This window comes from Steroidobacter gossypii (genome assembly GCF_016801985.1).
Classification (GTDB): domain Bacteria; phylum Pseudomonadota; class Gammaproteobacteria; order Steroidobacterales; family Steroidobacteraceae; genus Steroidobacter; species Steroidobacter gossypii.
In genome coordinates, this window is record NZ_JAEVLS010000003.1 from 634,388 (window position 1) to 692,058 (window position 57,671).

At 64.4% G+C, this 57,671-nt stretch carries 32 protein-coding genes, 1 tRNA gene, 1 other RNA gene and 1 pseudogene (2 of these 35 running past the window's edge); 32 read left to right on the forward strand and 3 right to left on the reverse strand.

The window, feature by feature from the left end; translation table 11 throughout:
• From JM946_RS16555 to JM946_RS16615, 14 genes are all read left to right on the forward strand, one after another.
• On the forward strand, nucleotides 1–1,492 hold the 3' end of the coding sequence (locus JM946_RS16555) for an autotransporter domain-containing protein (protein ID WP_203168450.1). It extends 3,401 nt beyond the left edge of the window; 1,492 of the gene's 4,893 nt are visible here — the last part of the coding sequence; the start codon falls outside the window, past its left edge; its stop codon occupies nucleotides 1,490–1,492.
• A gap of 846 nt (nucleotides 1,493–2,338) precedes the next feature.
• Nucleotides 2,339–2,965, forward strand: a complete 627-nt coding sequence (locus tag JM946_RS16560; protein ID WP_203168451.1) for an STN domain-containing protein — start codon at nucleotides 2,339–2,341, stop codon at nucleotides 2,963–2,965.
• Nucleotides 2,962–3,537, forward strand: a complete 576-nt coding sequence (locus JM946_RS16565) for an RNA polymerase sigma factor (RefSeq protein WP_203168452.1) — start codon at nucleotides 2,962–2,964, stop codon at nucleotides 3,535–3,537. The genes JM946_RS16560 and JM946_RS16565 overlap by 4 nt, the downstream gene beginning before the upstream one ends.
• Nucleotides 3,515–4,516, forward strand: a complete 1,002-nt coding sequence (locus JM946_RS16570) for a FecR family protein (RefSeq protein WP_203168453.1) — start codon at nucleotides 3,515–3,517, stop codon at nucleotides 4,514–4,516. The genes JM946_RS16565 and JM946_RS16570 overlap by 23 nt, the downstream gene beginning before the upstream one ends.
• 175 nt (nucleotides 4,517–4,691) lie before the next feature.
• On the forward strand, nucleotides 4,692–18,311 hold the full coding sequence (locus JM946_RS16575; protein ID WP_203168454.1) for a filamentous haemagglutinin family protein: 13,620 nt from the start codon (nucleotides 4,692–4,694) through the stop codon (nucleotides 18,309–18,311).
• A gap of 96 nt (nucleotides 18,312–18,407) precedes the next feature.
• A complete protein-coding gene (locus tag JM946_RS16580) occupies nucleotides 18,408–18,989 on the forward strand; it encodes an RNA polymerase sigma factor (protein ID WP_203168455.1) in 582 nt (193 codons plus the stop codon).
• A 33-nt stretch (nucleotides 18,990–19,022) separates the two neighbouring features.
• Nucleotides 19,023–19,172, forward strand: a complete 150-nt coding sequence (locus JM946_RS30025) for a hypothetical protein (RefSeq protein ID WP_218042902.1) — start codon at nucleotides 19,023–19,025, stop codon at nucleotides 19,170–19,172.
• Nucleotides 19,173–19,176: 4 nt separating this feature from the next.
• The gene (locus JM946_RS16585) at nucleotides 19,177–19,926 is read left to right on the forward strand and encodes a S1 family peptidase (protein WP_203168456.1); all 750 of its coding nucleotides are present in this window, start codon (nucleotides 19,177–19,179) and stop codon (nucleotides 19,924–19,926) included.
• 26 nt (nucleotides 19,927–19,952) lie between these two features.
• Nucleotides 19,953–20,459 (forward strand): hypothetical protein, encoded by a 507-nt coding sequence (locus JM946_RS16590; protein ID WP_203168457.1) that lies wholly within the window; start codon nucleotides 19,953–19,955, stop codon nucleotides 20,457–20,459.
• A gap of 16 nt (nucleotides 20,460–20,475) precedes the next feature.
• Complete coding sequence (locus JM946_RS16595) at nucleotides 20,476–21,255, forward strand: winged helix-turn-helix domain-containing protein (protein WP_203168458.1); 780 nt, start codon at nucleotides 20,476–20,478, stop codon at nucleotides 21,253–21,255.
• 418 nt (nucleotides 21,256–21,673) lie between these two features.
• A complete protein-coding gene (locus JM946_RS16600) occupies nucleotides 21,674–22,306 on the forward strand; it encodes a TonB C-terminal domain-containing protein (RefSeq protein ID WP_218042904.1) in 633 nt (210 codons plus the stop codon).
• Complete coding sequence (locus JM946_RS16605) at nucleotides 22,299–22,832, forward strand: RNA polymerase sigma factor (RefSeq protein WP_203168460.1); 534 nt, start codon at nucleotides 22,299–22,301, stop codon at nucleotides 22,830–22,832. Before JM946_RS16600 ends, JM946_RS16605 begins: the two co-directional genes overlap by 8 nt.
• Nucleotides 22,833–22,901: 69 nt before the next feature.
• Nucleotides 22,902–23,861 carry a FecR family protein gene (locus tag JM946_RS16610; protein WP_203168461.1) on the forward strand — a complete coding sequence of 320 codons (960 nt, stop codon included), beginning with the start codon at nucleotides 22,902–22,904 and terminating at the stop codon, nucleotides 23,859–23,861.
• Nucleotides 23,862–24,001: 140 nt separating this feature from the next.
• Nucleotides 24,002–37,822, forward strand: coding sequence for a filamentous haemagglutinin family protein (locus JM946_RS16615; protein ID WP_203168462.1), 13,821 nt, complete (start codon nucleotides 24,002–24,004; stop codon nucleotides 37,820–37,822).
• A 131-nt stretch (nucleotides 37,823–37,953) separates the two neighbouring features.
• Here the strand turns inward: JM946_RS16615 and JM946_RS16620 are convergent, their stop codons facing one another.
• Complete coding sequence (locus JM946_RS16620; protein WP_203168463.1) at nucleotides 37,954–38,310, reverse strand: hypothetical protein; 357 nt, start codon at nucleotides 38,308–38,310, stop codon at nucleotides 37,954–37,956.
• Between the two features lie 236 nt (nucleotides 38,311–38,546).
• On the opposite strand from JM946_RS16620, the gene JM946_RS16625 reads away from it, so the two are divergent.
• From JM946_RS16625 to JM946_RS16690, 12 genes and pseudogenes are all read left to right on the forward strand, one after another.
• Entirely contained in the window at nucleotides 38,547–40,163 is a 1,617-nt protein-coding gene (locus JM946_RS16625) for a ShlB/FhaC/HecB family hemolysin secretion/activation protein (protein ID WP_203168464.1), read from the forward strand.
• Nucleotides 40,164–40,221: 58 nt separating this feature from the next.
• A complete protein-coding gene (locus tag JM946_RS16630) occupies nucleotides 40,222–42,009 on the forward strand; it encodes a DUF2341 domain-containing protein (protein WP_203168465.1) in 1,788 nt (595 codons plus the stop codon).
• A 13-nt stretch (nucleotides 42,010–42,022) separates the two neighbouring features.
• Nucleotides 42,023–42,433, forward strand: a complete 411-nt coding sequence (locus tag JM946_RS16635; RefSeq protein WP_203168466.1) for an ExbD/TolR family protein — start codon at nucleotides 42,023–42,025, stop codon at nucleotides 42,431–42,433.
• Between the two features lie 11 nt (nucleotides 42,434–42,444).
• Entirely contained in the window at nucleotides 42,445–43,137 is a 693-nt protein-coding gene (locus JM946_RS31305; RefSeq protein WP_203168467.1) for an energy transducer TonB family protein, read from the forward strand.
• 51 nt (nucleotides 43,138–43,188) lie between these two features.
• Nucleotides 43,189–45,045 (forward strand): putative porin, encoded by a 1,857-nt coding sequence (locus tag JM946_RS16645; protein WP_203168468.1) that lies wholly within the window; start codon nucleotides 43,189–43,191, stop codon nucleotides 45,043–45,045.
• Between the two features lie 10 nt (nucleotides 45,046–45,055).
• Nucleotides 45,056–45,808 (forward strand): hypothetical protein, encoded by a 753-nt coding sequence (locus JM946_RS16650; RefSeq protein WP_203168469.1) that lies wholly within the window; start codon nucleotides 45,056–45,058, stop codon nucleotides 45,806–45,808.
• A gap of 45 nt (nucleotides 45,809–45,853) precedes the next feature.
• On the forward strand, nucleotides 45,854–46,666 hold the full coding sequence (locus JM946_RS16655; protein WP_203168470.1) for a SapC family protein: 813 nt from the start codon (nucleotides 45,854–45,856) through the stop codon (nucleotides 46,664–46,666).
• Between the two features lie 26 nt (nucleotides 46,667–46,692).
• Entirely contained in the window at nucleotides 46,693–47,337 is a 645-nt protein-coding gene (locus JM946_RS16660) for an OmpH family outer membrane protein (RefSeq protein ID WP_203168471.1), read from the forward strand.
• A 56-nt stretch (nucleotides 47,338–47,393) separates the two neighbouring features.
• Nucleotides 47,394–47,786 (forward strand): annotated as a pseudogene (locus JM946_RS31695) (amidohydrolase family protein); the annotation flags it as partial.
• Nucleotides 47,787–48,830: 1,044 nt separating this feature from the next.
• Entirely contained in the window at nucleotides 48,831–49,595 is a 765-nt protein-coding gene (locus JM946_RS16675) for a glycosyltransferase family 9 protein (RefSeq protein WP_203168474.1), read from the forward strand.
• 672 nt (nucleotides 49,596–50,267) lie between these two features.
• Nucleotides 50,268–50,756 (forward strand): ester cyclase, encoded by a 489-nt coding sequence (locus JM946_RS16685; RefSeq protein ID WP_203168476.1) that lies wholly within the window; start codon nucleotides 50,268–50,270, stop codon nucleotides 50,754–50,756.
• A 106-nt stretch (nucleotides 50,757–50,862) separates the two neighbouring features.
• A complete protein-coding gene (locus tag JM946_RS16690) occupies nucleotides 50,863–51,786 on the forward strand; it encodes an alpha/beta hydrolase (RefSeq protein WP_203168477.1) in 924 nt (307 codons plus the stop codon).
• A gap of 89 nt (nucleotides 51,787–51,875) precedes the next feature.
• Here JM946_RS16690 and JM946_RS16695 read toward each other — a convergent pair.
• Together JM946_RS16695 and dapA are read right to left on the reverse strand one after the other, a co-directional pair.
• Nucleotides 51,876–51,967: transfer RNA gene (locus JM946_RS16695), tRNA-Ser, on the reverse strand.
• A gap of 66 nt (nucleotides 51,968–52,033) precedes the next feature.
• Nucleotides 52,034–52,912, reverse strand: coding sequence for a 4-hydroxy-tetrahydrodipicolinate synthase (gene dapA / locus JM946_RS16700; RefSeq protein WP_203168478.1), 879 nt, complete (start codon nucleotides 52,910–52,912; stop codon nucleotides 52,034–52,036).
• 162 nt (nucleotides 52,913–53,074) lie between these two features.
• Here dapA and JM946_RS16705 point away from each other — a divergent pair, with 162 nt between their 5' ends.
• The 6 genes from JM946_RS16705 to dnaX all read left to right on the forward strand — a co-directional run.
• Nucleotides 53,075–53,602, forward strand: coding sequence for a glycine cleavage system protein R (locus tag JM946_RS16705; RefSeq protein ID WP_203168479.1), 528 nt, complete (start codon nucleotides 53,075–53,077; stop codon nucleotides 53,600–53,602).
• 132 nt (nucleotides 53,603–53,734) lie between these two features.
• Nucleotides 53,735–54,217: a peroxiredoxin gene (locus tag JM946_RS16710; RefSeq protein ID WP_322110944.1), complete on the forward strand. Its 483-nt coding sequence runs from the start codon at nucleotides 53,735–53,737 to the stop codon at nucleotides 54,215–54,217.
• A gap of 61 nt (nucleotides 54,218–54,278) precedes the next feature.
• A complete protein-coding gene (locus tag JM946_RS16715; protein WP_203168481.1) occupies nucleotides 54,279–55,739 on the forward strand; it encodes a PhoH family protein in 1,461 nt (486 codons plus the stop codon).
• 173 nt (nucleotides 55,740–55,912) lie between these two features.
• Nucleotides 55,913–56,365, forward strand: a complete 453-nt coding sequence (gene queF, locus JM946_RS16720) for a preQ(1) synthase (protein ID WP_407700568.1) — start codon at nucleotides 55,913–55,915, stop codon at nucleotides 56,363–56,365.
• An 80-nt stretch (nucleotides 56,366–56,445) separates the two neighbouring features.
• Nucleotides 56,446–56,542: signal recognition particle sRNA small type (ffs, locus tag JM946_RS16725), an RNA gene on the forward strand.
• Between the two features lie 98 nt (nucleotides 56,543–56,640).
• Nucleotides 56,641–57,671, forward strand: the 5' portion of a protein-coding gene (gene dnaX, locus JM946_RS16730; RefSeq protein WP_203168483.1) for a DNA polymerase III subunit gamma/tau. 625 nt of this gene lie beyond the right edge of the window; the window shows 1,031 of its 1,656 coding nt (coding positions 1–1,031); the start codon lies at nucleotides 56,641–56,643; its stop codon lies off the right edge, out of view.

Consider the following 57,671-nt stretch of genomic DNA (forward strand, 5'->3'; position numbering starts at 1 on the left):
GGGCGTGACCCTTGGCGGCACGGGCTCGCTCAGCGGCAACCTCGTCAACGCAGGAATGCTTTCTCCGGGTCACAGTCCGGGCACCATCCACGTCGGCGGCAACTATACGCAATCTGCCAGCGGCACTCTGATTTCAGAAATCAGCCGTGCTGGAACAGATCTACTCGACGTGGACGGCAGCGCGAGCCTGGCCGGAACGCATCGAGTCAATGTGGAGTACGGCATGTATCTCGACGCCGCCACACATACGCTGATTCAGGCTGATGGCGGCATCAGCGGTGAGTTCAGCTCGATCGAGATGAACCCCAGCGCATTGATGACGGCACAGCGAGAGTTGAGCGCGAATGCGTTGACGGTCAGCTTTGCACGCGCGCCGATGACGAGCGTCGTTGACCCGCAATCCGGTCGAGGACGTTTCGCGGCCTGGCTGGAAGAGCAAATCACTGCAGGCAGCCTGACGCCGAGCATGACCGACTACATCGATTCGTTGCTGCAGCAGCCGACGGCCGAAGGCGTACAAGCGCTGCTCAGCGAGCGTGGCGAGCCGGTGGCGAGCGTGAGTCAGAACAGCGTATCGATCCTCGGCGCAGGCTTTGCTCGCAGTGTGTTCGAACGTTTCACGCTGAGCGAAACGGCGCAGTGTGCTCCGACGGAGCAAGGCTCGAATGACACGCTCAATTGCTTCTGGGGACAGGGGCTGCGGCGGTGGGGGCAGGCCGGTGGCGACTCGCGCTACGATTGGACCAACGATGGACTACAGATTGGCGCGGATCGACAGCTGTCCTCCGGCTGGTCGCTCGGCGGCACGTTCGGATATGCCGATAGCGCGGTGCGTGATCTCAGCGCAGCTCGCAACGAAGTGCGTTCCAAGCTCGGCGGCCTCTACGCCAACTACAATCCCGGGCGGCTGAGCCTGGGCGCGATGGCGTTCTACAGCGCCAATGACAACGAGACTCGTCGCAGTGTTCTGGTCGGGAGCACCCGCCAGGAAGCGCGGGCCGACTTCGATAGCGACAGCTACGGCGCGGCCATTCGCCTCGGCTATCGCATGACCAGCGAAGCGGGGCCGCTCGTGCGGCCATTCATCGAAGCGTTCTACGATCACACGGAGGACGCTCGATTCAGCGAGCGCAATGCCGGCGAAGGCAACATGAGCGCACATATCCATGACCGCGACGGTTTGCGCGGCACATTGGGGCTGCAACTCGCCGACAGCTACGAAGGCTACGGGCAGGTGTTCCGGCCGGCGCTCGAGATCGGCGTCGCCCATCAGTTCGAAGATGCGCGCTCGACGCTCGATCTGCAGCCGTTCAGCGGCATGCCCTCGTTCCGCACTCACGGACCGGCGCTGGATCGCACGGCCTACATCGCCCGCGCTTCGCTCAATGTATCGCTCAGCGCAAATGCTTCGCTTGCGCTCGGCTATGGCGGCGAGTTCGCGGACGACTATTCGCAGAACGAGGGCAATTTGAGCATCCGCGTGGCTTGGTAACGTAAGTTCCGAACAGCTCGTGTGCTGCGTCTGCCGAGCGCGCCGAAGCGGCCGCGACCTCAATCGAAGGTCGATGTATGGGGGAACGCAGATCGCATGGATCATGCAGGACGGACGGAATGACGTGAACGCCGCGCTCACAGCGAGGATGGACGCGCTCTAGGGGCGGCTGCCACGCAAGCGTCAATCAGCTCGTCCCTCGCATGACATCAATGAAAGCCCGCAACGTTGCCGGTACGTGACGAAAGCCGGGGTAATGCAGTCGTAGCCCACTCACGCGAGGCGATCAGTCCTCCAGAAAAGAGACAAGTCGGCCGTCGCTCACCCACGGTTGCGAGTCAACTTCCACGTTTGCAGCGATAATGGTGAGCGAGCGCGCAGGATCTAATAGCGAAGCAGATAGCATGGTTTGTCCTCCGGCGGGGCGGATGGCCGTCGTGAGGGTTCCGGAGGAAAGCGATCGCTGACTCCGAACCCTGTACGCCCAGTAACGCGGAGCGGTTGTATTCCGAGCCCCGGCGCGCGCCGCATATACAGCACGCCCTGCTTCAGGGCATCGGCCCGGAGGGGGTGAACCCCGGGCCACTGAGCGGTGGGCTGAAACAAAAAAGTCACATGGCGCTGTCACACTGGCGAACTCACCATGATGCCCCTAGCTTGTCGAGCCGATGTCTTGTCCTGCCAACGCCAGCGAAGCGCTGTCGCGGGCAGCGGCTGCGCTCATCGCGTGGCGGGGCGCCAGGACTACGCGGGATGGCAATTCGTGCCGCGCGCCTGAACGTCTGTGGCGCGATGGTGTGCATCTTGTCTGCGCTGACAGCCTCGTCCTGGGCTGCGGCAGCTCCGATGCCATCCGCACGCGCGCAGGCCGATCACTCAGGGGAGCACTTCGAGTTCGACATCCCGGCCCAACCATTGGCGGATGCGTTACGGCGCTTTGCATCGCTCACCCGGGAGCCGACCTTGTTTCGCAGTGACCTGGTCAATGGCCGAAGCTCCACGGCGGTTCGCGGACTGTACACTTCCGAAGTTGCCTTGCATCGGTTGCTGGAGGGCACAGGCCTCACGGCCGAGAAATCGGATCAGGGTGGCCGCGGCGGTTTTGTCCTGAATGCGATTGATCCCTCCGTGGTCGCGCCGCGGGTCGCCCTTGGCAATCTGGCAGGCTATCCCGGCCTGATTCAGGCGCGTGTTTGGGAAGCATTGTGCGCCCATGCTCGAACCGCGCCTGGGACATACCGCACGCTGTTGCGCTTCGAGGTGGATGGCGCCGGCCAGATCCAACGGCCTCGCTTGCTCACATCCACGGGCGATGCGCACCGGGACGCGGCGATGCTGGCTACTTTGCTAGCCGTGCGCCTGGACGGACCGCCGCCGGCCGACCTGCCGCAGCCAGTGACCATGCTGATCGTGCCACGCGATGCCGAGAACGGCGACGCGCCGAGTTGTGACGACGGAGCTTCCGGAGCATGACCGAGGAAGTCCGCCCGCAATTGATCGATTACCTGGTCAAACACTACGGCACGCTCAAGCTGCGTGTGTCGCAGCTGCTAGGTAACACCGAGCTGGCGGGCGACGCCCTGCACGACGCCTGGCTGCGCCTGAAGACCAGGGAAGCGGAGGATGCAATTCACAGCCCGAGCAGTTACCTGGTGCGAATGGCCGTCAATCTCGCGGTCGACGTGCAACGCCGCCAGGGCCGTTCGGTGTCGCTCGAAGAAATCAACGCGGCGATGGCGCTGTCCGACCCGCTCCCCGGTCCCGCCCGGACCGCGGAATCGCAGGCCGAGCTCGACGAACTGGTCAAGCTCGTGGAGCGCATGCCGGCGCGCCGGCGCGAGGTTTTCATTCTGGTGCACTGGGAGGGGATTCGGCAGGACGAGGTGGCCAGACGCCTGGGATGCTCCAAGCGCACGGTCGAGTATGAGTTGCAGCGTGCTCACCAACATTTGACCGGACGGCTCAAGCCGGTCATAAAAAAAATTGCGGATGGACGGGGTCCCCATTCGTCTAGAAACATCCATGAAGACACGTGTGACAGATAGCACGATTGCCAGCGACGACTTGCAAAGCCAGGCGTGGGTCTGGCTGCGCCTGCTCAACTCGGGCGAGGTCAAATCCTGGGATCTGGAAGGCTTTCAGCGCTGGCTGCAGGCCAGTCCCGCACATCGGGCGGCCTTCAATGCAGCCAGACAGCAGTGGGACGCGTTCAGACCCGCGGCCGGGGCGGTGTTACGCCGGAATGCCGACGCCGCCGCTTTTCATCAGCGCACGTTGCCCGGACGCCTGCAAAGCCGCCGAGCTTTTCTGACGGCCGCGGCCGGCGCCGCCGCCGTCGCCGGGATCGCCGTTCTGCATCCGTCCGCCGATCTTTGGCCTGCCGCCGGGCGATGGGGCGCGGACTACCGAACCGACACCGGCGAGCAGCGACAGATCGCGCTGAGCGATGTCGTCAAAGTCACAATGAACACTCAGACCAGCATCCGTCGGCAGACCGTGGGTGAGCGGATCGTCGGCATCGATCTGCTGGCGGGCGAAGCGGCCATCGATCTGCCAGCGGCCTCCGCCAACGGTCAGCCGTTCGTCGTCGCCGCCGGTCGCGGCCGCAGCTTCGCCGAGACCGCGCAATTCGAGGTGCGCTATCTGGACGGCAAAGTTTGCGTCACCTGTGTCGAAGGCGAGGTTCGGGTTGAGCACGCACAGGGAATCCGCAGGCTCGCGGCAGGCGAGCGAACGATTTATGACGAGCGCATGCTCAGCGGCGTGGACAGCATCGATCCCCGCCGAGCGTCGGCCTGGCGCAAGGGCGAACTGGTGTTCGACAACGCGCGGCTCGCCGATGTGATCGCGGAAATCAATCGTTACCGCCCCGGCCGTGTCGTACTGATGAATGCAGCGATGCGCGACAAGCCGGTCAGCGGCAGTTTCTATATCGCCTCGCTGGATCAGGCGCTGGCGCTGCTCCAACGCACCTTCGATCTGAACGCCCGCACCTTGCCGGGCGGTCTGTTCGTGCTGAGCTAGCCCTTGCGCTAGCTGCTGTTCGTTACGAACGAATGACGTCGTCCTTTCATTCCGATGTGCATCCGATGCGCGAGCAACGAGCGCACGAATGAAACAGTCACGCTGAAAAATAGTTTGCGGACCGGGCCACGGCCGTTCGTCTTAGCCCACCAAAAATCAGCGGCGGGCTTTTCAGGTGAATACACGCGGGCGCATTACCACGGACCGACAGACGAAGAAACTCAATCTTCGAGCCAGCCCGATCGCGCGGGCCATCGCACTGACGCTGGCGGCGAGCGGCGCGAGCGGTGTGGCGCATGCCCAGTCTGCCTTCAGTCCATCCTGGTTCGCGGCCAAGGGCGCGGCACAGAATAACGCGGCCACGACCGGCCGCCTGCCCAACGGCCAGCCGGCACATAGTCTCAATCCGGCCCAGCTGCAGTCACAGGCTGCACGCGAGCGGTTGCAACTTTCGATCGACAATCTCGGCACGGCGGCGCACGCCATCGCTTTTCAACAACGTTTGCAGGCGCAGGCCCGCGCCGCTGCGCGCGCTCGTCCCGGTGTGCCCGATGGCCTGACCGAAGGCGGCCTCGAAGTCGATACGAATCCGCTCACCGCGGGTTGGCTCAACGCTAAAGATCCGACACAGGTTCAGCAGGACGGTCGAACCACGGTCACCATCGAGCAGACCGGCGACAAGGCCATCCTCAACTGGGAAACATTCAACGTCGGGCGCAACACCACGGTGAAGTTCGAGCAGGACGCCAGCTGGTCGGTGCTCAACCGCGTCAACGATCCCCAGGCGCGCCCGTCGGAAATTCAGGGCCGGATCCAAGCCGAAGGCACGGTGTTCCTGGTCAACCGCAACGGCGTCCTGTTCGATGGCTCGTCACAGGTGAATGTGCGCAACCTCGCCGCCGCGGCGGTGAACATGACCGACGCGCAGTTCAGCAGGGGGCTGTATAGCGACACCCAGGGCGCGGGCACCAATACTCGCCACATTCCGTCCTTCGCCAACGACCTCGAAACCACCGCGAGCAGCTTCAGCTACGGTGCGGCAACCGGCAAGGTGATCGTAGAGCAGGGCGCCGAGATCGCGACACATGTGCCTCAATCGGTCACCGAAGGCGGCGGTTACGTGCTGCTACTCGGTGGCGAGGTGCATAACGCCGGTGAAATAGCCACCGCCAATGGTCAGACGATGCTCGCCGCCGGCGATGCCTTCGTGATCCGCAAAGGGATGAGCACCGAGGAGAACCAGGCCTCGACCACGCGCGGCAACGTGGTGAGTGCGCTGCGCCTGGCCGACGGCGTCGATCAATCCGGTGAGCCGGTGCCCAATCCCGCAGGTGGCGTGCGCAACAGCGGATTGATCGAAGCGACCACTGGCGACATCACGCTGGTGGGCCACGATGTACGCCAGGACGGCACGCTGGTGTCGACAACTTCGGTGCACACCCGCGGCACGATTCACCTGCTCAACGACAAGACCGATACCGATGGCGAGGTCACGCTCGGGGCCGGCAGCGTGACGGCGATCGTGCTGGACGAGAGCGCGACCACTGCGCTCGACGTGCAGCGCGAGGCGTTGATCAGGGACTCGGATATCGATGGCGACGGCATCCGGCACCGGCGCGACCAGTCGCTGGTGCAGATCGTCAGCGGTGGCGACGTCACATTCGAAAGCGACAGCCTGACGCTCGCCACCAGCGGCCAGGTGTTCGTCGATGCTGCAGCCACAAGCGAGGTGCAGGCCAACGCGCGCATCGACGTCTCCGGCCACGTGGGCGTGCGAATCGCGATGGAGGCGAACAACGTCGAGATCAACGTCCAGGGCTTCGAGCAACGCGACGCGCCGGTCAACCGCGACGGCGACAACCTGCGCAACCACACCATCGTGCTGGATCGACGCGACCTGGTGCTGGTGCCGGCCGGCACCAACGGTCACGAGACCGATCGGTGGTACACGGCGGGCGGGCTGCTCGAGGTAGGCGGGTATCTCGGCATCACGGGCCACGGCATCGGCGAATGGTCGGCGCAGGGTGGCACCGTGCAGTTCAGCGGCGCCGAGCTGCTGACGCGGGCGGGATCGAGCATCAACCTGTCGGGCGGAACACTGGACGTGCAGAGCGGCTACGTCTACCAGACCTGGCTCAAGGGCATCGACGGCAACCTGTACAACGCTTCGAGCGCCCCGGGCGACCTGCTGTACACCGGCCTGTACCGGGGCTTCGAGTCGACTCATGAACGCTGGGGATCGGGCAGCACTGATTACTACCATAACCCGCTCATCGCGCCAGACAGGCGCATCGAGAACGGCTACACGGTGGGGCGCGATGCCGGGCGCCTGGTGGTATCGACTCAGAGGGCGACACTAGAAGGCGACATCGAAACGGCGACGTTCCAAGGCAATCGTCAGATCGATGCACGTGAGCCAGGACTCGATGGCTACCAGCAGTCGCAGACGGCGGCCGCGCGCCGTGGCGAGTTGGTGATCGGCACCTGGACGCCGGTGTACGACAGAAACGACCGGAACCTGCGTTACACCCCGGGTGCGGTCGCGGAGCAGCTCGTCATCGGCGCAGCGGACGCGGTGCCGGTGGAAAGCAGTGAAGAAGAACCGGCACCGAACCGGATCGTGCTCGGTGGCGACTGGCTGAACGAGCTGGAACTGGGCGCGCTGCGCGCGTACGCGACCGGCGGCGTCGAGGTGAACGAGGCCCTGACCGTAGCGCATGGCGGAGTGGTCGCACTGCATGCGACGCAGGTGGACATCAATGCCGGCGTCACCGCCCGCGGCGGCGACATCGCGCTGGGGAACATCGTCGATGTGTACGTCAGCAACACCACCGGCTGGGAGGAGCGCACCATCGTGACCACCCCGCCGGAAGGCTACGCATCGCGCGCCGTGATCGGCGCAGGCGTGACGCTGGATGCGCGCGGCGTGTGGAGCAACCTGCAACTCGATCCGACCGACATCGGGGGAGTGCCATACGCGGACGGCGGCAACGTCACCGTCCGTAGCAGCGGCGACGTATTCGTGGGCTCGGGCAGCTTGATCGACACGTCCTCGGGCGCAACGCTGATGGCCGACGACAGCCTGCACGGCGGCAGAGGCGGGGACATCACCGTGATCGCCAATGGGTTCCCGGTCGCGGGCAATGCGGGCGGGCGGCTGGTGCTGGAGGGCGAACTGCGCGGCCATGGCGTCGAGGGCGGCGGCACGCTGCATCTGCAGACCGGCGATGCGGTGGTGATCGGCGGTCAGACCGGCGGCAGCGATGGGTTCCTGCACGAGGGCGAAACTTCGCTCGTCGATCTGGTGACGCTGGAGGAGTTCACCATCGACCAGGGCGCGATCCTACCATTGGACTACACCTACACGCGCACGCGCGCAGCCCCCGGCGAAGCATTGGGAGGCGTTCCGACCATCGTGCAGAGCCAGCCCTCAACGCACCTCACGCTGGCGGCGCCGTGGACGCCGCCCAGGCCGGCCGCCGGCACCTACAGGTTGATCACATCGGCGGGTAGCTATCAGATCATCAGCAACTCCACGCCGCCGCAGCTCCCAGCGGGGACCGTGATCCGGGCCATCAACCCCCCGCAGAGTTTCCCCTCGGGGTACGTCGTGCCGGCGGACGTTTTCCCCAACGGCATCCCCATCGAGCCGACGATCGGCGTGATAAGGGCGGGCAACCCGGCGCCCGTCGAGATCACCTTCGCCGCCGGCACGCGCATTGCGGCCGGGCAGCAGTTGCCGCGAACGATCGCGGTCAAGCCGCTCTTCGAGCTCGATGTCGCCACCTTCCGGCAGGGCTTCTCGCGCTATGAGGTCGTCGGCGTCGGCGGCCTGGCGGTCGCGTCGGGCGCCGCCGTTGACGTCAGCATGCCCGTCCTGCGCGTCGATCCCGCCACAGCGCGCACTGTCGCTACCGGGAGCGACCCGGCCACGGCGCTGTCGGTCTGGGAGCCTCCGCTCTTCACCGAAGTGCCGCGCGAGGGTCGCCTGTCGCAGCGCTCGGGTGCCGACCTGCTGCTACAGGCCGGCCTCGCGGGCCAGAGCGCCATGCCGACGCTATGGGTGGGCCGCGATGCCGACATCGCCGTGGATCCGGGCAGCAGCATCCGGTTGGCCGGCAACGGCCAGATCACCATCGACGGCCGGCTGCATGCGGCCGGCGGGAGCATCGACGTGCTGCCCCTGGGCTACGGCGCGACCGCCGAAGTGAGGAATGCGCGGGGGCACGACGGCTCCATCTGGATCGGAGAGCGGGCGGTGCTGGACGTGGCGGGCATCGCATCTACCGCGCTGGACGCGCAGGGCCGGCGCTATGGCCGCGTGCTGGACGGCGGCAGTATCCAAATCGGTGGCACGTACCAGGGCGATGCCACGATTGCCGGCTCGGTGGACAACTTCATCGTCATCCGCCCGGGGGCGTTGCTGGACGCGTCCGGCACGTCCGCCGCGCTCGACCTGCCTTCGCTCGGCCAGACTGTGGTCGCCTCGGACGGCGGCCTGATTCATCTGAGCAGCTTCAACGGTCTCCATGTCGACGGCCAGCTGCGCGCAGCCAGTGGTGGCGCCGGCGCGGCCGGCGGCACGCTGTCCCTGGCGCTGGAAACGCCCAACTACGCCACCGCCGCCAGCCCGTCATCGCGCGTGCTGCAGCATCGCGAGCTGCAACTGGTGCGGGAACAAGCGCCGGCGGTGCTTGCGGAGGATCTGAAACCCGGAGAAGCCGATCCCGCGCTGGTCTATGGCCACGCGCAGCTGGCCGTGGACCGCGTCGAAGCCGGCGGGTTCGACAACCTCAGCCTGCTGGTCAACGGCGTGCTGAGCATCGAAGGCGGAGTCGACCTGGCGCTCGGCCAGAGCCTTCGGCTCGCCGCCTCCAACATCTCTCTGCAGGAAGGCTCGGGCGAAGGGTCCCGCGTGCGACTCGCGGCACCCTACGTGCGGCTGGCGAACACCACGCGCTCCCAGCGCGACAACCACATCATGCCGCGCCCGACGGCGACCGGCGCGTTGGCCGGCCAGCCCAGCATACCCGAGGGCACGCACCTGCTGATCGAGTCATCGTTGCTCGATGTCATCGAGCAGCTGTCGTTCGGGACTTATGGCTACGCCCAGCCATCGGCCGGCTCGCCGTTGATCGAACGGCCGGCTTTCGATCTGGTGGAGCTGCGCAGCCAGGGCGACATGCGCTTCCTGGCCTCCAGCGTCGGCGTGGGCAGCATCACGGGACTGACGACCAACGGCGACCTCATCCTGGCGGCCAGCCAGATCTATCCGACGATGAGCGCGAGAGTCGATATCACCGCCGGCCGCCAGGGTTACTTCGACCAATGGGGGAATTGGCGGTTCGACCTCGACCCGACACGCAGTCTGCGCATCGAGCAGATCGGCAACCCCGCGCCGCGGACGCCGTTCTCGGTCTTCGGTTCGATCACGTTGTCGTCGGCCCACATCGACCAGGGCGGCATCCTGCGCGCGCCCCTGGGGACCATTACGCTCGGGTCCGCGGGGACCGCCGGCGCGTCCACTCGGCTGGTGCTGCGACCCGACAGCATCACCTCCGTCAGCGCGGCGGGATTGGTCATGCCGTATGGCGGCACAGTGGATGGCCTGACCTACACCTATGACGGCCTCGATGCGTTCTACCACGGCATCGGCAGTGGGCTCGGCAGCGTGCTGCTGCGGGGCGACGACATTGAGGCGCAGGAGGGCGCGGTCATCGATCTGTCCGGCGGCGGCGAGCTGACCGGCGCCGGTTTCCTGATCGGCCGTGGCGGCTCCACCGATGCGCGGCTGCATCCGCTCGTGCAGATGGATGCCGAAGGGGGCGGCTTCGTGCTGCCGGGGCTGACCACCAACCCGGTCTACGCCATCGTGCCCGGCGTGCAGCCGGACGCGGCGCCGGTGGTCGCGGAGAAGGGAGCCGGCGATCCTGTCGTCGGCCGACAGATCACCATTGGTGATGGGGTGCCGGGCCTGCCGGCGGGCACGTATACGCTGCTGCCGTCGACCTACGCGCTGCTGCCGGGTGCTTTCCGTGTGGAGCTGAACGGCCTCGCGTCCAGCGTCGCGGCCTTCGGCCGCACCACTGCCATGCGTAACGGTTCGTACACCACGGCCGCGCGCCTCGGTATCGCCAGCACTGACATCGTCGATACGTTGACCACGCAAGTGATCGTGAGCTCGGCGGACACACTGCGCCGCTACTCGCAGTACAAGGAGACCAACTACGCGCAGTTCGGCCTCAACTGGGCGCAACGCGACGGTGTGCCGCGGCCGCAGCTCGAGCGCGATGCCCGCGTCCTGCTGCTGGCGCCGGGAAAGACTCTGGAGATGGCCGACGGGGTGGTGAATCTGAACGCGGCCGAGCACGGCCGTGCTGGCACCGTGGTACTGCAGGGCGACCGGATAGAAATCCTGCCCGATGGTGCCACGCCCAGCGAAGACTTCGACGGCATCGCCGTCCACGCCAGCACCCTCAACGGCATCGGTGCGGGCACTATCAGCGTCGGCGCGATGCCAAACTCCACCTTCGCGCTGATGCGCGGCTACGGCTCCACCCAGGATGCCTGGCGGGTCGGCTTCACCACCCCCGGCGGCAGTGCGGATGAGATCGTCCTGCGCGAGGGGGCCGTGCTATCGGCGTCCCAGGTGTTTCTGGTTGGCAGCGAAATCACCGTCGAACAGGGCGCGAGTATCGACACGCTCGGGCGTGGGGCAGCGCCGTGGAGCTCAGCCGACGGCTATGTTCTGTCGCCGGGCGACGGCATGCTCGCGGTCAGCAACGGCTGGCTGGACGCGTTGCCCTCCAGCAGCGCGTCCGGTTCGGGCTACATCCATATCGGCACCTGCGCGCAAGGCGCGAGCTGTGGCGGCGAGACCCGGCTGTACTCGGAAGGCACGATCACAGCGGTGACCCAGTCCTTCCTGCTCGAAGATTCCGTGCGCTATGGCACGCGCAACCTGGTGCTCGCGCTCGGCGGCATCAATGTGGGCAGCGATGCCGCCATTGCCCGGGCGGCCGCGGAGGGCGTGCTGACGTCCGGTCTGACCCTCAACCAGGACCTGCTCGACCGACTGTTGCGGGGCGACACCTCGACTGGTGCACCCGCGCTGGAAAACCTGGTGCTCAAGGCCGCCGACTCGATCAACTTCTATGGCTCCGTTGACCTCTCCACGATAGATCCCGTCAGCGGAGAGTCGGCGCTGGAGCGACTGGTGCTGGGTGCGCCAGCCGTCTACGGCTATGGCGAGGCCGGTGACGTCGCCCGCATCGAAACTGACATCCTGGTGTGGAATGGCGCTTCGAGCCCGGCTGGCAATGTCATTGCCGGGGGAGCCGGCACCGGGGACGGTCAGTTCGTCGTGGATGCGCGCATCATCGAATTCGGCTACGGCCCCAACAGCCAGCCGGACAGCGTCGCCACGTCCGATCGGCTGACGGTGGGCTTCGCCGCGGTCAACCTCAACGCCAGCGAGCGCATCACCGCGAATCACAAGGGCACATTGTCGGTGTACCACTCGCAGGGCCAGCAGGATGCGGCGACCGGCGCATGGAGCTACAGCGGCGGCGACCTCAACATCAACACGCCGCTGCTCACCGGCCAAGCCGGCTCGGTCAATACGATCACGGCGGGCGGCAGCATCAACGCCGTGGCGCCGGAGGGCTCGAGTTCCCCGTTGCCGGACAACGCCACGCTGGCAGACGCTTTGGGCGCCGAGTTGTCGCTGCATGCGGGCCAGCAACTGGTCGTGGACACCGCCGTGCTGCTGCCGAGCGGCAAGCTGCGATTGACCGCCGAAGAAGACGTGACGCTGCAGGACGGCGCACAGCTGGACCTCGCCGGAAGGAAGATCGATTTCTTCGACGTCAGCAAGTACAGCTGGGGCGGCGAGGTGACCCTCGACAGCCGCGGCGGCAACGTCGTGCAGCATGCGGACTCGCGGATCGATCTCTCGGCGCAGTACAACCGCGCCGGCAGGCTCACTGCCATCGCCTTGGACGGCACGGTGGATCTGGCGGGCGAGATCGCGGGCGGCAGCAGTGGTCACTATGACGCTGGCGGCACGCAGGTGCCGTTTGCTTCCGGCTACCTCGACATTCGCGGCCGCCACATCGCCGACTTCGCGGGCCTGAATGCGCGCCTGACCGAAGGTGAGGTGTTCGGCGGCCGCAGTTTCCAGCTGAAGGAAGGCGATCTGGTCATCGGAGATGAACTGAAGGCGCGTGAGATCAACGTGTCGGTGGACAACGGCCGCTTGACTGTCAACGGCACCATCAACGCCAGTGGCGAACAGGCCGGCAGCATCCGTCTGGCTGCGAACGACGGCGTGACGCTGGCCGGCACGGCGGTGCTCGACGCCAGCGCAAGCGTGCTGCGTAAGGACAGCTACGGGCAGGTGATCGAGGCGCCGAATCGCGCGGTGATCGAAATCGACTCGGGCGACGGTCGGCTGGTGCTGGAGAGCGGCGCACGCATGGACCTGCGCGTCGAAGGTGCGAACGCGAACTACGGCACGGTGGCGCTGAACGCGCCGCGCCTGGGTGGAGCGACGGGCAACGACGTGGACATCGACGCCAACGGCACGGTGGATATCGCCGGTGCCCGCTCGATCTCGGTCAACGCTTTCCATCGCTACGACGACGCCGACGTGGGCACCGACCCGGGAGTCGACGGCCGCACCTACCAGGTGATCGATCAGGCGTATCTGGACGCCAAGCATGCAGACAGCGACGTCTTCATCGACAATGCGCTGGCCAATGGCGCACTGATGGATGGCAAGCTGCGCGGATTGCGCGCGTACGCGGATGCATTCCATCTGCGGCCGGGCGTTGAGATCACGAGCAACGCGGCCGTCAATCCCGACGGCGATCTGCACGTGGACGGCGACCTCGATCTTTCGGGCCACCGCTACACCAGCGTCAATCCACACACGCAGCGCACCGGCACTTACGGTTCGGGCGAGGCGGGCGCGCTGGTGCTGCGCGCCGAGGGCGATCTGGTGCTCTTCGGCAGCATCAGCGACGGCTTCGATACCTCGCGAGTCGGCGAAACGCCGGACGACAACGGCTGGGTGTTGCCAGCGGGCCGCATGCCCTTTGGCGGCGACCTGATCATTCCTCACGGCGGTGTGGCCACGCTGGATGCCGGCACGGTGTTCAAGGCGGGACGCACGCTGAACTACGACTTGCCGGTGGCGGGCCTGACCCTTCCGGCGGGCACCGTGCTGCCGGCGACGATGCCATTGGGCCAGGAACTGACGCTCGCGGCGGGGACCGTGCTCGGCGCCGACGTGCGCGACGGTGCCGGCAACCTGCTGCACGCAGCGGGCACTGTGTTGAGGGAGCCGCTGGTGCTGGCAGCCGGCATGCAACTCGGCGCCGGGTTCCGCTTGCCTGCCCAGGTGCAACTGGCCGCGACCGCCTGGCCGAAAGGCGCGGAGCTGCCGGTCAACATGACCCTGGCGCAGCCGCTGACGCTCGCGAAAGGCGCCATCGTGCCATCCGAGACCGATGTGCTGCTGCCCGGCGGTGCCGTGATGGTCGATCTGCGGCCGACCGGCGCGGACGGCGCTCAGGGCCGCAATCTGGCCGTGGCTCCGATGCTGGCGGCCGGCTCGCAATCTTGGGACATCCGCTTGGTGGCCGGCGCCGATCCGGAAGCGGCCGACCCGCGCCTGACGCAGCCGGGCGGTACGGCGAGGCTGCGCCTGGCCGATACGCACTTCGGCCTGGGCTACGAAGCTACCGAGGTGCCGGGTACCGGCACGCCGCCAACCTATGGCTGGGGCACTTCCGAGTCGGCCCTGACGTTCTGGAACGATCTTGAAGCGTGGTTCGGTGTCGTCATCACGGCGGGCAGCGCCGTCAGCGACGCCGATGTGCAGATGCTCAAGGACGTCGGGCTCATCGGTGAGAGTGTCACGGAGCTGAACGACTGGGGCTATGGCACGGTCGTGACCGTGATCGATCCGGGCACTCCGCCGGATCTGGAGTACGAGCCGGCCCCCGTGCGCCAGCAGCTGTACAGCGTGGTGCGCACCGGCACCGGCGATCTCGAGCTGATCTCCGGCGGCGACTTCGAAATGACCTCGCCGTATGGCGTCTACACCGCCGGCACGCCCTCGGTTTCGATGGGAAGCCGCTTCGATCTGCCGCGTGGTCGGCTGGCCGATGGTACGGTCTTGCGCGAGGAAGGGGCCCAGTATGAATCGCTGGTCGACGGCGGCGCGGACAGCCTGTATGCGGCCTGGTATCCGGAACACGGCGGCAACGTGCTGCTGAGTGCCGGCGGGGACCTGATCGGCGACTTGATCGGCTACAACGGCAACAGACTGGATTACGGCTACGGGTTCGCCGACACCCGCGGACAGTTCGAGACCACGGCGGTGAACACCTGGCTGTGGCGGCAGGGCAGTGGCAGCGTTGAGCCGGGCCCGGAGGCGGTCCCCACGGCGTGGTGGGTCAACTTCGGCACCTATGTTGACGGTCCGCGGAACGGCCAGTACGACAGCTACGGCCAATGGCTGTTCGGCAACGATCCGTTCCTGGTGGGTTTCACCGGCATCGGCACGCTGGGCGGCGGCAACCTGACCGTCCAGGCAGGCGGCGACGCGGGCATGATCGACATCCGCGGCAACGCGACCTTGAACGGGCTGACCCAGGTGGACAGCAATATCCACACGCCGCGCAGTCAGGGCCTGCACCTGGCCATCGGCAGCACCGGGCGGATCACGGCCGACGGCACCCTGGTGCAGACGGGCGGCGGCGACTTCGACCTGCGCCTGGGTGGCACGCTGAACCCGAACGCACAGTTGCGTCGCAACGAACACGACCTCAACAGCACCTTCGTCAACCTGCGCGGCGCCAGCCGGATCGAGGCCGGCGCCATCGGCGGTCTGCAACTGCGCTACGGCGTGCTCGACCACGTCGATACGCGCACCGGCGGTCCGTATGCGGCCGGTCGCGTATTTGCGGGCGGTGGCCCGGTGGTGGTGCTCGGCGATTCCACGATGCGCATCGACACCCGCGGCGATCTGGTGCTCGGCGGCGCCGGCGATCCGGGGCGCATGCCGTTGCTCAACAGCACGCCGTTCTCCTATCAGGGAACGCATCTGGAAGGTGGAGGGTGGAGCTGGTTCTCGCTGTGGACGCCGGCTACCGCCATCGACCTGTTCAGTGCGGGCGGACACCTGACCCCGACCACTGCCTGGGCCGAGGGCAGTTCGCAAGAAGATCTGCGCGTTGCGGTCATGGACCGCAACCAGTCGGCGTCCGACGATGGCTACTTCTATCCCTCGATCCTGCGTGCAGCCGCCGCCAACGGCAGCGTGTACTACGGCGTGGGCACGACCAACCTCAGGAACAGCTACGGTCAGACCCCGTTGCGGGTCCAGCATGGGGTGACACTGGCGCCTTCGCCGCTCGATGCGCAGTTCACGAACGTCACCGGCCATGGCGAACTGCAGTTGCTGGCCGGCCAATCCATCTTCGGCAGCGGACTGACGTTCAGCGCGTCGACCGCCGATCCGTGGGCCATGACCAGCCCTTTCCGGCCAGGTTTCGTCGGGAGGGTTGCCGAAACCGGCGGCGGTCGGTCCGGCAACGAGCCGGTGATCGTTCACAACTCGACCGGGGAGATTGCGGACCGCAATGTCTGGGTGGGTGATCGCACCGGCCGCTCCGCTGTCGCGAACTTGTTCAACTTCGGTAGCAGTGCCACGTCCGCGCATGCTGTGGTGGGGCGAGTGCCGTCGCGCTACTACGCCGTCGAGGGCGACATCGTAGGGCTGCGCGTCGGCAACGAGGTGCTGCTGGGCTTTCCGGCGGGAGCGGCTGGCTCACGCTATGAAGCATCCGTTCCGGTTGCGATTCGCGCGGGGCGTGACATTTCCGATTCCGGCACGCAGCTGGGACGCAACGACACGGTCACCGCCGGTGGAGGCGGTACTGGCGGTGCCCGCGGCAACTTGATCGCGCACGCGTTCGGCGACGACGTCTCGATCGTGGAAGCGGGGCGCGACATTCGCCACAGCAGCTTCTACGTCCTCGGTCCTGGCCTGCTGGAGGTTAGTGCCGGGCGCGACCTTTATTTCGCCAACAGAGGCGAGCTCAAGAGCCTGGGTCCTGTGGTCAACGTCACGCCGGGCAACCGCAGCGGAGGCGCCGGTATCTCGGTGTCGGCGGGTCTGGGCGAGGGCGCGCACTGGGATGCGTTCGCCGCGCGCTACCTCGATCCGGCCAACCAGGCGAACCCGGGCCTGCCGCTCGCTGACCAGCCGGGCAAAGCGGTGTACGTCTACAGCGGCGAGCTGACGCTGGCGCAGTGGCTGCAGCGCGAATTCGGCTATGCCGGCGACGACAGCGGTGCGCAGGCGTTCCTGGCCGAGAAGCAGGCCGAACTGGACGCGACGCGAGAGGCGGCGCTGGCCCAGGGGCGCACCGCGGCCAATCGTTCGCTGGCGAGGGAATATAAGCTCGAGGGCCAGCTGCATCTGGTCAACTGGCTGGGCGAGCGCTTCGGCGGACGCAACGGACTCGGCCTGCACTTCGATGCGGCGACGATGGACGCGCCCGCGTTCTTCGCGGCGCTGCCTCCGGAGCAGCAACGCGCTTATCTGCGCAACGTGTACTACGCCGAGCTGAAGGCCGCCGGCCGCGAGTACAACGATGTCGGCGGCAGGCGATTCGGCAGCTATCTGCGCGGGCGCGAGGCCATCGCCACGCTGTTCCCCGAGCAGGACGCCGCCGGCAACGCGCTGAGCTACGAAGGCGACCTCACGTTGTTCAGCAGCGCGCTGTACATCGACGAATACGTCACCAGCAACGGCATCTTCAAAGAACGTCCGACGCCCGGCCTGCGCTACATCACCGAGGAGGAATGGATTGCCCTGGGACGTCCCGGCTATGGCGTGCCGTTCTACACGGTGCAGGACGCCGGCATCCACACCAACTTCGGTGGCGACATCAACATTCTCACCCCGGGCGGACGCACCCTGGTGGGCATCGACGGCGCCTTCGCCCCCGGCCCGCAGTCCGGCCTGATGACCCAGGGCGAGGGCGACATCAACATCTATGCGCAGGACGACATCCTGATGGGTCAGAGCCGCATCTTCACCACGTTCGGCGGCAACATCCTGGCCTGGTCCGCGGAAGGCGACATCAACGCTGGCCGCGGCGCCAAGACCACGGTGGTCTACACACCGCAGCGGCGCGTCTACGACAGTGTCGGCAACGTCACGCTGTCGCCAAGCTCGCCAAACAACGGCGCCGGTATCGCCACGCTGAATCCGATTCCGGAGATCCCGCCTGGCGACATCGACCTGATCGCACCGCTGGGCACGATCGACGCGGGCGAAGCGGGCATTCGTGTGTCGGGCAACGTCAACCTGGCAGCGCTGCAGGTGGTCAACGCCGAGAACATCCAGGTGCAGGGCGAAGCCACGGGCGTGCCGGTGTTGGCGCAGGTGAATGTTTCTGCACTGACGGACGCCAGCCAAGCCGCGACTACGGCAGTGACTGCCGCGCAGGAAGTCATGCGACGCGAACGGGCAGCCACGCGGGAGAGCTTGCCGTCGATCTTCAGCGTGCGAGTCTTAGGCTTCGGCAATGAAACGTCGAGAGACGATCGTGCCGATACAGGGGCAACGTCACGCTCCAATTTGCAGTCCGGCGTGCAGCGCTCGTACGACCCGAGCAAGCTGGCGCAGATCGTCGGGCTCGGCAACAACATCGACCCGAAACATTGGGCTCGCTTGACCGAAGAAGAACGCCGACGGCTGCAACAGGATCGCTGAGCCGGCAAATCACACGAGCGCATTCCTGAGCTGTTCCCTGCCTGACGGGGAACAGCTCGGGGACGGCTTTGCCTCGACCACGGCAGTAACGACATCATGAACACGAGTGTTGAGCACCGCCCGACGCTGCGCGATGTTTTGGTTACGAACTACGACCGGCTCACGCGCCGGCTGGCGCGCTATCTGGGGTGTCCGGAGCTGGCCAGCGATTGCCTGCACGACGCCTGGTTGCGTCTGGGCGATAGCACCGCTCCACCGGCGATTCAAAGCGCAGACGCGTACGTCTATCGCGTGGCGTACAACGCTGCGATGGATCGCTTGCGTCGCGAGCGGTCGTTGCAAGGTGCGCAGCTGGTCGACAGCGATCTCGATCTGTTCGTGGATCCTACGCCCAGCCCGGAGGCGGTGACCCAGGCACGATCCGACCTCGGCGCCGTGGCGCAGGCGTTTCAGTGCTTGCCCTGGCGTCACCAATCCGTGCTGGTTGCTCTGCGCATCGAGGAGCGCACGCGCGAGGATGTGGCTCGTCGACACGGGATCTCGCTGCGCACGTTGGACACCACTTTGCGCCAAGCGCTACAGCACTGCGCCGAGAAAGCTCAACAACCTATCCTCGCCGGCGTGAGCACGTCCCGTCGCAGACTGCCCACGCGTTGTCTGAGGTCTGAGGCGGCGTGAAAGCTGGCCGATGTGTGCTTCAGCCGGGGTTCGATGTTCGCCGGGCTGTCGCATCTGCTGAAGCGCGAGGCCGACGGCAGCCAGCAATCATTAAAGTTCTGTGACAAACGGCAGTGCCGGGGCTCGAGCACCGTCTATTTCAGGAAACGCCGCGCGCGGTTCAAGCGCGGGCTATGGGATTGACGGCATGACGGTTGGGAAACACCAGGTCGGGGGCACGCATCGCGTGTGGGCAGCATTCGCGCTCATGGCGATGAGTTCGCTTGCGGGGCGCGGCGTCGGCGCTGCGGAGCTGCAGACGCAAGCGAGCGGCGTCTTCCTCAATGCCGCTGGCGACGTGCTTACGGCCCGGCATGCGGTGGCCGATTGCGAATCTCTATTTCTGGTCAAGGATGGCCGCATCGCCGAGGCAAGGATCCGGGCACTGAGTGAACGATCGGATCTGGCGGTGCTGCGTTCGGCGCTCCAGCCCTACCTCAACGCGACACTGCCGCGCACCGATCTGGATTCGCTCAACGGCATCGGAGTCTTCGCCGAAAGCTATGAGAGTCTGCAGCGTTTGCCTGATCGCCACAGGGTAGTCAGCAACGCCATGACCATTCCAGGCAGAGGAGACCTGCAGCTGCTTTCCGACGTGAAACCGGGCGCGAGCGGCAGCGCCGTGCTGGGCAGTGGAGGGTTGTTGATCGGCATCGTGACCGGGCGAGCGGCATTCGGACCGTCGAGCGACGCAGGTGTCGTCGCCTTGAGCAAAGCGGCTTCTTCACGCCCCCGCCACGGCGTCACCCGCGTCCGGGCTGTCCCGCTGCGCGAGATCAAACTCTTTCTGCTCGACAATCAGATTCCATTCCAGCAAAGCGACGCTGCGCAGCTCGGGCCATTGCAATCGCCAGCGGCGCGCGCGGCGACGCTGGCGGTCGGAGTCATCTGCGGCTGATCGGCATCTCCACTCCAGTTGTACTCATGTCCATGCATCGTATCGACCAACGCAGCCACGGCTCGCATCATCCCATCAGACGCTCACGGCTGGCGACAGTCTGGCGTCAGGTCCTGAAGCTGCTCGGATCGCTCGGTTTGGGATGGACTGCAGCCACGATGCCTTCTTCGGTCACGGCCGCGGAGTCACAGGCGCCCGAGCACTGGCTCAGTTATGCGCAACTGGTGAGCAACCAGTTTCAGACGTGGCTGAGCGACTCGGGTGATGAATCCGTCGTTCGCCTGCATGCCTTCATGCAGGAGCGCATGCTCCAGGAAGGAACATCCGCGCCGCCGGCGGCGCTGGTTGTGCGCGTGTGGATCGCAAGCAGCGGAAAAGTTGAGCGCCTGGAGTTTGCTTCGCTCGGCAGCGCGCAAGCCGACGCCGATCTGCGCTCCTTGCTCACATCACGGCCGCTGTCGGAATCGCCGCCTCCCGACATGCGTCAGCCGTTGATTCTGCAGCTGGATCTTACGTTCGTCACGGCGGTTTGAGCTTGTTTGATGCGCCATGGATGTTGAAAGCAATTCGATCGCTGCCTCGCGCGACCAGGGCATCAAGCAAACGAGGGATTCCTCCCTGGTGTCGCTACATGCCGCGGAGTTGTTGATCGTCGATGCCGACGCCGGCATTCGCGAGGCGCTGAGCTTCTTGTTGCGACGGAACGGCTGGCGTTGTCGCGAAGCGCATGATGCGGATGCGGCGCGCAGTTGTATCGGCGACGGCAACCCGGGCCTGATCCTGCTCGATTGGCTGTTGCCCGATGTGACCGGTCTGGGGTATCTGCACCAGCTCAAACGTGACCCGAAGACGTCCGGCATCCCGGTCATCATCATGAGCACTCGCGCTACGGAGCGGGACAAAGTTGCAGGCCTCGATAGCGGCGCGGATGACTACGTCCTCAAACCGATTGCGTCAGCCGAGCTGGTCTCGCGCATTCAGGCGATACTGCGTCGGGTAAAAAGGATGGGCGACACGCGCGGCCCGCTCTCGGTCGGCGGGCTGACACTGGATCCGGCGAGTCATCGCGTGCTGGCGGATGGCCGGACCTGCGCGCTCGGCCCCACCGAATTCAAGTTGCTCGAATACCTGATGAGCGACATGGGGCGCGTGCATACTCGTCAGCAGCTGCGCCATCAGGTGTGGACGAGCAACGAGTCCGTCAACGAGCGCACGGTGGATGTCTATGTGCGGCGTCTTCGGCAGGTGTTGCAACCGTTTGGATATGATCGCCTGGTCCAGACGGTTCACGGTTCAGGCTATCGTTTTGTGGATACGTTGGAAGAATAGGCGGCCGGGGCGCCGGACCACTCACCTGAATCTCGTGCGACTGCGCGGGGCGTGCCGTCGTCAGCATTGAGTTGGCGCGGTCCTCGCTCCGTTGCAAGAGAAGCATCGCTGAAGGACGGTGCGATGGCGCTCGTCCTCACCTCGCCCAGGAGTCGTTTTGCGAGCCGAGCGGCGAGATGGCCTGGAGGCTGTCACGTGACAGTCACATATCCCTCTTAGCATCCGTTCCGAAAATCCCCATCCGGTTCCCCGAGCCCACATACGCCGGCGTCACCAGCAACGGCAGCAACTCACTATCTTTGTAAAGTTACACGTGGGTCGGATCAAGAGCAGCAGCGCGTGGGTAACGGCCCGAGCTCGTCGGCAGTCCCGGGCGGCCGCACTGTGGCTGGCGACCAGCGTGACCGCTCTTGGAGTCGTGAGTTCATCGTCCATGGCGCAAGCGGCCGCAGCGATGCCCTTCGACATTCCGGCGCAGCCGCTGCAGGCGGCGCTCGAACAGTTCATGAAAGTGACGGCACATTCTGGTCTCTACGACAGCGCTCTTACGAGCGGTCGATACTCGGCGGAAGTCAAAGGCGTGATGGAGCCCGAAGCCGCGTTGCGCCGCCTGGTTGTTGCGAGCGGTCTCAATGTTCACTACGACGCAGGCGAGACTTTCAGCATCACGGCAGGGCCGGTGCCACAGCAGGTTGCGGATCCTGCGCCACGCGGCCCGTATTGGAATGAAGAGCAAAACAAGGTGCGATACTTCGGCGTGCTCCAGGCGCGCGTCAGGGAAGTTTTCTGCCGATATCCCGTCACGGCGCCCGGCGGGTACCGGGTCGCGCTGAGCCTGTGGATAGATTCGTCGGGCGAGATCGAGCAGGTCCGCCTGCTCGACAGCAGCGGCGCGGCCGATCGCGACGCTCTTATTATTAGTGGTCTGCGTGGCCGGCGGTTGCCGTTGCCGCCACCTGCGGGCATCCAGCAGCCTATCACCATGCTCGTGGCGCCCGCGCCGTCCGATGCAGCAGGAGAGTGCATCGGCATGGATTCGAAGCATGAGTGATCAGCGCGGCTACAAGCGTTCGCAGTTGCGGGATTTTCTGGTTGCGCACTACGAAGAGCTCAAGCGGCGCTTGACCTACCGACTGGGCAACGCGGAGGTTGCCGGCGACGCTCTGCACGATGCCTACGTGCGCCTGCAAAGCAAGGGAGAGTCCGAGCTCGCCGATGCGCACATCGCGCAGCCAGCCGCATACTTGCATCGCATGGCATTTCACCTAGCCATCGATCGAGAGCGCACCGTGGAACGCCGCTTGACCACCGCCGAGATCGACGAGGTGCTGGGCATCACCGATCCGGCGCCGGGCCCGGCCAAGATCGCCGAAGACAGGCAGGATCTGCAGGATCTGTTACGTGATATGGAGGCGCTGCCGCCTCGTCGTCGCGAGATTCTGCTGGCGGTACGACTGGATGGAGCCACGCGAGAGCAGCTCGCGGCGCTATACGGGATCTCGCTGCGCACGGTGGATAGAGAGCTGGAAAAGGCCTACGCGTTTTGTTTCGAACGCCTGACGAAGGACAGGCCGTGACAGAAAACATGTCGGTTTCCGCGGCCTCAATCCGTCTGGTAAGCACGATTCGGGAAAATTTCATCAACGATGCCATTCGCTGATTCGAACGGCACGGCCGCGCTCGAGCGGCAGGCGCAAGCATGGGTCCTGCGGATCAAATCCGGAGAGGCGACCCCGAGCGACCTGCAGGCCCTGCGCGACTGGTGCGCACTGAGCGCCTTGCATGCGCAGGCGTTCGATCGTGCGCGCTGTTCCTGGGACGAAATCGGGCAGGTCGGGCGGGTGTTTAGGGCCAGTCATCCGCAGCCTGAACGCATCGATCTGCCGACGCGCCGAATGTTTCTTGGTGGCGCGCTGGCGACGGCGGGCGCGGCAGCGGTCGCGGCCGCGGCAGTTCCGCCGTTCGGACTCTGGCCCTCGCTCATCGAGCTCAATGCCGACTATCGCACGGCGACCGGCGAACAGCTGCGTATCGAATTGGCCGGCCGCATACAGGTTCACCTGAACACTCAATCCAGCATGAACGTGCGCCCAGGCGGGAACGCCGGCGATGAAGTCGAGTTGCTCGCCGGCGAAGCGGCGATCGACAGCGGCACACGTCCGCTGCAAATTGTCGCCGGCAAGGGACGAATGCTATTGAGCTCGGGCGGAATCGAGGTGCGGTTCCTCAATGATCGTGTCTGCGTTACGTGCCTTCGCGACAGCGTCGAGATTCAGCACCCCGCGGGCGCGCTGGTCCTGCTGGCTCGGCAGCAAGTGCAGTACCGCGATCATGAGATCGCGGCGATGAGCAAGATCGACACTTCTGTGACATCGGCGTGGCGAGCCGGAATGGTGACGTTCCGGGACACTCCGTTGCCAGACGTCGTCGCGGAGATCAATCGCTACCGGCCGGGGCGAGTGGTCCTGCTCGGCGAGCGCCTCGATACACGCAAGGTGAGCGGACAATTCCACATCGCGCGTCTCGACCAGGCAATCGATCGAATCGAAGAGGCGTTTGGCGCCACCGTGAGAAGATTACCGGGGGACGTGGTCCTGCTCAGTTGATCCGCGAGGCGGGGGCGACTGTCACAAAAAATTCGCCGAGCCGGGTGGCAGTTTTCGTCGGGGTAAACACGACAGTGCAATGAGGACGGGAGCATCGGCTGCCGGCCTGCCTGTGAGCCAATACCGCCGAAGGACTCGTGATGCCCGCCAGCTCTACCCTCAAGAATGAAGCTCCGTTTTCGCTACGGCATTCTCGCCACTCGACATCGCCCAATGAACTGAGTCGCGCCGGCCGACCGACACCGTTGGCGCGCGCCATCGCACTCGCTCTGGCCAGCGTCGCAGGCAGCGCGAGTGGCATGGCTCACGCGCAGCAGGCATTCAGTCCTGCCTGGTTCAGTGCCAAAGGAGCGGCACAAAGCACTGCCGCTACGACTGGTCGAGCCCCGAATGGGCAGGCAGCGTCGTCACTGACCGGAGCTCGGCAACAGCAACGCGCCAGCGAACAGGCACAGCGCTCGATCAACAATCTGAACTTCGCCGCACGCGTCATTGCCGCACAGCAGGCAGCGCAAGCCGCTGCCCGGCAGGCGGCGCTGAACGCGCCATCCGACATTCCCGATGGACTGACGGACGGTGGACTGAAAGTAGATACCAACGCCTTGACCGCGGGCTGGCTCAATGCCGAGGCGCCGGTGCAAACGATCGTCGATGGCCGGACCCACGTCACGATCGAGCAGACGGGCGACAAGGCGATCCTGAATTGGGAGACCTTCAATGTCGGCCGTAACACCACGGTCGATTTCGAACAGCAGGCGAGCTGGACGGCGCTCAACCGCGTCAACGATCCGCAGGCGCGGCCGAGTCAGGTCGCCGGGCAGATCAAGGCCGATGGCTCGGTTTACATCATCAACCGGAATGGCGTCATCTTCACCGGCAGCAGCCAGATCGATACCGCCAGCCTCACGGCGAGCGCGCTGAATATCAGCGACGACCAGTTCGAGACGAATTTCATCACCACTGCCTGGAATCAGAACGAGCCCACCTTCCAGGTCGACAATGGCTTCGTTGCCGGCGCCATCGAAGTGCAGGCCGGTGCGCAGCTCGAGGCCGCGAAGAACGGCCGCATTTTGCTGCTCGGCGGCGATGTGAGTAACGAAGGCACATTGCGCGCGAAAGATGGCCAAGTGTTGTTGGGCGCGTCGCAGTCAGCCGTTTATCTGGCGGCGAGCAACGACCCTGCCATGCGCGGCCTGCGCATCCAGATCGGTGGTAACGGAGGCCACGCTCGCAACGGCGGCGTTATCGATACACCGCGCGGCAATGTCACCTTGGCAGGGCGCGATGTGACTTTGGGTGCGCTCGACGCGAACGGGCAGCGGCTCGCAGGTGTGCTCACCGCTACGACGACAGTGACCGCCAATGGCTCCGTCATCTTGCAGGCCGGCGATCTGGCGAGCAAGAAATTGAGCGAAGCCAGCGTATTCATCGGCTGGGCGCCGTCGCGCACCGGCACTGTTGCCATCGAGCCCGGTGCCATCGTTCAGGTGCTGCCGGAGCTCGCGAACACACAGACGGTGGCGAGCGAGGCACTGCTCGCACCCTCGCGCATCGAGCTGCAAGGAATGACGCTGCATGTCGGCGCCGGCGCGATGTTGCAAGCGCCGGCGGGCGATCTGGTGCTCTCGGCATTCGATGCGAGCTCGACTGCGCCGTTCTTCGACGCCAGCCAGGTCTATGTCGATCAGGGCGCCATCCTCGATGTTTCGGGCACTCGCGACGTGGCGCTGTCAGTGTTGCGAAATTTCGTGCAGGTGGAGCTGCGTGGCGCGGAGCTGGCCGACAATCCGCTCATTTATGACGAGCTGTACGGCAAGAAAGTCTGGATCGACATTCGCGATCACGGCGCGTTCGAAGATCCGTTGATGCGGTCGATCGAGTGGCTCGAGGACCGGCCTGGAGCATGGCAGGGCTCGCCACTGTTCAACGCCGCCGGATACGTCGGGCTGATCCAGCGCGGCATCGGCGAGCTGACCAGTCGCGGTGGCGACATAACGATCGAGTCGCGCGGCGATGTGATCGTGCGCGAAGGTTCGCAGTTGAACGTCAGCGGAGGCGCGCTCGAATACGCCGGAGGCATGACGCCAGTCTCGTATGTCATCGACTCCGGCGGACGTTTTGTTCCGGTCGGACAGGCCGAGTACGGCCAGCTGTATCAGGGCATCGCCGGTGTCTTTGCCGCGAATCACGTGCGCTGGGGAGCGCAGGAGCAGTACGCGAACCGGTTCATTCCCAAAACGTATCGTTACGAGGAAGGCTACACGGAAGGCCAGGCGGCCGGTGCGGTCCGTCTGGTTGGCAATCGCGTTGCCGTGCATGGAGACATTTTCGCCATCGCCGAAGCGGGCGAACGCCAGCAGCGTGAAGGTGAGATACCTACGGGCGGTACGCTGATCGTTGGCGCGAATCCCGCTGACCCGATACCGCTGAGCGCCCGAACATTCGATCACATGTTGGACGGTGACGTGTTGATCCAGCAGCACAGGGCGAGCGTACTCGCTCCCGCCTTCGGTGATCGCCTCGGCGAGGAGCACGTTACGGTGCTGTCGGCGCAAGCGATCGAAGACGGCGGCGTCGGCCAGCTCGAAATCTACAGCAACAGCCAGATCGTTCTCGACGAGAGCGTCGATCTCGATCTCGGCGCTGGCGGCGCTTTGCAACTCGGCGCCAGTGATATCACTGTCGGCGGCACCGTGCGTGCGGCCGGCGGCACGATCACACTACATGCCGACAAGACGCGCGACCATCTCGAAGCCACTCCATCAATTGCAATCGGCAGCGGCGCGGTGCTCGATACATCTGGCGAATGGCGCAACGCGTTCGTAGACGGCGCACTGCCGGGCGTGCTCGACGGCGGCACGGTCAGTTTGCTGACCCAGGGTGTGACACCCGCCGGCATCGCCACTACGCAAGTCGCGAGTGGCGATGAGTATCCCGCCGGTTCGATCACGCTGGCCGACGGCGCTGTGATCGACGTATCCGCGGGCGGTCGCGTCGATCGCTCGGGCACGGAAGTGCAATTCGGTGACGCCGGCGCGATCACGATCGGTGCGCATGAGGTGGACCTCTCAGAAGGTGTCGAGCTGCGCGGCTACGCTCTAGCGACCCAGTTCGAAGCAGGGCGGGGTGGCAGTCTCGTTTTGATTGGCGCCGGTGATGTCATTGGCGGCGAGGGTGTCGACGGCACCGGCCAAGGCCGACATTTCGATACGAACTTCTTCAATGCTGGCGGGTTCAATCACTACAGCATCGACGGCATCGACAGCCTCACGGTGGAAGCGAATACACAGTTGCGGCTAGCGCAGCGTAACCGTCTCATTCTCGATCCGCGCCGCCCGGGCAGTGGCGTCGCGCTCAGCGAACTGGGCGAGGAAACGATTCTCGCTGATGGCATACGGCCGTTCTCGAATCTGACATTGCGCGCGGGCCGGACCACGTGGACGCCGAGCGGCAGCAGCTTCACTGTGGAGAGCATCAGCGGGTCGGTGCTGCTCGGACAGAATAGTCTCATCGACGTCGGTATCGGCGGCTCGTTCTCGACCGCTGCGCCGGATCAGGTTGTGATCGCCGGCACCGTGATCGCGCCCGGCGGCAGCATCACAGCGGGAATCAATGTGCCGCCTCTGCTCGACACACCTGCGGAGCCGCGCGCCATCTGGCTCACCGAAGAAGCGGAACTGCTGGCTCGTGGCGCATTCTTGCCCACTCCGAACATTCACGGACAGCGGACCGGCCAGGTGTTGGCCGGCGGCACGGTGAAACTTGACGCCTCGGCCATGGGCCACGTGGTCACCGAAGCCGGATCGGTGATCGATGTCTCGGGCGCCGTGGCACAGGTGGATGTTCCGGATTACGTCATTCAGGACCGTTCGGACATTCCGCTCGAACGCAGCATCGCGCCCCAGGTTCGTAATGAAACGGTCTGGAGCGATGGCGGCCGCGTCGTGCTGACCATGCGTGACGGTGGTTACCTGGATGGCAACATTGCGGCTCACGCGGCGCATGAAGCCGCGTCGGGCGGCGCTATCGCCGTGTTGATCGGCGCAGATCCCTCCAACCAGAACTTCCGAGAGAACAACGATTCCGTCAACCAGCGCACGCTCGTGCTGGGTCAGGATCACCAAGCGCGTCGACCGCAGATGGTGACACTCGATGCGGAAGGGCGCATCACTCAACTCGAAGCCGACCCAGGGCAGCCGCAGCGCTCTGTATACGTCAGCGCTGACGGCGTGACGCAGTCGGGCGCGCAGTCGCTGCAGCTGGCTGCGCATGACGTCATCGCCTTCGACGGCGATGTTGAATTGGCGCTGTCGGGATCTCTCAATCTGCAGGCCGGCACGCTGCGTGTCGATGCGGCCGAGGGCGCCGGGTCGGCGCGCGTTGAACTATCGGCTGCGCACGTCGCCATCGGCGTTAGCGATAGCTCGCTTTTGCGTTATGTGCCTGCCACTACGGCGAGCGCCGGAGTGGGAGACCTTGTCATCCATGCCGATGAGCTGTTGAGCTTCGGCGGCCGCGCCGTGCTGGCCAATATCGATAGTGCGAGTTTCCTGAGCGACGGCGATCTGCGCTTCGATGGCGGCCTTCTGTATCAGCAGCTGTTCGATTCCTTCGGCAATCCCATTCGCAATGCTGCCGGCATCGACCAATGGAATTATCTGCCCACGGGCACGCTATCTGCAGCCGGTGACCTCACGTTCGGTGCGCGGCAACTCTATCCGGGCATCGGCTCGAATTTCACCGTCGAGACTTCCGGCGATGACGCGACGCTGTCCATCCTGCCTGGCGATGTTACGGCGCCACTGCCGTGGTCGGCGGGTGGAAACCTCACGCTGCGAGCTGCGAATATCGTCCATGCGGGCGTGCTGCGCGCGCCGGCCGGCCAGATCAGGCTGGACGCGGGCGACACCGGCACCGTGACGCTTGCGGCGGGTAGCTTGATCGATGTTTCAGCTCATGATCGCAATCTGCCTTATGGCACAGTGATCAATGGCGATTGGTATGTCGATTTCGGCTCCGTGCCGGATCCGCTGAACTCGACTCGGAATACACTCGCTCGCTCGCTCATCCAGATTCCGCCCGATAAGCGGGTGAGCGTGGCCGGCGAATCGATCGACATTCAATCCGGCGCGGTGGTGGACCTGTCCGGCGGCGGTGACATCACTGCGTACGAGTTCACACCCGGCACGGGCGGCTCGCGAAACATACTGCAAGGCGCTGGCGTCTACGCGGTCCTGCCGGGCGCGCAGCCGGGTACGGCGCCGATGGTGGGCGGCAAGGAGATTCCTCCGGGCGAGAGCGTCTATCTCTCTGGCGTGCCGGGCCTCTCGGACGGTCTCTATACGCTGCTGCCAGCTCAGTACGCGTTACTGCCGGGCGCGTTCCGCGTGTCGCTCGCCGGAGCCTCCGATCAGGGGCTCGGACTGTTAGGCACACGTAATGATGGAAGTTATGTGGTCTCCGGCTGGCGCGGCTCGTCGCTCCACGGTTCGCGCGATGCGCGCAACTCGACCTGGCTGGTCATGCCCGGGGACGTGGTGCGCGAGTACTCCGAGTTCACCGAAGTGGTCGGCAATGAATTTTTCGCCGAGCATGCGAGTGACGCAAACCGCGTCGTGCCGCCGCTGATGGCCGACGCGGGCCAGCTGGTGTTGAACGCGGCGAGCGCGCTCAATCTCGAAGGTCGGTTCAATCTCGCCGCAGGCAAGGGCGGGCGCGGCGGCCTGGCGGACATCGCGTCGAACTCGATCGCCGTGGTCGCGGACGGAGCCGGACCTGTTGACGGATATTCGCTCACGATCGAAGCAAGTGCGCTCACGGACATCGGCGCACAAAGCTTGCTGCTCGGTGGCACTCGCGTCACCGGCGTGGACGGGCAGACGTTGATGCCTGTTTCGAATCGCGTCCTGATCGCCAACGACGAAGCTGCCGCGCTGGTCGGGCCGGAAATTCTGCTGGCAACCGCTAGCGATATCGATAGCAACGGGGGTGTTTCCGGCACGGGCGCCATTACCGTTGCGAGCGGCGCAGTGATCCGCGCCGAGGGCAACTATGTCGGTGCCAGCACCGCGTTGTCCATCGGCAACGCGCAGGCGAGATCGCCGGCGGGAACGGGCATGGGGTCGCTGCTCGTGGTGAGCAATGCGAAAGAGCTGCTCGTGCAGCGTCATGACATCGCAGGTCCAGGCTCGCAAATCACAGGCGAGATCGATGTGCAAGGTGGCGCCACGCTGACGGCCACGGAAAGCATTCTGTTCGACGCCACAACGACTTCGACGATCGACGAAGCGGCGCGGGTGCGGGCCCGCTCGTTGGAGATCGCCTCCAGCGTCGTGAGCTTCGGCGCTGCACCGACCGGCACACCGGGTTTCATCGCCACGCCGAATACACTTGCGGCGCTGAGTTCGGCGGAGCGCCTGGTACTGCGCAGCTACGGCACGATCGATTTCTACGGCAATGGCTCGTTCGACCTGCGTGATCCGGCCACTGGTCTGTCACAAGTGAAGGAGCTGGTGCTCGATGGCGGCGCGCTCGTGCAACGTCAGGAGGGTGATATCGCCGTCGGCGCCGGCACGCTCACCCTGCGTAACACCAGCGGCTCGCTCGGTGAGGGATCCGAGCCAGGCACGACTCAGGGCGCGCTGGTTCTCGACGCCAAGCGCATACGGATCGCGCAAGGCGACAGCCGGTTGCTCGGCTTCGACAGCGCGACTCTTGCCGCCGGAAGTATTGAATTCGGCGGCGCCGGATCTCTGGTCGCAGGCGCTGAGGCCGTCACCGATCTGGTCGTTGCGAGTCCGCTCATCACCACGACCGACGCGGCAAATCAATCGATCGCCGCGACCGGCACGCTGCGGCTTGCTCGAGGCGATCATGCGCCTCCGGCGGAAAGTGACATCGAGGTGGGCACGGGCGGCGTGCTGGAGATCGACGGTGCCACAATCGACGTCGACACCAGGATCCTGATGCCGTCCGGCGTGCTGACGGTCGATGCGAAGCAAGCGCTGAACGTCGGCCCGAACGCCACGCTCGACGTGAGCGGTCGCGACGAGCAGTTCTTCGATCAGAAGCGAACCCTGCCGGCGGGCAACATTACGCTGATCTCGCAGACCGGCGACGTGCACGTTCACAGTGGCGCGTTGTTGAATCTGTCCGATCCGAAGGGCGGCGGCAAACTGACCGTCACCGTGCCGGAAGGCAGCTTCACGATCGAGGGTGAAGCACGCGGCGGCAGCCTCCTGCTCGATGCCGGCGCGCTGCCGGGCTTCGGTGCGATGCAGGCTGTGCTCAACGATGGCGGCTTCGCCGTGTCTCGCAGCGTACGCCTGCGATCGGGCGATGCGCTCATCGACGGCGTGACCAGGACACGCAATTTCAGTCTTTCCACCGACGAGGGCAGCATCACAGTCACCGGCACCATCGATGCGTCGGGCCCGACCGGCGGCAGCATCAAACTCACGGCCGCCGATGACATCACGCTCGTGGCAGGCTCGAAGCTCAGCGTCGTCGGCCAGAACTTCGATGGCTCCGGCAAAGGCGGCTCGGTGTTCCTGAGCGCGGGCGCGCATCGCATCGTCGACGGCCAGGATGTCACCAACTACGGCGCGATCGTGGATATCCAGGCAGGCTCGCTGATCGATCTCGGCGTGGCGAACGCTGCCGCGGCTGCCAAGATCGTTTCGCTCGACGCCATCGGCAGCAGCGTCGCGTTGCCTGCAGCCAATGCACTCGGGTTTCCGGATGGCACGCCCGCCGACACGACGATTGTTTCCAGTGTCGCCGCGACGATCGTTTATGCCGATGGCACAACCGCGGAGCTGGCTCCGAACACACCGGTGTCGCTGCCCAAGGGCGCGATACTGAAGCTCAGCGCCGCGGGCACCGTAAGCGTCGCAAGCGGCGGCGGCAAAGTTGCCGTCGTGCTGCCGACCACCGGCGCCTTCACGACGAATGGCGCGACGACAGTCACTTCTGTGCCAGTGACTCTGAATGCACCAGGCAGCACGATCACGCTCGCGGGCGGCACGCCCGTCATTCTCCCGAATGGAACGCCGGGCGATGACATCATCACGACCACGGCCGAGAGCGTCAGCATCACCACTGTGAGTGAAGGCAGCCAGGTGACGCTCACCGCCGGCACGAGCACGCTCGAGTTGACTTCCGGCAGCAGTGTCACGGTCGCATCCGGTGCGCCGGATGCTTCATTCACAGTGGGCGATGACGCGGTCACAGTCGACAGCGGTACGTCGAGCTCGGTGGTCACGCTCACGCGTGGTGCCGGCAGCAGCGTCAAGTCGGCGAGCACCTCGTGGTGGGAGAACGGAATCACGTTCTCTCAAGGTGTGGCGGCGGGCTCGCGGGTCACCATCGAGGACACCGGCACGGGCGCCGCACCCACCAGGTACGAAATCTATCAACCGGTAGGCGCGGCCGACACCACGATCACTTTGGAGGGCAACGGTACCATCCGGCTGCCGGCGGGCAACGCTGTCGTCGGCGCTCCCCGGGTTGCTTTCCCCAGCGGTTCTCCCGCCGGCGCGACTTTGGTTGCCAATCAGGCGGTCACTGTCTACGCGCCGGATGGCAGCGCCACGGCCGTCGCTCAGAATCAGCCGTTTGTCGTGCCGGCCGGCGGCAGCGTGCAAGTGACGAACCTGAGCCGGGCGAATCTGGTCATGAGCGAGAACAGCACTCCATTTCAGGTGATGCTGGACAACCGGAACTACAGTCGCAGCGGCAGCGGCACGAATTACGAGGTGATGGACTTCGCGTCGACGCAGTTCGAGACCATCGCGGCCCAAACCCGGATGTTCATGCGCTCGGCGACTTCGATCCAAAGTCCGATCGTGGTCAGGTCCACCGATACCGCGCTGTCGCTGGGACTGAGCGGCGCATGGGAAGTCACCGATGCCACGGTCGCCGGGCTCGGAGCCGGTACGCGGCTTGAATTTTCCAGAGATGGAGTCTTCGCGCCGTCAGGCAACGGCGAGTTTGCATTGAGCCTGAGCAGCGGCCGGCAGTACGTCGCAAATCGCACCGAGCTCGGCCGGCTCGCGGCCGGCACGGTGCTCACATTGGGACAGGATGGGCGACTGGACTTCGCGTCCGGTACTTCCGGGGCGATCCCGGTGTTGCTGCCCGCGGCTGCAAGGTTCGCCAGCAGTGGCGCGTCCGTGTTCGATCTCGGCGGCGGCCAAGCCGGTACGTTGCATCTGCGTGCGCCGCAGACGAACGGCGGCACTGGCCTGGGCATCGCGCCGATCAACGGCACCATTCTCGGCGCGGCCAGCATCATCGCGGAAGGCTATAAAGTCTACGACCTGACCGACAGCAACGGTCTCATCACATCGACCGTGCAGACTCAGGTGCGCACCGACGCGGAAGCATTCGCGTCGCACACGGCCGCCATCAAAGCGGGGCTGCTCGCGAACAATCCTGGGCTGTCTTCAGTGTTGTTGGTCGCGCCAGGCGCGGAGATCATCAATGCGAATACCGATGCCGCCGGTAACTTGACCGCGCAGTTGGGCGCGAACGGCACCATCGGACTGCCCGCGAATACCACGATCACTTTGCCGGCTGGATTGAGCGACGGCCGCCTGGTCGGATCCGAAAACATCACTCTGGAGCTCGTGATACCGGCCGATGGTGCACGCGTCTCCCTGGTGACGGAGAGCTATCTCACCGTGCCCGCGGGCGTGCCCATCAGTTTTCCGGAAGGCACGACCGGCGGCACCACGCTGAGCTCGCTGCAGTGGGGCGGCACCATCATCGAGCCGGACGGCACGACGCGCCCTCTCTACAGCGACAACCCCACGGCATTGCAGCCCGGCAGCTTGATCATTCTCGAGCAGGCTGCCGCGATCACCGCGAGCGGCGGCGTGCCACTTATCGCGCAGTTGCCCGCGGGCTCATTCGCCATGCGCAATGCTTCTTTGCTGGCGCTGCCTGCGGGCACGACCGTGAAGAGTCATTACGCCAGCGATCTAACGTTGCGTGCGGTCAGCGATGTCGATCCCGCAGCGCTGCCGATAGTCTTGCCGAACAGCGGCAACTTCATCGTCAACGGCGTTGCTTTCGGCGCCGCTGCCGGTGGCGCCGCGCAGCTGACTTTGGTCACGCCGGACAGCGATGGCGTGTCGGTCACACCGGACGCTTCGGTATCTCTGCCGAATGGCGGCTCGGTTCGCGTCAGCGCGCCCGGTGCGGTGTACGCAGCGGACGGCAGCGTCGTTGCGAGTTTCAACGCGGGCGACATCGTGACCGTAGCCGCCGGCAACACGATCAGGCTCGCCAGCGCCGGCACCGTCACGACACAACAACCCAACCTGGCGATCAGAGTGGCGGGGGCGGGCTTCGCACCGGTGAGCCCGGCGAACTTCACCGAGATGACGCTCTTCAACGAGCAAAGCTCGATCTCGGGTACGGCGGGCGCGCGCGTCACATTGATCGATGAGGTGACCGCGGAGTTTGTCTTCCACAGCAGCGCGGATGCGACGATCTACGATTGGGACGGCAACGTGTTCGACGTGATCCCGGCCGGCGGCAGTGCCTGGCTCGTCAGCGGCTTCACCGTCGAGTTGTCCACGGCGGGCACTCTCACGCTGGAGCCTCAATCCTGGCAGACGCCGAATATTTCCGCGGTCGTTCAGTCAGGCAGTTTCCAGGCGCTCGGCAGCACACACTTCGTCCAGATTCCCATGCCGACGGCCACGCTCGCCGCGCCAAGCGGCGATGTGCGCCTGCCGGCCGATTGGAATCTGGCCGACGATCGATTCGGAGCGGATCGCGTGCCAGGTATTCTCACATTGCGTGCGGCGGGTGACATCGTTCTCGATGGTTCGCTGTCCGACGGCTTCGCCGGTGGTGTCACGGGCAGCACGCTGCTGTCAGACCGTTCCTGGTCCTATCGCCTGGTCGGCGGCGCCGATTTCGCGGGTGCCGACGTGCTGGCGGTGCGGCCCGAGTTCCAACTCGCCGAAGGCAAGGGCAATGTGATTCTCGCTCCGGGCACATCGAACCGGGTCGTGCGCACGGGCACGGGTGAGATCGACGTGGCGGCAGGCCGTGACATCGAGCTGCGCTCATCGATGACAGCCGCGGGCTTGCGTTATTCAAGCCTGTACACCGCAGGCCGCCCCGGCAACGTGCAGCCGGGCGGAGGCGCGTTCTCCACGCTGCCGGACGGAAGAGTCGCGTACGGCGGAGGCTCGTTCACGCTCGCCCTCGGCGGCGGCGATATTTCCTTGACGGCGCAACGTGACATCGTCGGCGCCGCTCGTGACACGGGGGACTCCGTCTCGACAGGCAAGCCGCAGGAGTTCAGCGACTGGGTGTTGACGCGGGGTGAAACCGATCGGCAGACAGGATTGTTCTCCGAACAGCCCGCTTGGGGTATCGCGTACGCGAATCACAGGGAAGGCGCTTCCACCCTGGGCGGCGGCAATATCACGGTGAACGCCGGCCGCGATCTGTTACAGATGAATGTCGCCGCGGCGAACAGTGGTGTTTACGTCGGCGCCGGTCCGCGGTCGGCGGCGCTGCAAACATTGGGCGGTGGTGACGTAAGTGTAACGACCGGCAGAGACGTGCTCGGCAGCCAGGTCTATGTCGCTCAGGGCGCGGGACTGTTGGACGTCGGCAGGAATATCGGCGCGGTGCAGAGCCGCCTGTGGAGTTGGGCTGGGGTTCCGGTCCCTTTCAACCAGTACGATTCGCGACTCGCGCTTGGCGATGCGAGCTTCGATGTGGTGACTCGCGGCGACGCTGCGATCGCCGGCGTGTTCAACCCCACGCTGACCTACGCACTCACGGGCAGCAACGGCATCGGCAGCTACACTTATCTATCAACCTATACGGATCGCAGCGCCATCTCCATTGCGTCCATTGCCGGCGACGTGTGGCTGTCTTCAAATCCCGGACTGGCCGCGTCCGGCAGAACCGCGACCATTCCCAACGGACCGAGTTTCCAGGAAGGCTTCAAGTACACGCTCTACCCTGGCACCGTCGAGGCTGTGTCCTTCACCGGCGATCTGAAGGTCGGCAGCGACGCGGGTGCCGGCATCGCCAGCGGCATGCTGATGGCGCCGGCGCGCGACGGCGATCTCACTCTGCTGGCGGCCGGCGATATTCGCTTCGAGTTGATCAGGCACTACGACAACGCGCTGCGCAATGTGGTGATGTCGGACGCCGATCCTTCCGTGCTGCTCACCCCGACCCGGGATCTGACGGTGCTCGCAACAGCGATCGCTCAACCGCAGCCGGATTTCTATCCAGCCTACGATCGATCGAGCGGCCACGCGGAGAGCTTATATCGCAGGGAGGATGCGAACCCGGTCCGCATTTACGCTCGCGAAGGCGACATCATCGGCGTGCCGTTCACCTCCGAGCGCGCCAACGGTCCGACCATTGTCATGCCCAAGCGAGCCGAGATCCGGGCCGGCCGCGACATCATCGATCTGTCGTTCATCGGCCAGCATTTCGAGGAGGGGCAGACGACGAACATCGTGGCCGGGCGCGATTTCCGCGAGCAGGGCATCGTCGAGATCGATGGCTGGGGCGACGGCAACGGCGTCTGGATCGGCGGTCCTGGCCGGTTGGAGATGAGCGCCGGACGCAATTTCGATCTGGCCAAGAGCGCCGGCATTCAGAGCGTCGGCGATCAACTCAACCCGTTCCTGCCGGAGGATGTGAGCGCCGATATTTCGCTTACTGTGGGCACGGGCGCGGGCGCGCCGGACTACGCCGGTTTCGCCGCTGCGTATATCGATCCTGCTGCGCGCAGCGGTCGACATAATTATGCGGCGGAGCTGCTCGAGTTCATGCGCGAGCGCTCCGGCAACGACGCCCTCGATGCCAATGGGGCGTGGGCGCTCTTCAACGAGCTGCCCGAAGGCGAGCGCAACGCGTTCGTGCGTGAGATTCATTTCAAGGAGCTGGCGCGCGTCGGCACCGAGGCCGTTCGCAGCGGCACAGGCAACTACAATGCCGGCTATGACGCCGTCGAGACTCTGTTCCCGACGCTGGACGAGGACGATCCCACCCCTGGCTACGCCGGCGAGCTGTCGCTGCGCTACAGCCAGATCAAATCGTGGTACGACGGCGATATAAACATTCTCGCGCCGGGCGGCGGCATCGATGGCGGCGTGGCGGTGGTAGGGCCGGAAATCAGCCAGAGCAGAACGAGTACCAGCGGCGGCGTGACAACCACCGCGCTCAAGAACGCCAACTTGCTTGGCATCGTCTCCCTACGCGGCGGCGACATCAACATCATGGCTCACGACCACGTGATCGTGAATCAAAGCCGCGTGTTCGCGATCGGCGGCGGCGATCTGATCGTGTGGTCTTCCGAAGGGGACATCAACGCCGGTAAAGGCGCGAAGACGGCGCTGCTCGCGCCGCCGCCTCGGCTGGTGTTCGATCCCGCCACGGGAGGGTTCTCGCTGGAGCTGACCGGTGCCGCTTCTGGTTCGGGCCTCGCGACGTTGATCACGGAGCCCGATCAGGAGCCCGGCGATGTTTGGTTGATGGCGCCGCACGGCGTGGTCGATGCTGGCGACGCGGGCATTCGCGTCGCAGGTAACTTGATCATCGCGGCACAGGAAGTACGTGGCGTGGACAATATCGAAGTCGAAGGCCTGTCCTTTGGCGTGCCGGCGAATACTGTGAATGTCGCCGCGTTGAGCAACGCCAGCGTGACGGCGGCACAGGCTGCAACCGCGGCACAAGAGGTGGTCCAACGTGAGCGAGCTGCCGCGCGTCAGGCTTTGCCTTCGGTGTTCTCGGTGCGTGTTCTGGGTTTCGGCGAGGAGCGTGCTCTACTGAAACAGCAACCCGGCCGATCGGGTGCGCAGCCTTCCTACGACCCGGGCAGCGCCATCCAGGTGTTGGGCGATGGCGAGCTGACGGAGTCGCAGAAATCGAAGCTGACTACCACGGAGCTGCGCAACTGGCGGCGGCAATGAATCTGTTGGGAGGGATCTTCGCGGGATGACCCACCGCCCGCACCGATCGTCAGCTCACGAGCAGGGCCATGGACGGCCCTTCGCGACGGCCGGCTGAAATCGGTCAGCGCAGCGAGCCTCGATCGGCGTCCCTATTTAACGGGAAGCAGCGGCGAAGCCGGCGTGGGCGTTGGCGGACGCTGCGGTCGGGCGGACGTGCCGAACGTATTCCCCATCCGATGCGAAGTGGCCGCGCGATTGAACAAGCCCAGTTGATTGGAAGCGCGATTCACGATGGCTTCCGATGCCACTGTCGTGGCCCTTGTGTTCCTTGCATCCGCGCTCGGTGTGAGTTTCTCGGTCAGGCAGGAGAAGGAGGGCGCGCGTTGACCGTTGACCGCTACATCCACGCAGATCTGTTTTGCGGGCGTCGTGGGCGCCTCGGCGCTCAGTACCGCAGGCGGTGTCGACACCCCGAGTAGCAATGCGAGCAGCGGCCGGATGTGCATGGATGTTCCTTCCTGCGGAGTTGGCTGACGAGCATATGTCAGCGCGTGCAGCAGTCAAAATATGAAGTTTTCGTGACAAACGGCAGTCGTGCCGCGCTGCGCGTGTCTATGAGGCATTCCTTACATGACGCCTGGCCGGCAGGTACGCCAGCCGCGGATTTTTCTTGCGTAGTGTCCAACCGGGCAAGTGCGCGGGGCGGCATGTCGTATTCGTTTCGCAGACCGAGCTTCGTTCGATGCACGATTGTCAAGAAAAGGGGACGCCGCCGACTTTGATCGCGGCGGTGAGTGTCGCTCTGCTGGCGCTGAACTCAGTCGCCGCAGCGCAAGCTCAGCAAGCTGAAGCGGCCGCCCAAACCGATGCGCGACGCTTCGACGTTGCGGAATATGTCGTCAAAGGCAACACCGTGCTCGATGCTCGCTCGATCGAGAAGGCGGTGACGCCGTTCCTGGGCCCGCAGCGTACGCTGCAAGATCTCGAAGCCGCGCGCGACGCCTTGCTCGCCGCCTATCAGGCGAAGGGCTATCAATCGGTCTACGTCGATGTGCCCCAGCAGCCGATGACCGGTGGCGTCGTGTACCTGCTCGTCAGCGAAACCAAGGTCGGTCGCGTGCGAGTGGTCGGTGCGAAATACAGCTCGCCCCTGGCGGTGCGCGATCAGGTGCCGGCGCTCAAGCAAGGCGAGGTTCCCGATTTCAACCAGGCACAAGCCGAGTTGACGGCGCTCAACCGCAGCGGAGCTCGCCAGGTCATGCCGCTGGTGAAGCAGGGCAGCCTGCCGGGCACCATGGATGTGGATCTGAAAGTCGAGGACAGCAAGCCGTGGCGCACCAGCATGGGCTTGAACAACGACAGCAGCCCCGATACGGAAGATCTCCGTGCACTCGCGTCCCTCGGTTACGACAACCTCTGGCAACGCGCTCACAGCGCTTCCGTGAGCTTCTTCGTGGCGCCGCAGGACCCCGATGAAACAAACGTGTGGTCGGCATCGTACATCGCGCCGATCGGCGCGAACTGGAGCCTGGAGACCTCGGGATACATCTCCGACAGCGACGTCGCGACGGTCGGCGGCACGACGGTGCTTGGCAAGGGCCATTCGGTGGGCTTGAAGGCCACGTACACGGCGCCGATGACGGGCGCGTGGTGGCACAGCTGGAGCGCCGGCGTGGACTTCAAGGATAACGACGAAGCACTCACGTTCGATAACGCCGGGGATTTCGTACCGCTCAGGTACGCGCCCATCACAGTGGCTTACTCGGGCTTCACACAAACCGAGCGCTTGCAACTGGCTCTCGGATCCTCCGCCGTGATCGGCACGCGCAGCTTTTTCGGCTACAACAGCAACTCGGCCCAGTTCGATTACAAACGTTATAAGGCGTCGCCGAGCTTCCTGGTGCTGAAGTCGGACGTGAATGCCACTTACACATTCGGCAACGAATTGCAGCTGGGGCTGCGCCTGGCCGGCCAGATCACCGACTCTCCGCTGGTGTCCAGCGAACAAATCGCAGCGGGCGGCATGAATTCGGTGCGTGGCTATTTGTCTGCGGAAGCAACCGGCGACTATGGCGTGGTCGGCTCGCTCGAGTTCCGCACCATGCCGCTGAACTGGTTCACGCCGTGGGTCGATAGCTGGCGCGCTTACGTGTTCACCGATGCCGGACACCTGCGCATCACCGACGGTCTGCCCGAGCAGGATAGCGAGTTCACGCTGTTCTCCGCCGGCCTGGGGACGACGTTCCGTATCGCTCAGTACATCACCGCGCGGCTGGACGTCGGCTATCCGATAGAAACATCCCTGCGCACCGAACGCGACGAGCCGAAAGTCAATTTCAGCCTCAACGCCAGCTACTGAAGCCGCGCCACCAATTTCCTTTCGCATTGTTTTGCTGCTTTCCGGAGATCCTCCTGTCATGCGACGCATTCTCTCGTTGATCGCGCTCACTGTGCTGAGCGTTGCGCCAACCCTGGCACATGCCTGGTGGCAACCGGACTGGGCCTATCGCAAGCCCATCGTCGTCGACGCCGGACCGCAGGGCGCGGCGCTCGGCGCCGATGCCGGGCGCACACCGGTGCTCATCCGGCTGCATACCGGCAACTTCTCCTTCGAAGGCGTCAACGAGACCGGCTCCGACCTGCGTTTCATCGGCGGCGACGACAAGACCGTGCTGAATCATCAGATCGAGCAATTCGATCCGCTGCTCGGCCTCGCGCTCATCTGGGTGGATGTGCCGAACCTCACGGTGTCCGCGCCTCAACAGATCTGGATGTACTACGGCAACAAGGTCGCGCCGGCCTCCGGCAATGGCCAGCTGACGTTCGATCCTGATTACACGCTCGTCTATCACTTCGGCGAGACCGGCGCGCCGCGCGATACGACCGCTTACGGCAACCATGGTCAGTCACAGGTGGTGCCGGTGCAAGGCACGATCATCGGCACAGGGGCACAGCTCACTGGCACGCCGTTGATGCTGCCGGCTTCGCCCTCACTCGCGCTCGCCGCTGGCGCTCAAATGACTCTGTCGGCGTGGGTGCGCCCGGATGAGCTCGGCCCGCAGCAAGTCGTGTTCGCGCGTCGTGACGGCGCTGGCGAGCTCATCCTCGGCATTCATCGAGGCGTGCCGTTCGTGCAAGTCAACGGTCAGCGCACCGATCCCGGCCAGCCTGTGCAGGCCGGGCTGTGGTCGCATCTGGCGGTCAAGTCGGACGGCCAGAGCATCGCACTGTTCGTAAACGGTCGACCGACCGTGTCGCTGGCGGTGCAGCTGCCGGCGCTGAGTACGCCGGCTGCCATCGGCGGCGACGTGCCCGAAGGGGCGGCCGCAGCCAATGGTTTGCAGCCATTCACCGGCGCCATCGACGAAGTGCGGTTGTCGAAGGTCGCGCGGCCTGACGCGTTGATCCTCGCCGATGCGATTTCACAAGGCGCCGATTCGCGTCTGACTCAGTTCCAGCCGGACGAGCAGCAGGCGGGCAAGAGTCACTTCGGCTTCATCCTCGCCGCCATGCCGCTGGATGCATGGATCGTCGTGGCGGTGCTCGGGCTCATGATGATCGTGTCGTGGGCGATCATGATCGGCAAAAGTCGTAGCTTTGGAGCGATCTCCCGCGCGAACGCGACGTTCATGTCGTATTTTCGCGAGACGGCTGGCGCGCCGCTGGATCACCTCGCAAACAGCAACAAAGTGCCGGTGAGCGTGAAGTCCGATGCTTCGTTGTGGCGTCTGTATTCGGTGGCCGTCGAAGAAATGCGCCGTCGTCACGAGCGTGGCTACGACCTGAACGCGGTTTCCAATGCCACCATCAGCGCCATTCGCGCAGCCATGGACGGCGTGATGGTGCGCGAGAACGAACAGCTCTCCAAGCGCATGAACTGGCTGTCGACCACCATCGAGGGCGCGCCTTACGTCGGTCTGTTCGGCACCGTCATCGGCATCATGCTGGTGTTCGTGGTTGCCGCCATGGCCGGTGCCGTCGATATCAACTCGGTTGCGCCTGGCATGGCCGCGGCGCTGCTGTGTACGGCGGCGGGCCTTGGCGTCGCGATTCCCGCGCTGTTTGGTTACAACTGGCTGATCTCGCGCGCCGAAGCCATCGGCGCCGACATGACGGTGTTCGTCGACGAGTTCGCCACGCGTCTGGCCGAAGAGCAGGGCGAAGGCCGGCAGCTTCGTCCAGTGCCGCAGCAACAGCGCGCCTGAAAAGGAAACATCCATGGCAAGCGCAGCGAAAGGCACCATGAGCAAGCGTGGTGGCCGCATCAACATCACGCCGTTCGTCGACGTGCTGCTGGTGGTGCTGGTGATCTTCATTCTCACCAGCAACGCCAGCATCCCGGGCATCAAGGTGGATCTGCCCAAGGCCAGCTCGACCGTGGCGCTCGAGAAGCCGAAGACCAAGGCGATCACCATCGACAACACCGGCCAGGTGTTTCTCGATGCCTATCCGGTCACGCTGACCGAGCTGGAAGAGCGATTGCGCGCGGAAAAAGCGATCACGCCGGATTTCCCAGTGATCGTGCGCGGTGACGCCGCCGTCCAGTACGCCAAGGTCGTGTCCGTGCTCGATCTGCTGCGTCGGATCGAGCTGTTCCAGATCGGCCTTGTCACTGGCAAGCCGAGCTGAGGGCCTGGCGCGTGAAGTCCAGTTCGACTCCTCCATCGCAGCTCGCCGCGCCTGCATGGCGTCACTGGGGCGGTGTCGCCACAGGTGTCGCCCTGCTCGCAGCGGTGAGCGCCTTCATCTGGTATCTGCTTTCGGACACGGCCGCGACCAAACGTGAGGTAGCGGCGACTCCGATGTTGATGCTGCCGCCGCCTCCGCCGCCACCGCCGGAGCCGGAGAAACTGCCCGAGCCCGAACCGGAGATCGAGCCCGAAGTGGTCGAGCCCGAGCCGACGCCGCTCGATCAGCCGCTCGATGAAGCGCCACCGACGCCGGTGGAGAGTTTCAGCGATCCGGTCACCATCGCCGGCGAGGCGCAGGCGGGCACCGATGCCTTCGGAGTTCAGTCTGGCCGCGGCGGCGGAATGGCGGGCACCGGCGGGTTGGGCTCCGGCTCATATGCGCGTTATGTGTCGGCGATGCTACAGCAGGCACTGCTGCGCGATCCGCGCACACGCCATTTAGTGTTCAGCGAATTGCGCATCGATCTCTGGCTCGATGCCGACGGCAAGCCGGTGCGAGCCGAGCTGGTACGAAGCAGCGGCAACGAGAAGACCGACGCTGCCGTGCTGGAGCTGGTGCGCGAGCTCGAGAACATCGATGAACGGCCGCCAGCCTCGCTCTCTTTTCCGATGCGCGTGGCCATGCAGGGACGCCGTCCCTGACCGCATCCGTGACTTCGGTACCAATCAATTTCTCTTATCGTGAAGCGAACAATGAATCACTCCACTGATCCGCACGCCGCAAGCAGCGTGCACATTCAAGAGCGTCGAACCTTTGCGCCGCATGGACGGGCACGCCGCACGGTTGCGCTCGCCGTTGCCTCGGCGCTGGCGCTGACGAGCACCGTGGGCGTCGCACAGGAGCAAACAGAGACCCCGGCGCAAGCCACACCGCCAGCTGAAAGCGCGATGATCAGACTGATCCGCGGATTGATGGAGAGCGGCGCGCTCACCCGCGATGTCGGCGAAGCGCTGCTGGTTCAGGCGCAGACCGAAGCAATGGCGGCTCAGCGGACCCAGGATCAAGCGGCCACCGCCGCGGCTGCAGTAGCCGCGCCGTCCGGCGCCACCGCGCTACGTCCTGAGCCGGGCGATGTGCGTGTTCCTTATATTTCCGAGAGTGTGCGCGATGAGATCCGCGCCGATCTCAAGCAAGAGGTGCTGGCCCAGGCCAAGCAGGAGGGGTGGGCGGCGCCGAACGAGACGCCCGCATGGGCCAAGCGCATCCGCTTCGACAGCGATGTACGCGTGCGCAGCGAATCGCGACTGTTCTCCGAAAGCAACAGCAACATTGAAATCGACTGGCCGCAGCTGAACGTGGGCGACGGCTACGACACCAACCCGAATACCAACCTGGCGCTGCCGCCAGTCGCCAACACCCGTGAAGATCGCAAGAACCAATGGCGTGTTCGCGCGCGCGTGGGCCTGTTCGCCGATCTTTCCGAGCGCACGCAAGCCGCCGTGCGCATTGCCACTGGCGACGACAACAGCCCCGTGTCGACCAATGAAACAATGGGCGGCGGCCTCGACAAGGACGACATCTGGATCGACCAGGTCTGGTTGTCGCACAAGGTCACCGACTGGCTGAAGCTGACCGGTGGACGGTTCACGAATCCATTCGTGCCCTCGGACATGGCGTTCGATTCCACCGATCTGGTATTCGATGAAGATTTGAACTTCGACGGCGCGGTCATTCAGTTTGCGCAAGGCGTCGGTCCGGTCCGGCTGCTGAGCAACGCCGGCTATATCCCGCTCGAATATTCCTCGGACAGCTTCCCGCTTCGCAGTCAGGAGAAGATGGAAAGCGAGACCAAGTGGCTGCTGGCCGCGCAGCTGGGCGCGGATTGGGAGATCACTGACCGGCATCGCTTGCGCGGCACGGCGGCCTGGTACGACTTCAGAAACATCTCCGGCAAAGTCTCGGAGCCGTGCGCCTTGTACGCCGGCGAGCAGAGTTGCAGCACTGACTGGTCGCGCCCTGCTTTCATGCAGAAGGGCAACACTCTGATGGCCCTGCGGGACGTGGCGCTCGATCCGCTCGATCCGGCAGGCACTCCAACGCCGCAGTACGTGGGGCTCGCGGCTGAGTTCGAACTGCTCGATGTGAATCTCAACTGGCAGGCGCGGGTGGGCGAGCGGTTCTATCTGCGCGTCGAAGCCGATTATGTACAAAACCTCGCTTACGACGAAGATGAGATGTGGGAGCGTGCCGCCCCCGACCGCATCGTGAACAACTTCGACGGCTCGGGCGGCACGAACCGTGCGGCCTTCAAGAGCGGCGACAGCGCGTATCTGGTCAGGGCGACATTCGGCGCGCCCACGCTCGATGCTCCCGGCGACTGGAACATGCAGGTGGGATACAAGCGCATAGAGCCGGATGCCTTGCCGGACGCTTACAACGATTCCGATTTCCACCTGGGCGGAACCAACGCACGCGGCTACTTTGTTGGCGGCTCGTATGCATTCGACAAGCGTGCCTGGTTCACCGGGCGCTGGATTGCAACAAAGGAGCTGTATGGTGCGCCGTTGTCCATCGATACGCTGCAGCTCGATGTCAACGCGCGGTTCTGAGGAGGTTGCCGTGTCAAAAGCCATGTCATCTCTGAAGATTCCGACCTCGCCGGCGCATCGAACCGCTTCGCGTTGGCTGAGGACGATCGCAGCCACCGGCTTGCTGCTTGCCGCATCAGCCCACGCCCAGCAGGCGGATAGCATGGAAGACCGCCTGCGAGCTCAACTGCGGGTCACGACTGCTCAGTTGCAGGAGGTGCAAAACGAGCTAGCAAAGCTCAAGGCTGGCAAAAACAGCGGAGCTGCGCCCTCGGATGAGGTTGCGGCGCTGAAGGAGGAACTTGCGCAAAGCAAGGCTGAGCTCGAGAAGGAACGTCGAGCCCGCAGTCAGGCGGCCGCGGGCAATCAACAATTGCAGGAGCAGGCCAATACATTCGTCGAGAAAGCGAACGCGCAGATCGCTCAGTATCGAAGCGCCTACGAGAACTTGCTGAAGATGGCCCGTGCCTCGGAAGCCGAGCGGCAACGACTGGCCGGCGAAGCTGCCGGCCGAAGCGCGGCGATCCAACAGTGCGAAGCGAAGAACGGCGAGCTGTATGCACTGGGCAATGAAATCCTGCGTGCATATGAGACAGTCGGGTTCGGTGATGTGCTGTCCTCGCGCCAGCCGTTCGCAGCCAAGGCGCGCGCGAAGTATGAAGAGATCGCCCAGGAATACGGCGACAAGCTCTATCAAGGCCAGTTCGATGCGCGCGCTGTGGCGCCGCCGGTTGCAGCAGCCGCGCCCGCGGGTGCGGCTGCCGAAGCCGCGAGACCGCAATAAACGCACTATCCCGAACCGAAAAGTATCAGATCATAGGAAGCTAACGTGAAAGCCACCGACGCCGCCGCAGAGCAAACTTCACAGAACCCCTCGCTCCGAGGCGCGGCATCCGAACCCAGGTCCGCATCGAGTCCGCTGTTCTATCGACAGCCCGTGCCGCTTTCGTCCGTGACGCATGCGAGCTGGCGATTGAAAGGCGGCGATGTCGCGTATGCGTCCGATACCAATGCCCTGCCAGTGATGGTCGGCGAATTTGGGGCGGCCGCGCACTCCTATCCGCTGGTGTTCGCGGCAAAGGATGCCAGCCCCGTCGCCTTGGTGGGTCTGCAGCAGCTCAACGTTTTCGTGAGCGACGGTAAGTGGAGCGAGGGCCATTACATTCCGGCGTATGTGCGCCGCTATCCTTTCGTGTTCATTCACGTCGAGGATCAGGATCGCTTCGTGCTCGCGGTCGATGCTGGATCCGAGCGGATCGTGCGTCAAGGAGAGGAGGGCGTCCCGCTGTTCGATAACGGCGCTCCGACCGACGTGACCAAACAAGCGTTGGAGTTTTGCCGCGCGTTCACGGGCGAGCATCGTGCTACGAGCGCTTTCAGCGCAGCGCTGCGCGCGCAAGGCTTGCTGACTGCGCGACATGCGGATGTCGTAATGCCGAATGGCCGCAAGCTGTCGCTGAGCGGCTTCGAAGTCGTCGACGCAGAAAAGTTCGCCGCGCTGCCCGATGCTGTCGTAGTCGAGTGGCATCGCAAGGGCTGGTTGAGACTGGTGAACTTGCACCTCGCTTCGCTCGATCGATTCACTGATCTGCTGTCGCGCCAGAGCGCTCGCGATTCGAACGTCGGCGCGGTAGCGCATTGAAACAAGTCGTCAAGAGAGATCTAGCAATGAAACAGAACACGCATGTTCGCAAGGTGGTCGTCGCGCTGCTGCTTGCAGGCAGCCTGGCAGGTGGTCACGTGTCCGCGGCCGAGGGAGCTGGATCCGAAGAAGCGGGTCTGGGCGGACCGGCGATCCCGGGCGTGTGCCTGCTCAGCCGCCAGGCGGTGTTCGCGAACGCGGCGGTCGGCAAGGATGCATCCGCCCAGATCGCCAAACTGACCGCAGAAGCTCAGCAAGAGGTGCTCGCCGAGCGCAAGCCGCTGGAAGAAGAAGCGCGCAACCTCGAAAGCCAGCGCGCCAACCTGGCTCCGGAGAAGTACGCGGAACAGCAGCAGGCGCTGGCCCGTCGTTGGGCTGAGCTGCAAGGCAAGGCTGACCATCGCACTCGCGAGATCGAGGCCACTCGCCAGAAGGCGATCGAACGCATCTCGGCGGAAGCGCAGCCGGTGGTCGCGGCGGAATACAAGGAACGCAAATGCGGTCTGCTGTTCGATCGCGGTATTGCGCTCGGTGGCAATCTGAGCGGCGACCTGACGGCGGCGGTGGTGCAGAAGCTGGACAAGAAGATCACCACCCTCCCGATCCAGCGCGAAGTGCTGCCCATGACGCCGGTCGCAGCCAACGCGCCGGTGGCGAATCCAGCTAGATGAAACCGGTACGAATCGAAGGCCGCTCGACGAACTCGCCGGGTTGCACGACCAGGAAAGAGAAGATGCCGCTGGACGATCTGCGGTGGAGCCTCGAACACGCTGAGACCATGAGTCCCGCGAACATCGCCAGGGTGAAGGCGCTGGGCGGCGGCATCGCCCTGGACACCAAGATGGCGTTGCACGGGTGACGGATTCATCAAGACTTACGGTCGCGACAAGGCATTGCTGACTCCGCGGCTGCGCCAGCTCGTTGACACTGGAATCCCCCTGTCCATGACCATGCCGTGGAGGAGTCCCAAATCAAATCTATTACCTCGGTGTTGACCGTCATGGACGGCCGGGTGGTGTACGGCGCGCAGGACTATCACTCGCTTTCGCCGGCATTGCCCGAGATCCTGCCGACTTGGTCGCCCATCAAACACTACGGCGGCTATCACCAGACTCGGTAATGTGGCCGGCAGGCGGCGGTAACGCCGAGCCCGTGCGATCCACGCGTCGAATCGATTGCTTGAGCCACAATCAGCCATTGTTTCCACGAGCGGTCCTGGTACATACGGTCGATGACGATTGCGCGAGCGGGATCCAACTGAAAACCCCCGTGCCTATGGTTCGAGTCACCCCAGCATCGTCAAGCATCCACTTCGAGCCGTGAGCGTCATCCCGCTGCGTATTGAGTACGGCTACCGAGTCCATCCCGAGAAGCACAATCCAGCCTCAGCGCTGAAATGCTTTCGGTTGAGTGGGGCTGCCGGCGCGGCTGAGAAACAGCGGCCTGCGGTGATCCGAAACATCGAACCGTCATTGCGACTTGGTTCGAGCCAGCCCGTCCAATCGCTCGATGGATGCATCGTAGTACGTTGGTAGTTCATTCCTGTTATAGAAATGAAGCAATCGTATGCTAGCGTGGACGATTCGAGAGGAACTCGAAGCTGGGGCTGGGTGCGGCAAGTGAAAGTTCAGTTTGATGCTGCTGTTCTCGCGGCGCTCGCGTGTAGCACGGCGGTTGCTGATTGCCAAATCGCTCGCTCGGGCGATTTCTCGACGCGGCCACTACCCTGGTCGGTGCCGTAGTTCAGTTCCTGCACCGCCAAGCGGCATAGCGCACTGTGCAGGCCAGAATGTTCAAGGTTACTGCGCCAGATGGCGCTGCGTCGGCTGGTCCGTTGATAGTGCGCTTTGGCGCACTCGGCGACATGGTCATTTTGCTTTCGATGGTGCGAGCGCTGTACGAGCGATGGGGGCGGGCCGTCGATATCGTCTCGAGCGGCTCATGGAATCGATTCATCATACAGGGTCAGCCCGGCGTCGGTCGCGTATACCTGATCCGCTCGCGAGCCACGCCATATCTGTTGAGCCTCGATCAATGGCGCCTCTGCGCGGCACTGCGAGCGCGCGGAACCGGGCCTGTCTGGAACTGCGATGGCGACGCTAGAACGCGCGCACTACTGTCGCATGCCGATGTCCCGGCATCACACATCGTTGACGCCGGACGCGTGGGCAGGTTTGCCAATGAACATGAAGTCGATCGATGGCTGCGCTTAGCCGCCATGACGCCTGTGGCGTACGAAGGGCAGTTGCCTTCTGCGAGCGTGCCTTCACATCTGCGGGTGCCTCCACTGGAGATCAGTGAACAGTGGCGCCGCGATGCGGATGTGTGGCTGAAAGCGAGACGATTGAACGACAAGCCGATTGTGCTGATTCAGGCGGGCAACAAACGCACCACTAAGTGGTGGCGACCGAGGGATCGGTCCAGCAATTCCAAGTACTGGCCTGAAATCAAATGGGCTCAGGTGATCGACGCGCTCGCAGAGATCGAGCCGAACGCCGAATTCGTATTGTGTGGGGTTTCGAGCGAGCATGCGCTCAATCACGCGATTGCGAGAAGCGTACGTACCTCGAGATTGCACAATCTCACAGGGGATCTTCCGTTGCCGCGATTGCTTGCCATTCAGCAGCGCGCGCTCGGCATGATTTCCGTCGATACTGGTCCTGCACACTGCGCGGCCGCCGTGGATTGCCCATTGGTGGTGCTGTTCGGGGCCGCAAATCCAGCAATGTACCTGCCACGCAGCAGGTACAGCAGCGTCAAATGTGTGCGCGCGTTCGACGGAGCTGTCCCGTCGATGCGCGCGATAGCGGTCGAGGACGTGCTGAACGCTTGGGTCAGCTTGTCTCGAAACGAACGGCCGGAAGTTCCCAATCTGCATCAGCTGCAAATCCCGTCCGAAAAGATTGCCGCAGGCAGCGGCCTGCGCTAGCGGGCGCAGTCGATCGAGTGTGTGGATGTGACATCCGGCCTGGGGCGAGATAATGTGAAAGCAAATCAAGAAGCGGGTGGACACATCACGACATGGTCCGCTGCTGCGTGGGTCGCTTTTGGGGTTCTGGCTGTTCTCACTCGGCTCGCCTCTTGGGAGGCCGCGGCGATACTGACTGAGTTGAGAGATTTGCTGGGAGCTACGGGCATTGTGGTGTTTATCACCGCGGTGTGGTCCTCTCGCTGAGCTGCGGAGTCCCGCAGCGGTTCGAGGCCGACTGACGTTTGCTCAGGTGCCCAAGAAGTGGCTCGATAGCAAGGTACGACTGCGCGACTCGACGCGCTCTGACTACCAAACGATGCTCGGCTGCTATCTCCTGCCTTATTTCGGTCCTCGGAAGTAGGAGTCGGTCTCGCGCTTGGACGTCGAACAATTTCGCGCTGAGAAGACTTCGTTCATTGCTCTGGCGAACAGGCTCGAAGCGCTCGAAGCGCAGCGTGATGTGGCCTGCTCGGCAGATCGCGACGAGCGCTGAAACGCCCACTGCTGGCACACGTGATGTCATCAGCAATAGATCAAATGTTCTACCACGGAACGAATCACGCGCGTCGCTCGTTGCTCGGACCGGGAGCGGCGGTTGGGACATTCCTTTTATTTCGGAAGGCTGCAGCCATGCAGAATGAGAGTTCAGATAATTTCGCGCTCGGCCGCACCGACGAGAACAGCCTGAGCGCAGACGATCCCACTCTCCCTGCGCGAGTACGCGAGCTCATCCGCATAGGAAATGTCGGAATTGCAAAAGAGGACAACGCTGCGCTTGCGGCGTTCTTCCACCCGCAATTCCGGTTTCACGGACCCAACGGCGAGCTGAACCGCGAACAACTTTGGAATTATTTCGCGGCCTGCCGGGCGGCGTTCGACGATTTCACCGTGACGCGTCAGGCCGTGGTTTCCGATGGCGGCGATTACCTGGCGACTCGAACGCGCTTCGCGGGAGTCTTCGCCCGCCCATTCACGGGCCTGCCTGGAGGCGCGCTCCGGCCCAACGGCAAGCGGTTCGAATATCGAGTCATCAACATCTTCCGTTACGCGCCGAATGGCCAGCTTCTGGAGGAATGGGTGCAGTACGACACGGCGGCCTTCCTCGCCCAATTGCGATGAGTCGCACCGGCCGAAATCTACAGGATCGAGCAAGTCCGCAGTTGGATTGGGCAAATCGCACCCCGCGCCTGATGCGTTGCGCAGGGTGAGTCAGGAGGAGCGAGCGATGACCCCCACGCAGATCAACGATACGCTGCAAGCGATTGCCGATGGATTTCGGGTCTGGCCACGCGCGCCGATTATGCATCGGCCGGATGAGGAGGGGATGGAGTACGAGGATGTGACCTTCCCGTCACAGGACGGCGTACCGCTGGAGGGCTGGTTCATTCCGGCCCCGGGTTCGGAAAAGATCATCATCGCCAATCATCCGCGCTGGTTCAGCCGCTCCGGTCTGCCTTCGCATCTGGAGCCCTGGAAATCTTTCGCCGGAGCCACGGGCAATGACTTCGAAGTCAACTTCGTGCCCGACTACAAGATTCTGCACCAGGCAGGTTACAACGTCCTCGCGTACGATTTGCGCAACTTCGGCCAGAGCGGGGCCGCGAACGGCGGCATCTTCACTGTGGGCAGATTCGAATCGCGTGACGTGATCGGTTCGCTCAGCTATGTCCGCGCCCGGCCTGATACTCGCAACATGAGGATCGGCCTGTTCAGCCGCTGCGTCGGCTGTAACGCGACGATGTTCGCGATGGCTCGATGCCCCGAGGTGTTCGGAGATGTTCGATGCATGGTGTCTCCGCAGCCACTATCGAGTCGCGTGGCGCTCGAGCGTGCACTGGAGCGCTTGAACATTCCGGCGCACCACATTGCCGATCTCGAGCAACGTATCCGGCTTCACACCAGCTTCCGGCTGGACGATTTCTCACCCATCCCTTGGGCCAGGAGCGTCCGCATCCCGACTCTTCTCTATCAGGTGAGGGACGACGTCTATACCCGTCCCGAGGATATACAGGCCATGTTCGACAACATTCCGATCGCAGAGAAGGAGTTGTTGTGGATCGAGGGGACCACGCGGCGCTGGGACGGATACACCTACTTCCAAAGAAACCCTGGCCCCATGCTCGATTGGTTCCGCTCGTACATGAGCTAGCGCGCACGTGCACCGATGAATGGGATATCCCGCTGTCCCTGCCGAGCCGGCAGAAACAGAAAAGCCCCCGCAAGGGGGGCTTTGTGTTCTGGCGGAGAGACAGGGATTCGAACCCTGGAACACCTGTGAGGATGTTACTGGAATTCCAGTCCAGCGCCTTCGACCACTCGGCCATCTCTCCGTAAGGCGCGAAGGTTACACGTCGATGCCGATCTCTGGCAAACGACGCAGCACCCAAAACCAGAAATCAGGCGAACGCGATCCCCGCCGACTGCATGGCTTCCAGGATCGGGCCCTGGTGCTGATGGGACAGCGGCACCAGCGGCAGGCGGACGGCGTCGGCGATCAGGCCGAGGCGGGCGGCGGCCCACTTGACGGGGATGGGGTTGCTCTCCAGGAACATGGCCTTGTGCAAGGGTTGCAGCTTCATGTCCAGTTTCCGGGCTTCCTCGCGCTTGCCGGCGAGGGCGGCGTCCATCACGGCGCGGACCTGGCGCGGCGCGATGTTGGCGGTCACCGAGACCACGCCCTGGAAGCCGGCGAGCACCGCCTCGCAGGCCAGGTCGTCGTCGCCCGAGAACAGCGCCAGCCGACCGCCGACACGATTGAGCAGCTCGCGGTTGCGCTCCAGCGAGCACGCTTCCTTGAGGCCGACGATGTTCGGGAATTCGGTCAGTCGCTGCACCGTTTCCGGCTTCATGTCGACCACGGTGCGGCCGGGCACGTTGTACAGGAAGATGGGCACGTCCACTGCCTGAGCGATGGCCCTGAAATGCTGATACAAGCCTTCCTGGGTGGGCTTGTTGTAGTAGGGCACGACCGAGAGGCAGGCATCCACGCCCACCTCCTTCGCCAGCCGGGTGAGCTCGATGGCCTCGCGGGTGGAGTTGGCGCCGGTGCCGGCGATCACGGGGATGCGGCGGGCGGAGCGCTCGACGACGCGTTTCACCACGCCGATGTGCTCTTCCACGCTCAGCGTCGGCGATTCGCCGGTGGTGCCGACGGCGACGATGGCGTTGGTGCCGTTCGACACATGGAAGTCGACCAGACGGTCCAGGGCGCTGTGATCCACAGTGCCATCCGCCTGCATCGGCGTAACGAGCGCCACGATGCTGCCGCTAAACATGGTCATCCTCGAAGGGGAAGGCCCGGGATCCTATCAAAGTTAACGGCATTTACGCACGTAATGCGCCGACCCTGGGGCGAGCGGCCCGGGTTGGAATTCGCGTTCCGACAGCCGCGCCCCTGCGTGTAAACTGTCGGCCCGTCAGCAGTCATCAAGGCAGCGATGCAGTTCATCGTCATCTCCGCGCTCGGCAGCGACCGCACCGGTCTGGTCTACGACCTGACCCGCGTGGTGCTCGACTGCTCGGGCAACATCATCGACAGCCGCATGAGCTCCTTCGGCAGCGAGTTCGCCATGCTGTTGCTGGTTTCGGGCAACTGGCACACGCTCGCCAAGCTCGAAACCGAGCTGAAAAAGCTCAGCGACTCCTCCGGCGTCACCATCGGTCTGCGGCGCACCGACCAGCGCCCGCCCCGCAAGGATGTCGTGACCTATTCGGTCGATGTGGTCTGTCTGGATCAGCCCGGCATCGTGCACAACCTGGCCGGATTTTTCAGCGCGCGCGGCATCGATATCGCCGAGCTGAACACCCGCAGCTATGCCGCCGCGCATACCGGCGCGCCAATGTTTTCCGTACAGATGGTGGTGCACATCCCTGGCAAGATTCACATCGCAGCGCTGCGCGAGGAGTTCATGGATCTGTGCGATCAGCTGAACCTCGACGCCATTCTCGAACCCGTGAAGTCCTGAAGAATGCCCGGATCAAAAGCGTCCGCCGCCGCGAGAAAGACGGTCACCAAAGCGCCCTCGAAGAAGGCTGCCGCGAGCAAGGCCCGCGCGAGTACGGCCCCTTCGAGTACGGCAAAGAACGCGAAGGCGCCGGTGAGCAAACCAAGCGGCGGCAAAGTCGCCGTGGGCAAGAAAGTACCGGCGTTCTCCAGCCTGATCACCGGCGGCGGCTCGTGGAAGGCGAGCGAGGCGGCCGGCAAGAACGTCGTTCTCTATTTCTACCCTCGGGACAACACCCCGGGTTGCACGACCGAGGGCGAGGCGTTTCGCGATCTCGCTGCGCAATTCAACAAGGCGAACACGATGATCCTCGGCGTGTCCACCGACAGCATCGCCTCGCACGAGAAGTTCAAGGCCAAGTATCGATTTCCCTTCGAGCTGCTCTCCGATGAAGAGCAGGCGCTGTGCCAGCTGTTCGACGTCATCAAGGAAAAGAGTTTGTACGGCCGCAAGTTCATGGGCGTGGAGCGCAGCACGTTTCTGATCGATGCGAGCGGCGTGCTGCGCCAGGAATGGCGCAAGGTGAAAGTGCCTGGCCACGCCGAGGCCGTGCTCGCTGCGGCTCGCGCGCTGTGATTCGCCTGTAACAGGCTTCCCGCAATCTGCCTCGACTCCCACAGGAGTGTCGACACCTCTCATGACCAGAGCCGAATCGAGCGAATCCAAAGCCGGCGACAAGCGTACTCGCGCTGGCAAGCGCGGGCCGCATCGCATCTTCGTGCTGGACACCAACGTCCTGATGCACGATCCCACCGCGATCTTCCGCTTCGACGAGCACGACGTGTACATCCCGATGATCGTGCTCGAAGAGCTCGATGCGGGCAAGAAAGGTCTGTCGGAAGCGGCGCGCAACGTGCGCCAGGTGAGCCGCTTTCTCGATGAGTTGATGGCGGGCGCCGGCAAGGCGAGCATCGACTCGGGGCTCGAGCTGCCCTCCGGCAAGTACATCAACGGCCAGAAGAAGCAGGTCGCCGGTCGCCTGTTCTTTCAGACCAAGGTGCTGAGCAGCGGCCTGCCGGACACGCTGCCTGGCCATGGCGCGGACAACGCCATTCTCGGCCAGGCGCTGGCCCTGCAGAAGGAACATTCCGACTCGCGCGTGACGTTGGTGTCCAAAGACATCAACCTGCGCATCAAGGCGTCCATCATCGGCGTCCACGCCGAGGATTACTACAACGACAAGACCATCGAAGACGCCGACCTGCTGTACACCGGGCTGCAGGAGCTGCCGCCCAACTTCTGGGAGAAGCATGGCAAGAACATGCATTCCTGGCAGGAACAGGCGCGCACGTTCTATCGCGTGCACGGCCCGATGGTGCGCGACTGGCACGTCAACCAGTTCCTGTATCAGCAGGACGCGAACGGGCTCGAAGCGCTGGTCCGCAAGATCGATGGCAACGAGGCGACGCTCGAGCTGGTGCGCGACTATCGTCACGAGCGGCACAGCATCTGGGGCATCAACGCGCGCAATCGCGAGCAGAACTTTGCGTTGAACCTGCTGCTCGATCCGGAGATCGATTTCGTCACCATCCTTGGCCCAGCCGGTACGGGCAAGACTTTGCTCACGCTGGCGGCGGGCCTGGCGCAGACGCTCGAGAGCAATCGTTACAGCGAGATCATCATGACGCGCGTGACGATCCCGCTCGGTGAGGACATTGGCTTTCTGCCCGGCACCGAAGAAGAGAAGATGGAGCCGTGGATGGGCGCGCTCATGGACAACCTCGAGGTGCTCACGCAAAGTCAGGAGGGCGGTAACTGGGGCAGGGCGGCGACCAACGATCTGCTGCGCAATCGGATCAAGATCCGCTCGCTGAATTTCATGCGCGGGCGCACGTTCCTGAATCGATTCCTGATCCTGGACGAGGCGCAGAACCTCACCGCCAAACAGATGAAGGCGCTGGTGACGCGGTCCGGTCCGGGCACCAAAGTGGTCTGCCTCGGCAACATCGCGCAGATCGATACGCCGTACTTGACCGAGACCACGTCCGGCCTGACCTACGTCGTCAATCGTTTCCGCGATTGGCCGCATGCCGGTCACATCACGCTGATGCGCGGCGAGCGCTCGCGCCTGGCCGATTACGCGTCCGAGATTTTGTAACCCTCGCGCCGGCCTCCAGCCCGGCGATGAGCGCTGATTGGAACTGGAATGTCGCGCCGGCCCGCAGGGCCGGCATCATTTTTTACTACTTCTCCAGGCCGGCCCGCAGGGCCCCGCCTGGAAGCTCAGAGGTGGCGTTGGCGAAAGTCTCAAAAAAGACGCAGGTCGCGAATGTGGCTCAGCATGTGAGTCAGCTCGGCTCGAACGTGGTGTGGCCGTCGTCGCCGGACGAGGCGCAGCTCGAACGCGTGCCCAATCCGCATCCGGACAAGATGTACCTGGCGCGCTTCACCGCGCCGGAGTTCACCTCGCTGTGCCCGGTCACCGGGCAGCCGGACTTCGCGCATCTGGTCATCGACTATGTGCCCAAGCAATGGCTGGTAGAGAGCAAGTCGCTCAAGTTGTACCTGGGCTCGTTCCGCAACCACGGCGCCTTCCATGAGGACTGCACTGTCGCCATCGGCGCACGCCTGGTGGATTTCCTCAAGCCGCGCTGGCTGCGCATCGGTGGGTACTGGTATCCGCGCGGCGGCATCCCCATAGATGTGTTCTGGCAGACGGGCAAGCCCCCCGAGGGGCTCTGGCTGCCGGACCAGGGCGTGCCCGGTTACCGGGGCAGAGGCTGAGTGCACCGAAGGCCGTCAGCTCTGGTATATTCCGCCGCCGCATTCGACCGCCGATTTTCGTGGGCTTCTATGGCGGCTCGCGTCGGTTTCTCCGCGACGATCAGCCGCGAACCCCGCCAGGCCCGGAAGGGAGCAACGGTAACGGTGATATCGGGCGCCGGAGAAGCGCCGGCGCGGGCCGTCTCCACGGCAGCGGTTGGCGGCGTTTGGGGTTGGCGGAGACAGGGCCGCTGGCCGTACTTCATTCCACCGCCAATCGCGAACAGCTAACTGCTATGTCTTATCTAGCACTTGCCCGCAAATGGCGGCCGCGCAGTTTCACCGAGCTGGCTGGCCAGGATCACGTCATGCGCGCGCTGGTTAACGCGCTGCAGACCGGGCGGGTCCATCATGCATTTCTGTTCACCGGCACGCGAGGCGTAGGCAAAACCACCATCGCGCGCATTCTCGCCAAGTCGCTGAATTGCGAAACCGGCATGACGCCAACGCCGTGTGGCGTCTGCAGCGCCTGCCGCGAGATCGACGAAGGTCGTTTCGTCGACCTGATCGAAGTGGACGCCGCCTCGCGCACCAAGGTCGATGACACGCGCGAGCTACTCGATAACGTGCAGTACGCGCCGGCGCGCGGCCGCTACAAGGTCTACCTCATCGACGAAGTGCACATGCTCTCGACGCACTCGTTCAATGCGTTGTTGAAGACGCTCGAAGAGCCGCCGCCGCACGTCAAATTTCTGCTCGCCACCACCGATCCGCAGAAGCTGCCGGTGACGGTGCTGTCGCGCTGTCTGCAATTCAACCTGAAGCGTTTCCCACCCGCGATGATTCTCAAGCGGCTGCAGTTCATCTGCGAGCAGGAGAACATCGAGTTCGAGCCCGAGGCGCTGCGCCTGGTCGCGCGCGCCGCTGAGGGCAGCATGCGCGATGCCTTGAGTCTGCTCGATCAAGTCATCGCATTCGGCGGCGGCAAGCTGACGGGCGACGACACCCGCACCATGCTGGGCACGCTGGATCGTGCGCAGGTGTTCGGCATCGTCGAAGCGTTGATCGCGCGCGATGCTCGCAAGGTGCTCGAGCATGTGAATGAGCTGGACGAGCATGCGCCCGACTATCGCGAAGTGCTCGCCGAGCTCGCCGCGCTCATGCAGAAGCTCGCGCTGCTGCAGGCAGTGCCGGACTTGCAGATCGATGAGTCCGAAGACGTCGAGGCTTACAAGAAGCTTGCGGCCGCGATTACGCCGGAAGATGCGCAGCTGTTCTATCAGATCGCCATCGTCGGTCGTCGGGATCTGGAGTTGGCGCCGGAGGC

Coding starts and splice junctions, on each gene's coding strand:
- JM946_RS16560 (WP_203168451.1), top strand. CDS start 2,339: ATGCCATCCGCACGCGCGCAGGCCGATCACTCAGGGGAGCACTTCGAG.
- JM946_RS16565 (WP_203168452.1), top strand. CDS start 2,962: ATGACCGAGGAAGTCCGCCCGCAATTGATCGATTACCTGGTCAAACAC.
- JM946_RS16570 (WP_203168453.1), top strand. CDS start 3,515: ATGAAGACACGTGTGACAGATAGCACGATTGCCAGCGACGACTTGCAA.
- JM946_RS16580 (WP_203168455.1), top strand. CDS start 18,408: ATGAACACGAGTGTTGAGCACCGCCCGACGCTGCGCGATGTTTTGGTT.
- JM946_RS30025 (WP_218042902.1), top strand. CDS start 19,023: ATGTTCGCCGGGCTGTCGCATCTGCTGAAGCGCGAGGCCGACGGCAGC.
- JM946_RS16585 (WP_203168456.1), top strand. CDS start 19,177: ATGACGGTTGGGAAACACCAGGTCGGGGGCACGCATCGCGTGTGGGCA.
- JM946_RS16590 (WP_203168457.1), top strand. CDS start 19,953: ATGTCCATGCATCGTATCGACCAACGCAGCCACGGCTCGCATCATCCC.
- JM946_RS16595 (WP_203168458.1), top strand. CDS start 20,476: ATGGATGTTGAAAGCAATTCGATCGCTGCCTCGCGCGACCAGGGCATC.
- JM946_RS16605 (WP_203168460.1), top strand. CDS start 22,299: ATGAGTGATCAGCGCGGCTACAAGCGTTCGCAGTTGCGGGATTTTCTG.
- JM946_RS16610 (WP_203168461.1), top strand. CDS start 22,902: ATGCCATTCGCTGATTCGAACGGCACGGCCGCGCTCGAGCGGCAGGCG.
- JM946_RS16615 (WP_203168462.1), top strand. CDS start 24,002: ATGCCCGCCAGCTCTACCCTCAAGAATGAAGCTCCGTTTTCGCTACGG.
- JM946_RS16620 (WP_203168463.1), bottom strand. CDS start 38,310: ATGCACATCCGGCCGCTGCTCGCATTGCTACTCGGGGTGTCGACACCG.
- JM946_RS16625 (WP_203168464.1), top strand. CDS start 38,547: ATGCACGATTGTCAAGAAAAGGGGACGCCGCCGACTTTGATCGCGGCG.
- JM946_RS16630 (WP_203168465.1), top strand. CDS start 40,222: ATGCGACGCATTCTCTCGTTGATCGCGCTCACTGTGCTGAGCGTTGCG.
- JM946_RS16635 (WP_203168466.1), top strand. CDS start 42,023: ATGGCAAGCGCAGCGAAAGGCACCATGAGCAAGCGTGGTGGCCGCATC.
- JM946_RS16645 (WP_203168468.1), top strand. CDS start 43,189: ATGAATCACTCCACTGATCCGCACGCCGCAAGCAGCGTGCACATTCAA.
- JM946_RS16660 (WP_203168471.1), top strand. CDS start 46,693: ATGAAACAGAACACGCATGTTCGCAAGGTGGTCGTCGCGCTGCTGCTT.
- JM946_RS16685 (WP_203168476.1), top strand. CDS start 50,268: ATGCAGAATGAGAGTTCAGATAATTTCGCGCTCGGCCGCACCGACGAG.
- JM946_RS16690 (WP_203168477.1), top strand. CDS start 50,863: ATGACCCCCACGCAGATCAACGATACGCTGCAAGCGATTGCCGATGGA.
- dapA (WP_203168478.1), bottom strand. CDS start 52,912: ATGTTTAGCGGCAGCATCGTGGCGCTCGTTACGCCGATGCAGGCGGAT.
- JM946_RS16705 (WP_203168479.1), top strand. CDS start 53,075: ATGCAGTTCATCGTCATCTCCGCGCTCGGCAGCGACCGCACCGGTCTG.
- JM946_RS16715 (WP_203168481.1), top strand. CDS start 54,279: ATGACCAGAGCCGAATCGAGCGAATCCAAAGCCGGCGACAAGCGTACT.